The organism is Halorubrum sp. SD690R (genome assembly GCF_005435035.1).
Classification (GTDB): Archaea; Halobacteriota; Halobacteria; order Halobacteriales; family Haloferacaceae; genus Halorubrum; species Halorubrum ezzemoulense.
On sequence record NZ_SGTV01000010.1, the window covers coordinates 54105 to 107680 of the forward strand.

Consider the following 53576-nt stretch of genomic DNA (forward strand, 5'->3'; position numbering starts at 1 on the left):
CAGACCGCCGTCTTCCTCACGGGCGGCGAGCTCGTCGAGTACGGCGACACCGATCAGGTGTTCGAGGACCCACACAGCGAGCGCGTCGAGGACTACATCACCGGCAAGTTCGGGTGATCCCATGCCCCGAGAACAGTACCAGGACTCGCTCGACGAGCTCCGGGCGGACGTGCTCGCCATGGGGGATCAGGTGATAGGGCAGGTCGAACGGAGCCTCGACGCCGCGGAGCGCCGCGACGAGTCGCTGGCGCAGAAAGTGGTCGACGCCGACGCCGCGGTCAACGAGACGTACCTGCGCTTGGAGGACCGGTGCGTGGACCTGTTCGCGCTCCAGCAGCCGGTCGCGGGCGACCTCCGACTCGTCACCGCCTCGTTCAAGATCATCACCGACCTCGAACGCATCGGCGACCTCGCGGTCAACCTGGCGGACTACCTCCGGACCGCGACGCGGACGCTCTCGCCGGAGGTTCAGCTCGACGCCATCGGCGAGGCGGCGCGCGACCTCCTCGAACGGAGCCTCGCCGCGTACGAGGCCGAGGACGCGGCCGCGTGCCGCGCGGTCGCGGCCGACGACGACGAGGTCGACGCGCTCTGCCAGCGGGCGAGCGAGAGCGTCACCCGCGACCTGATCGCGGGGTCGGACGGGGACGGCTGGGAGGCCGAACGGCTGTTGGACGACGTATCGCGGGTGCTGTTGACGATCCGAGACCTCGAACGGATCGCGGATCACGCCGTGAACATCGCGGCGCGGACGCTGTACATGATCGAAAACGACCCGGAGCTGCTCTACTGAGATGGAGTCGAGAAAGGTCCAAACCGTGGGGAACGGGACGTACACGGTCTCGCTCCCGAAGGACTGGGCGGAGTCGCAGGGCGTCGCGTCCGGCGACACCGTGACGCTCCACGACCACATCGACGGCGTGTTGGCGGTCCAGACCGGGAACGGCGGCGACGGCGACCCGCCCGTCGCCCGGATCGAGTCGGCCGACCCGGAGGTAATCGAGCGGGCGCTGCGGGCGGCCTACGCCGCTGGCGCGCGCGAGGTCACGCTCGAACGGGACGAGCCGCTCACCCCGGACCAGCGGCGCGTCGTCGAGCGGGTCGCCCGCAACCGGATCGGGATGTCGGTGGCCGCGGAGTCGGAGACCGCGACGACGGTTCAGATCATGCTGGACTCGACGGAGGTCTCCGTGAGTCAGTCGCTCCGACAGCTGGCGTTCACGGTCCGCTCGATACACGGCGACGCGGTCGAGGCGCTGGCGACGCCGCCCGACTCGTCGCCGATCGGCTCCCGCGACAAACAGGTCGACCGCCTCGCGTCGATGATCGACCGGTCCGTCTCCCGCGGCATGGCCGACCTCGGGGAGGTCGACGCCCTCGGCACGACCCGCCCGGAGCTGTTCGAGTCGTGGACGGCGATGCGGGAGCTGTGCCGCTTCCGCGACGCGGCGGCGGACATCGGGAACGCCGCGGCGGCCCTCGACGACCCGCCGTCGGCCGCGCGACTGGCGGCGTGTCGCGACTTCGGTCGCACGGTCCGAGAGGTCGTCTCCGACGGGGTGAGCGTCGCCCTCGGCGACGAGGGCGCCGACGTCGCTCGGAGCGCGGTCGGTGAGCTGCGCCGGGCTCGCGACGACATCGACGCGCTCGATCGAGAACTGGACGAGGCGGGCGCGGGGGCGGCGGAGATCCGCCGCGTCGCGCGCGCGCTGCGGCGAACCGCGGAGTGCGGGGGCGACGTGGCGGAGATCGGGCTGCGTCGCGCGGTCCGCTGCCGCGAAACGATACGCGACCGCGACCCGGGACGGATGAACGAGTAGATGTCGGGTCCCGCCCAGACCCGCCAAGCGCAACGCCTGTAAGCGCGGGGGGAGAGGAGACTCGTATGACCGTTTGCGAAGCGCCGGGGAAGGTGTACCTCTTCGGCGAACACGCCGTCGTCTACGGCGAGCCGGCCGTGCCCGCGGCGATCGAGCGGCGCGCCACGGTGACCGCCGAGCCGCGCGAGGACGACCACGTGCGCGTCGAGGCCGAGGACCTCTCTCTGAACGGGTTCACCGTGGAGTACGCGGGTGGGACGAGCGACCGGCCCGATGTCGACGTGCCGACGCCGCTCGTCGAGGCCGCGATGGGGTACGTCGACGCGGCCGTCGAGCAGGCGCGCGAGGCGGCCGACGCGCCCGACGCCGGCTTCGACATCACCGTCGAGAGCGACATCCCCCTCGGCGCGGGGCTCGGGTCGTCGGCGGCCGTGGTCGTGGCCGGTATCGACGCCGCGACGCGCGCGCTCGGGGAGCCGCTCGACCGCCGAGAGCTGGCCGAGCGGGCGTATCGGGCCGAGTTCGAGGTCCAGGACGGGCAGGCCTCCAGAGCGGACACCTTCTGCTCGACGATGGGCGGCGCGGTGCGGGTCGAGGGCGACGACTGCGAGCCGATCGACGCGCCGAACCTTCCGTTCGTCGTCGGGTTCGACGGCGGCGCGGGCGATACCGGCGAGCTGGTCGCCGGTGTCCGCGAACTGCGGGCGGAACACGAGTTCGCCGCCGACACGGTCGAATCGATCGGCGACCTCGTCCGGACGGGCGAGGAACTGCTCGCGGATGCCGACCCCGAGAGCGACCCCGACCCGGCGCTGCTCGCGGAACTCGGCGAGCTGATGGACTTCAACCACGGACTGTTAGCGGCGCTCGGCGTCTCCGCCCGGTCGATCGACGCCATGGTGTGGGCCGCGCGGGACGCGGGCGCGCACGGTGCGAAGCTCACCGGTGCGGGCGGCGGCGGCTGTATCGTCGCGCTCGACGAAAGCGACGCGACGGAGACCGCGCTCTCGTTCACGCAGGGCTGCGAGGAATCGTTCCGCGCCGAGCTGGCGACCGAGGGCGTCCGGGTGGTGGAGCCGTGACGGGGGGCGAAGCCGTCAGTAACGACGACGCCGGCGGAGAGTCCGCTCCCCCCGTCGTCCTCAAGCTCGGCGGGAGTCTGATCACGGAGAAGAACGAGCCCGAAACCCTCGACGAGGCGGCGCTCCACGCGGCCTGCGACGCCGTCGCGGACGCCCTCGCGGCGGGTACGGTCGACCGGCTCGTCGTCGTCCACGGCGGCGGGAGCTTCGGCCACTACCACGCCAGCGAGCACGGCGTCTCGACGACCGACGGGACGCGGGACGCCGAGGCGGCGGCCGCGATTCACGGGGCGATGAAGCGGCTGAACGCGCACGTGTTAGAACGACTCCGCGAGCACGGGGTCCCGGCGGTGCCGGTTCACCCGCTGTCGCTCGCGGCGCGGGCCGGCGGCGCGGACGGCGGGCTCGACCTCCCGCTCGGGTCGACGGCGACGCTGCTCGGCGAGGGGTTCGTTCCGGTCCTCCATGGCGACGGCGTGGCGACGGCGGGCGACGGGGTGACGGTCGTCTCGGGTGACGAGCTGGTCGTCGAGCTCGCGTCCGGACTTGGCGCACGCCGCGCTGGGGTCTGCTCGACGGTGCCCGGCGTCCTCGACGGCGACGGCGACGTGATCCCAGCGATCGACGACTTCGGGTCGGTCGCGGACGCCCTCGGCGCGAGCGACGCCACCGACGTCTCCGGCGGCATGGCCGCGAAGGTGCGGGAGCTGCTCGCGCTGGACGCGCCGGCGTACGTGTTCGGCGCAGAGGGGCTGGTCCCGTTCCTGCGCGGCGAGGGCGCGGGGACCCGGATCGATTGAGCGGGTGACCGCGGGCGCGTCGCAAACGGTGGCGCGCCCCCGTACAGAACCCTTATTCGACCCACGGCCCTCCTCCCCGGCATGAACGAATCGGACGTACGGGAGCGGCTCGCGGAGGTGCGGGACCCCGACCTCGGCGGCGACATCGTCTCGCTCGGGCTGGTGAACGGCGTCGACGTCGACGAGGCGGACGGAACGGTCCACGTGTCGCTCGCGCTCGGCGCCCCCTTCTCGCCGACCGAGTCGGCCATCGCCGACGACGTGCGCGAGGCGCTCGCCGACACCGGGCTCGACGTCGAGCTGTCGGCGTCGATCCCGGACGACCTCTCGACCGAGGAGCAGGTTCTCCCCGGCGTACAGAACGTGATCGCGGTCGCCTCCGGGAAGGGCGGGGTCGGCAAGTCGACGATGGCGGTCAACATCGCGGCCGGGCTCTCCAAACTCGGCGCCCGCGTCGGCCTGTTCGACGCCGACGTGTACGGGCCCAACGTCCCGCGGATGGTGTCCGCGGAACAGCGCCCGGAAACCGACGGCGAGACGATCGTGCCACCGGAGCGGTTCGGCGTGAAGCTGATGAGCATGGACTTCCTCACCGGCGAGGACGACCCCGTCATCTGGCGCGGCCCGATGGTCCACAAGATCATCACCCAACTCGTCGAGGACGTGGAGTGGGGCGAGCTCGACTACCTCGTGATGGACCTCCCGCCGGGCACCGGCGATACACAGCTCACGATCCTCCAGACGCTGCCGCTGACGGGGGCCGTGATCGTCACCACGCCGCAGGACGTGGCGCTCGACGACGCGGTGAAGGGGCTCCGGATGTTCGGTAAACACGACACGAACGTCCTCGGTATCGCGGAGAACATGGCCGGATTCCGCTGCCCGGACTGCGGCGGCTTCCACGAGATATTCGGCTCCGGCGGCGGGAAGGCGCTCGCCGCGGACCACGACCTGCCCTTCCTCGGCGGCGTCCCGCTCGACCCCGCGGTCCGGACGGGCGGCGACGACGGCGAGCCCCTCGTCTTGGAGGACGGCGAGACCGCAGACGCGTTCAAGGTGCTCGTCGAGAACGTCGCGAACAACGCCGGGGTCGTCCGCCGCCGCGGGGTGAGCGGCGAGCGATGACCGACGCGGACGACGGCGCGGGGGCCGGCGACGAAACCGGGGCGACCGGCGACGACCCGGAGGACCCCCTCGCGGCCGCGGGCGTCGACCCGGTGGTACCGGACGAGGCGTCGGGCGCGGAGATCCCGGCCGACGCGGAGGTGCGGGAGTTCCTCCGCGAGGTGGCGGCGGACGTACGCGCGGAGAGCTCGGAGAGCAAGCAGCTCTCGGCGATCCTCTACCGGGTGTCGGACTTATACGACGAGGAGGAGGAGACGTCGCCGGAGGAGATCTACCTCAACGTCCGGCACATCATGCGTATCAAGGCGGAGGGCGGGCTGCGTCGCTGAGGCCGCCGGAGCGGACGGCAGTCAAGTCGCCGGGCGGGGTCAGTCGTCCGCGTCGGCCGCCGGGGCGGAGTCGATCGGGCTATCGTCCAGCGGCGTCGCGTCGTCGACGACGCGCGCGAGCCCGAGCCGCTCGGCGGTCTCCGGCGTCGGGAGCCCCCGTTCGCCCCACCCGCGTGCCGCGTAGTACCGATCGAGCAGGCGGTCGAACGCGTCGACGTCGACGCCCGGCGTCCCGTCGGCCGCGTCGGTGCGGAGCGGCTCAGGGAGCGCGTCGTCCGCGCGGTCGAATCCCTCTCGGGCGTTGAACAGTCGGGTGAGCGTCCAGATGCGCTCGCCGGTCGTCGCGAGCGCGGCGGGGGAGGGATCCGGTCGGCCAGCGTCCCCCGCGTCCCCGCGTTCCGACTCGTCGCGGTGCGGGCCGCCGCGGTCGGCGACCGCCGGGTGCTGGATCGCCGCGAGCCACTCCGCGCCGAGGTCGGCACAGACCGCCTCGCCGACGAAGTCGTCGACGACGAGGCTCCACAGGACCGAGCGCGCGTTCTGCTCCCCGACCACGTCGCGCACCCGGTCGGCGAGGGAGCGGTCGGGACGTGCCAGCGGCTCGCGCTCCTGCGGTCGCGCGCGCCGGTGACACGCGCCGCGGTCGCTCGTCGCGTACGCGAGCGCGACGCCGACCGCCGCGCGCGGGTCGAAGCCGGGCAGCGCCATCGACTTCACCGTCGGCACGAGCGCGTCGCCGCCGAATCGGGCCACCGCGGCGTCGACCCCGTGGGCGAGGGCGTCCGGGAGGTCCGGGTCCACGTCGAGATCGGCCGGGGGGTCGCGGGCCGCGATCGCCTTCAGCAGGCGCTCTGCGCCGGCGGCGTCGCCGAAGTCGACCGGGCAGTCGACGACCCCAGCCCGCCCGGCGCGGATCGCCCAGGCGACCGCGCTGCCCGCGCCGATCACGTCGAGGCCGAGACGGTCGCAGACCCCGCAGAGCTCCGCGACGCGGTCGAAGTCGTCGATCCCGAGGCCGGCGCCGAGCGTGATCGGGGCCGCGCCGCGCGGCACGACCTCGCCGTCGGACGTGTCGATCCGGAACCCGCCGGGGACGGCCGCCGGTCCGCTCTCGGCGCCCTCTCGGCCGTCACCGTCACGGCCGGCACTGACGGCTTCGCGTCCGGCCGCGCGCTCCGCCGCGGCCTCGACGCCGATGTCGTCGACCCCGTCGAAGCCGGTCTCCGTCCATCCCTCGGCCGCGAGGATCCCGACCTCGTCCGCGTAGTCGACCGTCTCGATCGTCTCGCCGGCCGCCTGCCACTCGCCGGTCGGCCGCCGCCCGTACGTCTCGGCGTCGCGGTCGCGGCGGGCGGCGAGGTCCTCCGGGACCGCCGGCGGGGGGTCGCGGGCGACGACGGCCTTCAGCCGCTTCGCGCCCATCACCGCGCCGGCGCCGCCGCGCCCGGCGTGGTGGTCGCCGCCGTCGCTCGCGATCGTCGCGTACGCCGCCTCGCGCTCGCCGGCCGGGCCGACGCAGGCGACGCCGGCGTCCGGGAACCGCTCGGCGGTCTCGGCGGCGTCGTCGCCCCACGCGTCGGTCGGCTTGACCCGGGCGTGACCCCCCTCGACCTCGATCCGGACCGGTCTGTCGGCGGTCCCGGTCACGAGCAGGCCGATGCAGTCGTCGAGCGACCCCGCGAGCCGGACGGCGAAGTCGCCGCCGGCGTACGAGTCGAGGAACCCGCCGGTGAGCGGCGACTTCGTCACTGCGGCGTACCGGGTCTCTCCCGGTAGGAAGCCCGCGAGCGGCCCGACGAGGAACGCGAGGAGATTCTCCGGCCCCGTCGGGTCCGTTCCCGGCGAGAGTTCCTCGTAGAGGTAGCGCGCTCCGATCCCCTTCCCGCCAACGAAGTCGCGTCGCCAGTCCCGCGGGACCCGTTCGCTGGTAGTCTCGCGCGTCGAGAGGTCCACGCGAATGACTCGGGTGCGGTTTCGGCGCATCCGGTTGACCTGCGTGGCGGAGTCGTATCAATTTGTCCGCCGCCGCGACGCCGCCGGTCGGCCGCCCGTCCGACCGCCAGAGTGAGGTCCGATGCGACTGAACGCCCCGGCATGGACCTGACGACCGCGCTCGACGCCCGCGACGCGACCGTCTGCGTCGTCGGCGCGGGCGGCAAGAAGTCGACGCTGTTCGCGCTCGCCGACCGGCTCGACCGGCCGGTCGTGACCGCGAGCGTCCGAATACCGATCTTCGACGACCGGGTCGCCGCGGTGCGCGTGACCGCGGACCCGGTGGCCGCGCTCGGCGAGGCGGGACCCGACGAGTGGCCGCTCGGGCTGGTCCCCGAGCGCGACCGGTCGGACCGGTACCTCGGGTACGACACGGAGACCGTCGCCGAGATCGCCGACGCCGCGCCCGGCGCGACGCTCGTGAAGGCGGACGGGGCGCGCCTCCGCGAGTTCAAGGCGCCGGGCGACCGCGAGCCGCAGATCCCGTCGAACGCGGACATCGTCGCCCCGATCGCGAGCGCGCACGTCGTCGGCGAACCGCTCACGGAGGAGCACGTCCACCGCCCCGAGGAGGTCGCCGCGATCACGGGCCGCGAGATCGGCGACGAGATCCGCCCGGCCGACGTCGCGACGGTCCTCGCGAGTCCCGCGGGCGGGCTGAAGGGGGTCCCCGGCGACGCGACCGCGATCCCGGTCGTGAACAAGGTCGACGACGAGGCGGACGCCGCCGCGGCCCGGGCGCTCGCCGGGGAGATCCTCATGCGCGCGAACGTGCCGCGCGTCGTTCTCACGCGCCTGACCGCGGACGATCCGGTCGTCGAAGTCGTGGAGTAGCGGCGGCGGTCTGGCCGTGCTCGGCCCGGTTCCGTCAGACCGGTTCCTCCAGTATCGTCTCATCCCCGTGCTGGACGACGGCGCGCTCCGGGACGGGAGTCTCCGTGAACGCGACGGCGACTGAGTGCGCGTGGGGCTCAGCGATGTCCGAGCAGCGGCCGACGTCCGAGTCGGGGTCGTCCTCGGAGACGATCCGGAGGCGGAGCGTCCCGTCGTCGAGCGCCGCCTCGAACAGCGTGACGCGTTCACAGCGGCGGGGGCCGTCGAGGAGCGATCCCGCCACGACCAGCCGCGGCGTATCTTCGTCGAGGCGCCGGCGAACCTCGGCGACGTCGATTTCCGCCGGGTCATCGCTCCACGGCGGGGTGGGACACCCTGCGAGCGCGGCGGTCGAGACGGCGGCCGCGGACGCGAGGAGGGCTCTGCGTCGCATGCCCGGAGCGACGCGGAGGGCCGTGAAGTGTTTCCGTGGTCGGGGGTGGGGTCGAGCGGCTCGGGAGGAGTGGCCGCCGCCACCGCCGCATCCGAAACCACTATGCCCGATCCGGCGAACTTCCGGGTATGGACTGGCCACACGACCCCGACGGCGAGCAGGGGAGCGAGGGCATGCGGCAGTACGGCCACGCCGTGCTCGCGAAGAAGGTCAACGAGGATGAGGACTTTCCGCTGACCGCCGCGGAGTACGTCGAGCAGTACGGCGACCACCCGATCCGGATCGACTACGAGACGGTCGTCTCCGTCGAGGAGATATTCGAGAACGTCGAGCAGGAGGAGTTCGCGGACTTCGTCGAGTTCCACCAGGAGCTCGGCCGCGCGATGCGGGAGAACGGATACTGGTTCTACGAGGGCGCCGACCAGTTCGTGGACGGCAGCGCCTGACTGCTCGAACACTCGTTCCGGCGTCGTTCTCTTTCCCGAAGCCTCGGCTGTTCTGCGATACGTCGTCGCCACCGCGAGGAGCACTTCCGAAGCCCCAGCCGCGAGGCGGGCGCACGCTCGCTGTGCGCTTCGGTCGCTCGCGCTGCTCTCCCTCCAGTGCTTGCGCCACCTGCGCCCGCCTCGCGACTGCCCCTTCGAGTCCCGTCCCGCACCGCGACCGCACCTCACACCTCCCCGGCCTCGTCGACCGGCCGGAGCAACGCGGAGGGCGGTCGACTCCAGCGAGGGACCGAAGGTCCCTCTGGCAGCCGGCGCTACGCGCCGGCGACCTCGCGCGTGCGACTCGCGCCCTTCGGGCGCTCGTCGGCACGCGCCACCGCGGTTCGTTCGTATCGCTTGGCCGGCCCTCGACTCTTTTAAGAACGCGGGGGGCGAGCGAGCCACCATGGACCACGAGCGGATCGCCGTCCTCGCCCACGAGAAGTTCCCCGACCGCGCGAAGACCGCGCTCGGCGTGCTGCGCTACGGCGACCAAGACGTCCGGGCCGTCCTCGACCGCGACCGCGCCGGCGACCGCGTGAGCGATCACGTCGCGGACGTGGGGGACGCGCCGATCGTCGCGTCGTTCGAGGAGGCGCACGCGGCGGCCGACGGCGACCTCGACGCCTTGTACATCGGAATCGCGCCGATCGGCGGCGGCTTCGACGAGTCGTGGCGGTCGGACGTCGAGGCCGCGATCGAGGCGGGCTGTGACGTGGTGAGCGGTCTCCACTACTTCCTGAACGAGGACGAGGAGCTGGCCGCGCTCGCGGACGACCACGGTGTCGACCTCGTCGACGTGCGCGAGCCGGACGACGACCTCACGGTCGCGACGGGCGCGTCCGGCGACGTGGACGCCGACGTGCTGCTCACTGTCGGGACCGACTGCTCGGTCGGGAAGATGACCGCCTCGCTGGAGATCGTCGCGGCCGCCCGCGAGCGCGGCATCGACGCCGCGTTCGTCCCGACCGGCCAGACCGGGATCATGATCGCCGGCTGGGGGAACCCGATCGACCGCGTCGTCTCCGACTTCGCCGCCGGCGCGGTCGAGGACATGCTCGCCGAGGTCGGCGACGACCACGACCTCCTCGTCGTCGAGGGGCAGGGGAGCATCGTCCACCCCGCCTACTCGGCGGTCACCTGCGGCATCCTCCACGGGTCGATGGCCGACGGGCTCGTCCTCTGTCACGCCGCGGGCCGCGAGGTCGTCCACGGTTACGAGGAGTTCGCCCTCCCGCCGCTCGCCGACTACGTCGACCTCTACCAGGACTTGGCGGCGCCCGTCCACGAGGCGAGCGTCGTCGCGGGGGCGGTGAACACGAAGACCATCGACGAGGACGAGGCGGCCGCCGAGGCGGTCGCCGCGTTCGCCGACGAGACCGGGGTTCCCGCGATCGACCCGGTACGCCACGGCGCGGACGCCGTCGTCGACGCCGCCCTCGACGCCGGACTGGGCGCGGTCGACGCCGCGGACGCCGACTCGGAGGTCGACGGGGAGGAAGCGGCCGAATGAGCCTCGACACCGAGTTCGAGCGGGTGTCGCTGCCGCTCGAGAACGCGTTCACCATCTCGCGGGGGACGCAGACGGCGGCCGAGAACGTGGTCGTCCGCGTGACGGACGACGCGGGGATGACCGGGGTCGGCGGCGCGGCGCCGTCGACCCACTACGGCGAGACGGCCGACACGGTCGCGGCGGTCATGCCGGACCTCCTCGACGCCGTCGAGCGCGTCGGCGACCCCCACGCAGTCCGCGAGATCGAGACCGAGCTGCGGGCGGTCGTGAACGGGAACCCCGCCGCCCGCTGTGCCGTCTCGATCGCCGTCCACGACCTCGCCGCGAAGCGGCTCGGCGTCCCCCTCCACCGCCTGTGGGGGCTCGACCCGAGCGACGCGCCGAAGACGTCGTTCACCGTCGGACTCGACGAGACCGACCGCGTCCGCGAGAAGGCCGCCGACGCCGTCGCGGCGGGCCACGACGTGTTGAAGCTCAAGCTCGGGACCGACCGCGACCGCGAGCTGGTCGACGCCGTCCGCGAGGCGGCGCCCGACGCGCGGCTCCGGGTCGACGCGAACGAGGCGTGGACGCCGAAGGAGGCGGTCGCGAAGAGCGCGTGGCTCGCCGACCGCGACGTGGAGTTCGTCGAGCAGCCCGTCTCGGCCGACGACCCCGAGGGGCTCCGGTACGTCTACGAGCGGTCGGAACTCCCGATCGCCGCCGACGAGTCCTGCGTGACCGCGGCGGACGTGCCCGCGATCGCCGACCGCTGCGACATCGCGAACCTGAAGCTGATGAAGGCCGGGAGCCTGTCCGAGGCCCGGCGGGTGATCGCCGCCGCGCGAGCGCACGGGCTGGAGGTGATGTGCGGCTGTATGATCGAGTCGAACGCCTCCATCGCGGCCGCCGCGCAGCTCGCGCCCCTCCTCGATTACGCCGATATCGACGGGTCGCTGCTGCTCGACGACGACCCGTACGAGGGTATCGACCTCCCGGACGGTGAGATCCGGCTCGCCGATCAGGACCGCGCGGGGACCGGCGCGCGCCCGGCGTCGGAGTGAACCGAGTCTGAGGCGGGGACGAGAGGGACGGGGACCGCGGGGACCGAGCGCAGATCTGCTGGGGACCTCAGTTCCGCTTCTCGTCGGCTTGAGACTCCGACTCCTCTAGCTCAACGTCGAGCTCCTCGTCGAGGTCGGCGTTCGCATCACCGTCAAGATCGCTCTCTAAGTCGTCGGCGTCGATCTCCGACTCGATGTCCTCCAGTTCGGCGTCGACATCCTCGTCGCTGACGGCGGCCTCGCCGTTCGACGACTCGCCCTTGCCGAGCTCGCCCTTCAGCGTCTCCAGCTCGGCGTCGACCTCGCTGTTCGTCGAGAGGCTCTCCAGCTCGCGGTCGATGCTGTCCTTGTCGGAGAGCGCGTCTTCGAACGCGCCGGAGTCCTCCAGCTCGTCCATCGCCTCCGAGCGCGCCTCCATCTCCTCGGTGCGCTCCTCGGCGCGCTCGATGGAGCGGCTCACGTCCTCCATCTCGTCGCCGACGCCCGTCATCGCCTCGGAGACGCGGGTGGACGCCTCGGCCGCCTCGTAGCGGGCCTTCATCGTCTCCTTCTTGGTGCGGAACTCCTCGATGCGGTTCTGGAGCTTGTTCTTCTTCTCGACGAGCTGCTCTTGGGTGTTGTTCAGGTCGGCGATCTGCCCTTCGAGCTCCTCGATCTGGGTCATCTTCGACTTCTTCTTCTCGAGGGCCTTGCGCGCGAGGTCGTCGCGGTCCTGCTGGACCGCCTCGCGAGCCTGTCGGTTGTGCTTCTCGACGTTCTCCTCGAGCTTGCGCTTCTGGATCTCCAGGCGCTTCTTCTGGGTCGTCAGGTCGGCGATCCCCTGTTTGACATCTTGGAGTTCGTCGCGCATCTGTTCGTACGAGTAGTCGAGCGATTCTGTCGGGTCCTCCGCCCGGTTGAGGAGGGCGTTCACCTTCGAGCGGACGACGTAGGAGGCGCGCGAGAGGATTCCCATACCACATCGTACGCGTTCCACCCGTTAAAACCTCATGCGGTTCGCGGCGCCAGCGCGGGCAACGCGCCGGAGACACCGCCGTCGTCGTCGCCGACGCGCGTCGGCCGCGGCGGCCGAGCGCCCCCGCAGCGGCGCTTCCTGAACACTTATTCGTGACGTTCGTGTAGCCTCGGCCATGGACATCGGCGTGTTGACGGTTCCACTGGGCGGCGAACCGCTCGACGACGCGGCCGCGTACCTCGACGGCATCGCCGTCGACGCCGTCGAACTCGGTGTCGGCGGCTGGCCCGGCGAGGACCACGTCGACCGCGAAGCGCTCCTCGACGACCCGGCCGGGAGAGAGGAGCTGCTCTCGCTGCTCGACGACCGCGGGCTGCGGATCTCGGCGCTGGCGACGCACAACAACCCGCTTCACCCCAGCGAGGAGCGGGCCGCGGCGGCCGACCGCGAGCTGCGCGAGGCGATCGAGTTAGCCGACCTGCTCGGCGTCGACACGGTCACCTGCTTCTCCGGGCTCCCGGCGGGCGCGCCCGGCGACTCGACGCCAAACTGGGTCACGGCGCCGTGGCCGACCGAACACGCCGACGCGCTCGACTACCAGTGGGACGAGGTCGCGATCCCGTACTGGCGCGACCTGGCGGCCCACGCCGACCACCACGGGGTCGACGTGGCTATCGAGATGCACCCGAACATGCTGGTCTACGAGCCGACCGGACTGGTCGCGCTGCGGGAGGCGACGAACGACCGGATCGGTGCCAACTTCGATCCCTCGCACCTCTACTGGCAGGGGATCGACGTGACGGAGGCGATCCGGTTCCTCGGCGAGCGCGACGCGATCCACCACGTCCACGCGAAGGACACGAAGGTGTACGAGGCCGAGAGCCGCGTGAAGGGCGTGCTCGACACGACGAGCTACGCCGACACCGCAGACCGCTCGTGGCTGTTCCGTTCGATCGGCTACGGCCACGGCGAGGAACACTGGAAGGACGTGGTCTCGACGCTCCGGCTGGTCGACTACGAGGGCGCGCTCTCCATCGAACACGAGGACGCGCTCACCTCCTCGCGCGAGGGATTAGAGAAGGCGGTCGACGTGTTGGACCGGGCGGTGTTCGAGACGGAACCGGGCGACGCGTACTGGGCGGAGTGAGGCGGGGGAGGATCCGATGACACGAGAACCACTGAAGATCGGCGTACTGGGGTATCGCTTCATGGGCAGGGCGCACGCGAACGCCATGGCGCGGCTCCCGATGTTCTTTCCGGACGCGCCCGAAATCGAGCGGCACACGCTCGTCGGGCGCGACGAGGCGGCGCTCGCGGACGCGGCCGACCGGTTCGGCTTCCCGCACACCGCGACCGACTGGGAGGCTGCGATAGACGAGGTGGACGTCTTCTACAACCTCGGACCGAACCACGTCCACGCCGAGCCGTCGATCGCGGCTCTTGAGGCCGGGGTGCCCGTGCTCTGTGAGAAGCCGCTCGCGCCGACGCTGGAGGAGGCGGCAGCGATGCGCGACGCGGCGGCCGCGACCGACGTGACCAGCGGCACCGCGTTCAACTATCGGTTCGTCCCCGCGATCCGCCACGCGAAGCGGCTGATCGAGGACGGCGCGCTGGGCGAGATCCGGCAGGTCCGCGGGCGCTACCTCCAGGACTGGCTCGTCGACCCCGAGGCGCCGTGGGCGTGGCGGATGGACGCCGACATGGCGGGATCGGGCGCACTCGGCGACCTCGGCGCGCACACGCTCGACCTCGCGCGGTTTCTCGTCGGCGACCGCGTCGGCGAGTTCGAGCGCGTCGCTGGACAGTTGACGACGTTCGTCGACGAGCGCCCCGTCCACGACGAGGACGGCGGGGTCGCCGAGTACCGCGACGTGACCGTCGACGACGCGTACAGCGCGCAGGTCGAGTACGAGTCGGGCGCGACCGGAACCTTCGAGGCGAGCCGGGTCGCCGAGGGGCACAAGAACGACCACACAATCGCGGTCCACGGGACAAAGGGGAGCCTGAAGTTCTCCTTAGAGCGGCTCAACGAGTTGGAGGTGCTGCGCGAGGGGAACCGCGGCTACGAGACGGTGTTGGTCACCGAGGAGTCGGACCCGTACGTCGACCGTTGGTGGCCCCCCGGCCACGTGATCGGGTGGGAGCACACGTTCGTCCATGAGAACTACGAGTTCCTCTCGGCGGTCGCCGAGGGCGAGTCGTTCGAGCCGTCGTTCGCGGACGGCTACGAGGTCCAGCGCGTGCTCGCGGCGATCGAGCGGGCCGACGAGCGCGGCGAGCGTGTTCCGGTCGAGTGAGAGCTCCGCCTCCGCGTTGAGCGCGACCTCGACACCGAACCGACCTCAGACTCCGACGCCGCCGCCCGGCGTGCTGCCGCCGTTCTCCTCGCTCCACTCCTCTATCGCGGAGTCCTCGCCGTTGTACCTTCCGAGCGTCTCCCGGGTGTCGAACGCGACCGGCTCCCAGACGACCTCGAAGTTCTCGTTACCGGTCGCGTTCGGGACTGGGACCCGATCGCCCGGCCGGACGACGCCGTCGCCGGGCCACGCGCCGAACTGGACGTTCCCGTCCGGGTCCTCGCCGCGGACGTACAGCTCCTCGGCCGGGACCGGCTCGGGCCCGAGCGAGACGACGACGAGCTCGCCGCCCTCCTGTCGCCCCTCAAACTCGGCGTCGGGCGGGGCGACGCCGTCGATGAGGCCGAACACCGCCGCGCCGACGATGGCGAGCAGCAGCACGACGACCCCGACGAGCAGTCCGGTCCCCGCCAGCGGGGTGAACCCTCGCTCGTCGTCTCGGAACGCCACCATTCGGCTGTCACTCCGACACCGCCGATATAAGGGTTTGCGCACCGCGTATCAGCCCTGATAAGAATGAGGCGGTGTGGGGCCCGGCTCGGGACGGACGCGTGGCTGAACCAGCCACCGACGCGGGGTCGAACTGCCCACTGACTCGGGATCGAACCGGAAACGGGTTATTCCGCGCGGCCGAACTCCGACCGTGACGACTCGGATGAGCGACTCGGCGGGCGGACGCCCCCGCGGTCCGCGAGGGATCGCGCGCACCTGGGTCGAGGTCCTCGTTCGCCCGCGGCGGGCGTTCGCGAACGGGATTACGCCCGGGGACCAGGCTCCGGCGCTGACGTTCGCAGTCGCGGTCGCCGCCGCGTTCACGCTCGGCCTGATCGCGACCGACTCCGGAGCGGTGCCCGTCGTCGTCCCCTCCTCGCGGCTCCTCTCGGACCTCGTCGTCTTCCTCGTCGCGGTCGCGCTGGCGGCGCCGGTCGGCCTCCACCTGACCGCCGCGGTCGCGACCGTCTCCGTCGTGGTCGCGAGCGTCGAGGTCGCCGACGGGAGCTTCTCGCTGCGCGACCGCGGCGGCGTGAGCGAGACGGTCCAGGTCGTCGCGTACGCGAGTTCGCCGATGGCGCTGGCCGGCCCGGCGATACCCGAACTCAGAGTCCTCTGCGGCGCGTACGCGGCGGTGCTGCTGTTCGTCGGGTTCCGCGCGGTTCACGGGCTGGGCGCGGTCCGGACGGTTGCGGCCGCGATCCCGCCCGCCGCGCTCGGGTACGGCGTCGGCTACCGCGTCGTGGCGGCGGGACGGACGCTGCTCGGCGCCTGACGCGTCGGGCCGTCGCGGCGTGACGACCGCGAACCCGCCGCGCTCCGATCGAGTCGCCGAGCCGGCTTTCGACAACCGTTTTAGGCCCGAGACTCTCGGTGTACTCAAATGGGATCCTGTATCATCTGTGGCACCGACGTCGGGGGCGGTCGCGTCTGCGACTCGCACCAAGAAGACGTCGCGTTCGACTTCCGTGGCGACTCTCCCGACGATCTGGTTCCGAGCCGCTTCTACCGGGGCGTCGTCGACGGATATGCCGAGTTCGGCGTGTTCGTCGACCTCGCGCCGGGCGTCACCGGACTGCTCCACCGCTCCGAGCTCGACCGTCGCCTCGACAGCCTCGACTGGGAGCCGGGTGACGACGTGTTCGTCCAAGTGAAAGGCGTCCGCGACAACGGGAACGTCGACCTCGGCTGGTCGATTCGACAGGCCGACCGCGAGTTCCGCGGCGTCCTCGTACAAGAGCCCTCCGGCGAGCACCTCCCCGACGAGGCGTCGGGCGACGACGTCGAAGAGTCCGAAGCTGACGACGACGCTGGCGCCGCGGAGTCCGCAGACGAGGACGAGACGGAAGCCGGCACGGAACCCGAGGCGCCGAGCGAGGAGGCCGAAGAGGCCGATGCGGAGCCGAGCGAGTCCCAATCGACGGACGCTCCTGAAGCGGATGCGGCCGCGGACGAGGGCGTCGGATCGGACGACGCGGACGCGTCGGAGGAGCCCGCGTCCGAGACGACCGCAGAAGACGAGGCGTCCGCGGAGACAGACATGGACGAGTCTGACGTGGACGAACCGGAGCCCGAGCGCGTGTCGATCACGTCGCTCGGCGACGCGATCGGAGACTCGGTCCGGATCGAGGGCGAGGTCGTCGGCGTCCGCCAGACCGGCGGCCCGACGGTGTTCGAGGTCAGCGACGCGACGGGCGCCGTCGACGTGGCCGCGTTCGTCGAGCCCGGCGTCCGGGCGCACCCGGACGTGGAGGTCGGCGACGCGGTGCGGGTCGACGGGGAGGTCGAGAGCCACCGCGGCGACGTTCAGGTCGAGTCCGAGGCGCTCGTCCTCCTCGACGGCGAGGACGCCGAAACGGTCCGCCGCCGCCTCGCCGAGGCCCTCACCGACGAGGCGCGCCCCGAGGGGCTCCAGCCGCTGGCCGGCGACGAGACCGTCGCCGAGCTCGCTGACGACCTGCTCGACGCCGCTGAGGCGGTCCGCCGCGCGGTCCTCGAATCGCGCCCGATCGTCGTGCGCCACCCGGCGACCGCCGACGGCTACGTCGCGGGCGCCGCGGTCGAGCGCGCCGTCCTCCCGCTAATCCGCGACGAGCACGCGAAGAGCGACGCGGAGTACCACTACTTCACCCGCCGCCCGCTCGACGAGCCGGTGTACGGGATGGACGCGGCCACCAACGACGCGACGCGGATGCTCCAAGACCGCGACCGCCACGACGAGAAGCTCCCGCTCTTCCTCCTCGTCGGCGCCGGATCGACGACCGAGTCCGCCGACGGCATCGACCTGCTGTCGGTGTACGGGGTCGACGCGGTCGTCGTCGACGCCGCGGTCGCCGACCCCGAGACGCGGGACGCGGTCGACACGCTCGTCTCGCCGGAGCTGGCCGACGCCGACGGCGACGAGACGCTCTCGACGGGCGCGCTCGTCGCCTCGCTCGCGTCGGCGATCAACGACGGGGTCCGCGCCGACCTGCGACACCTGCCGGCCGTGAGCTACTGGGCGGACGGCCCCGACCGGTACGTCGACCTCGCGCGCGACGCGGGCTACGACGCCGAGCGCGTCGCCGAGCTCCGCGAGGCGGTCGCGCTGGAGGCGTACTACCAGTCGTACCAGGACAAGCGCGAGCTGATCGCCGACCTCCTGTTCTCGGACGGCGGCGACCTCGCGGCGCACGTCTCCGAGCAGTTCCGGGAGAAGCTGGAGGCCGAGGTCGAGACCGCGGGCGCGAACGTCGTGACCGAGGCGGTCGACGGCGTCGAGTTCGCCCTGCTCGACACCGACGGCTACACCCACCGGTACGACTTCCCGCCGACGCCCCTCCTCCTCGACGACCTCCACCGGCGCCGCGCCGACGGCGAGCCGTTCGCGACGGTCGGCGTCGGCACCGACGAGCTGTACGTGCGCACGACCGCGGACGTCTCCGTCCGCGACGTTGCCGACCGCGCGGCCGAGCTCGCGCCGGGCGCGGACATCGCCACCGCCGGCGTCCGCGAGGGGAAGATAGAGTTCCTCTCCGGCGAGCGCGACGCGGTCGAGGACGCCGTCGTCGCCGCCGTCTCCGAGTCGTTCTGAGGCGTCACGCGGTCAGCTTTTTCGGACGCGGCGGAGTCAGCGACGCGTGAACGGCCCGGGCGGGAGGATGAGGTCGTCGAGCTCGGGACGCTGTTTCACGTTGAACACGACCGACAGCTCGTCGGTCAGCGGGTAGCCGTTACAGGAGAGCCGGAACCCCCGCTCGGCGAGGTCGTCGGGCATGATGTGGTCGGTCGGCTGCGAGAGCTCGCCCTCGGCGAGGTACACCGCGCAGTTCGCGCAGGCGCCGCCGCGACAGGAGAACGGCCACGCGAAGCCGCTGCGCTCGGCCGCCTCAAGCAGACTCTCGTCCGCGTGGACGAGCAGGCGACCGTGGGCGTCGGGGCCGAGGTCGGCGTGGGCGGCCTTCCGGAACAGCTCGTCGTCCTCGAGCGACCAGCCGTAGTCGACGACCGCCTCGTAGTCGAGGAACTCGACGCGGGTCGACCGCGGCTCGCGCGCGTCGTCGCCCTCGGTGAGGTCGACGTCAGCCGGGTCGGTCCCGTCGCCCGCGTCGCCGTTCCCGTCGCGTTCGGACAGCTCGCGGTAGGCTCGGCGGACGAGCTGGAACTCCTCGATCGAGCCGCCCTGGTCCGGGTGCGCACGCTTCACGCGCTCGCGGTAGGCCCGTTCGACCGCCTCGTCGTCGGCGTCCTCGTCGACCTCCAACACCTCGAACGGGGAAACCATTCAGACGCCTCGCTGTACGCGCGTGACGCACATAAACTGCCCAGAAGTCGGCAGGCGGATCCCGGCGGGAGCCGAAGCGACTGCGGGCCGCGAACCGCCGCCGGTCCCCCCGACCCGTCAGCGTTTAACAGCGACGCGCCCCACTGACGGGTAATGGGAAACGCCGACTTGCGCGACCTCGCGTCGATCCGCGACGCGCCCTTCGCGGAGATCGAGGGGGGCGTCGTCGCCGTCGACGCGCACAACTGGCTGTACCGGTACCTCACGACGACGGTGAAGTGGACGAGCGACGAGAAGTACACCACCGCCGACGGCGTCGAGGTCGCGAACCTGATCGGGGTCGTTCAGGGGCTTCCGAAGTTCTTCGAGCACGACCTGATCCCGGTGATGGTGTTCGACGGCGCGGTCACCGACCTGAAGGCCGACGAGGTAGCGGAGCGCCGCGAGAAGCGCGAGGCGGCCGAGGAACGCCGGGCAGCCGCCGAGGAGCGCGGGGACGCCGTCGAGGCCGCGCGCTTGGAGGCGCGCACGCAGCGGCTCACGGACACGATACAGGAGACGACCCGCGAGCTGCTGGGACTGCTCGACGTGCCCGTCGTCGAGGCGCCCGCGGAGGGGGAAGCGCAGTGCGCGCACATGGCCGCGACGGGGACGGTGGACCACGCCGGCAGCGAGGACTACGACACGCTGCTGTTCGGCGCGCCGACGACGCTCCGTCAGCTGACGAGCAAGGGCGACCCGGAGCTGATGGACCTGTCGGCGACCCTGGAGGACCTCAGCCTCGACCGGCAGGGGCTCGTCGACGTCGCGATGCTCTGTGGCACCGACTTCAACGAGGGGGTCCGCGGGATCGGGCCGAAGACGGCGGTGAAGGCGATCGCGGAACACGGCGATCTGTGGGGGGTCCTCGACGCCCAGGACGCCGAGATCCCGAACGCCGAGGCGATCCGGGAGCTGTTCATGGACCCGCCGGCCGAGGACGTCGCGGTCGACGCCGACGTGAACCCGGACGTCGAGGCCGCCCGCGAGTACGTCGTCGACGAGTGGGGCGTCGCCGCGGGCGAGGTCGAGCGGGGGTTCGAGCGCATCGCCGAGTCGCAGGTCCAGACCGGGCTCGATCGGTGGACCTGACGGGGCGCCGAGGCGGGTGACGGAGGAGCTCGGACGCCGGGGTCGAGGTGGTTCAGACGCCGGGACCGATCCGGCGCTCCGGGCCGCCGTTCCCCGGCTCGACCGCCGCGAACACACCTTTTATTTCCTCGTCGTCAGAAGGATGATTCACACGTGTCGCGGACCGGAACCCGATCGGACCGCGGCGACCCCGACAAATGAGCTTCGACGTTCCCGACGACAGACGGTACTTGGAATCGCACGAGTGGGCGACGACCGGCGGCGACACCGTTCGGATCGGCGTCTCCGACTTCGCGCAGGACGAGCTCGGCGACGTAGTGTTCGTCGAGCTCCCCGAGGTCGGCGACGAGGTCTCCGCCGGCGAGTCGTTCGGCGTCGTCGAGTCGATCAAGGCGGTGTCGGACCTGTACGCGCCCGTCTCGGGCGAGGTCGTCGCGGTCAACGAAGCCCTGTTCGACCGCCCCGAACTCGTCAACGAGGACCCGTACGGCGAGGGGTGGATGCTCGAGGTCGACCCGGCCGAGGGCGGCGACGCCGATGGGACTCTCGACGCCGACGAGTACGACCAGCAGATCGCTTGACTGCGCCGACCCGGATCCGACGACGGACATTCGACACCGCACCCGATCATGACAACGCAACGTTTCGACCGACGAGCCGCGAACCGAGGAGCGAACGACGGCCGGGCGACGGCCCGGGGACGCGGGGGAGCGACCAGATGAGCCGGGCCAACGGCACCCCGTACGCACCGCACACGGACGAGGAGACCGCGGCGATGCTGGCGGCGATCGGCGTCGAGGACGAGGAGGCCCTGTTCGACATCCCCGACCCGGTCGCCTTCGACGGTGACTTCGGCATCGAGCCGCGGACGGAACGCGAGATCCGCGACGAGTGCGCGCGGATCTTCGCGCGCAACGACGACCTCACGGAGTTCCTCGGCCGGGGGCACTACGGTCACTACGTGCCGAGCGTCGTCGACCACCTCGCCGACCGCGCGGAGTTCCTCACGAGCTACACCCAGTACCAGCCGGAGGTGTCGCAGGGGTTCCTCCAGGCGCTCTTCGAGTACCAGTCGATGCTCGTCGAGCTGACCGGGCTCGACGTCGCGAACTGCTCGATGTACGACGCCGCGACCGCGCTCGGCGAGGCCGCGACGCTGGCGGACCGCGTCCGCTCGACATCGGGCGACGTGGTCCTCGTGCCCGAGCAGCTCCGCGAGGGGAAGCGGGCGGTACTGGAGAACTACTGCGACGGCGCCGACATGACCGTCGAGACGTACCCGATGGCGGACGGCACGGCCGACGTCGACGCGCTCGCGGACCGCACGGGCGACGACGTCGTAATGCTGTACGCCGAGAGCCCGACGGTGCGGGGCTGCCTCGAAGAGCGGCTCGCGGCGATCGGCGACCTCGCCGACGAGACCGACGCGCTGTTCGCGCTCGGCTCCGACGTCGTCGCGCTGTCGGTGCTCGAATCGCCCGCGTCGGTCGGCGCCGACGTGGTCGTCGGCGAGGCCGGTTCGCTCGGCCTGCCGACCAGCTACGGGATGGGGCTCGGCATCTTCGCCTGCCGCGACGACTTCCTTCGGCAGGTCCCCGGTCGGCTCGTCGGGGCGAGCGAGGACGCGAACGGCGACCGCGCGTACACGCTGACGCTCCAGACGCGCGAGCAGCACATCCGCAAGGAGCGCGCCACGTCGAACATCTGTACGAACCAGGCGTGGGTCGCGCTCCGGGCGGCGATCCACGCGGCGACGCTGGGGCCCGACGGCCTCGTCGACCTCGCGAACGACTGCGTCCGCGACGCCGAGGCGCTGGCGGCCCGGATCGAAGGCCTGTCGGGCGCGACCGCCCCCGTCCACGACCGTCACCACTTCCGCGAGTTCGTGGTCCACGTCGACCAGCCGGCCCCGGCGGTCGCCGAGGACCTGGAGGCCGAGGGGTTCGCGGTCCACGCGATCGACGACCACCTGCTTCAGGTGTGCGTCACTGACCTGAACGCGGAACGGACGGACGGGCTCGTCGCGGCCTTCGAGGAGGTGCTCTGATGATCCACGACCAAGCGAACTACGAGCGAGACGGCGAGGACGTCCGGGAGCCGCTGCTCTCGGAGAAGGGGCAAGCGACCGCCGACGTGCGCGAGGGCTCTCCGCTGCCGGACGACCTGACCCGCGAGGAGCTGACGCTGCCGAACCCCTCGGAGCCGGAGACGGCGCGCCACTACACCCGGCTCTCGCAGATGAACTGGGCCATCGACGCGGGGCCGTACCCGCTGGGGAGCTGTACGATGAAGTACAACCCCAAGTTCACCGAGGACGTGGCGGCCGACCCGAACGCCGCCGTCCACCCCGACCGCTCCGCGCGCTCCGCGCAGGGGAACCTCGAACTCCAGTACCGGCTCCAGGAGGCGCTCGCCGACATCGGGGGGATGGACGCCGTCACGCTCCAGCCGCCCGCGGGCGCGGCGGGCGAACTGACTGGGATCCTCGTCACGAAGGCGTATCACGAGCACCACGGCAACGACCGCTCGGAGGTCGTGATCCCGGCGTCGGCCCACGGGACGAACTTCGCGACAGCGGCGACCGCCGGCTACGACGTGGTCGAACTGCCCTCCGGCGAGGACGGGCGCGTCGACCTTGAGGCCTTGGAGGCGGCCGTCGGCGACGACACCGCCGCGCTGATGCTCACGAACCCGAACACGGTGGGCCTCTTCGAGCGCGACATCACCGAGATCGCGGAGATCGTCCACGACGCCGGCGGCTTGCTCTACTACGACGGCGCGAACCTCAACGCGCTGCTCGGCCGCGGCCGGCCCGGCGACATGGGGTTCGACGTGATGCACTACAACGTCCACAAGACGTTCGCGACGCCGCACGGCGGCGGCGGTCCCGGCGCCGGCCCGGTCGGCGTCGTCGACGAACTGGCGCCGTTCCTCCCGACGCCGCGGGTCCGCGAGGCCGAGACGGGGTCGGGGTACGAGCGCTTCGAGCCGGACCGCACGATCGGCCGGGTCCACGGCTTCGCCGGCAACTGGCTCGTGCTGATCAAGGCGTACGCGTACGTCGCCCGCCTGGGCGACGAGGGGCTCGCCGACGCGGCGGCGAAGGCCGTCCTCAACGCGAACTACCTCGCCGAGCGGATCGACCTCGACGTTCCCTTCGGCCCGTTCCACCACGAGTTCGCGGCGACCGCGGGCGACCGCGACGCGGCCGACGTGGCGAAGCGAATGCTCGATTTCGGCGTCCACCCGCCGACGACGAAGTGGCCGGAGATGGTCCCCGAGGCGATGCTAACCGAGCCGACGGAGATCGAGGGGCAGTCCTCGCTCGACGACCTCGCCGAGGCGTTCAACCTCGCGTACGCGGACACCGACGAGGCGCTCGACGCGGCGCCGAACCGGACCGCCGCCGCGCGGATCGACCAGGTCGGCGCCGCGCGGGACCCGCGGCTCTCGTGGCAGGCGCTCGACGGGGAATAGCACGCTCGCACACACGCGAACCGACCGGCCGACCCGCGGCCCGGTCGCGCCGAGCCCGTCGACGCAGAACTAGTCGGCGTCGAGCTTGTCGGCGTCGGGCTCGTCGGCCTCAAGCGAGGCCGCCCCGGGGGGCGCGCGCTTCGCCGTTGGCCAGCCCTCGGCGTCCGACGGCGAGTCGAACGGCCCCTCGCCGTCGACGAACCGGCGCATCACCCGTCCCTCGGCGCGGTGGAGCGTCTCGCTGCACGTCGACTTCGCGATCCCGTTCGCCTCGGCCAGCTCCGTGAGCGTACACCGCCGCGGGGTGTCGTAGTAGCCCCTCTCGACCGCCGCGAAGACGAGGTCGCGCTGCGCTTCGGTGAGCGTCCGATCCGGCTCGTCGCCCCCGGTCGCGGCGACGCCGACCGTCACCCCGTCGTCCGCGAGCCGACGCCCGAACGCTTCGATCCGGTCCCGATCGCCGACGACCGTCACCGTGGCGCGGCCGTCGGCGACCTCGACCGTCGACTCGATGGGGAGGCCGACCGCCCGCGCCGCGGGGAGGTAGACGGGGGCGCGGCCGACCACGCGGAGCGTGCGAACGTCGCCGCGGCGCTCGACCGCCGTCACGCGCGCGACGCGCTCGTGGCCCCGGACCATGTCCTCCACGCGGTCCCTGTCGGTGCCGGCGACGCGAACGGTCGCCGCGGTCTCCGGAGCGTCGCCGTCGACGGCGATCGTCTCCGCGATCCGGAGCGTCGCCGCGGGGACGCCCCGCGACGCGTCGGCGAGCCACGACCCGGCCGGGAGGTCCAACCGGAGCACCGTCCGACTCATCGCTTCCACCTCGCTCCACCCCACGGACCCGCCGTCCGGGCGGTCGCTGGTACACGCATCTCCCGTGGGAGTACCGTCCCGACTCCCCTCCGCCTACCGCTTCATACGTTTCGGACCTAAGTACCCCGGGCAGGGACGGGCGGACCGCGGGCCGCCTCGCTCGCCGAAACGTGACCGTCTCGGTCGCCGAAGCGAGGCCGCTTCGGTGGTCGGGCCGACACCGCCGCGACCGCAGCACCGAAGGCCCCGGCGCCCGAGCGCGCTGGCATGGAGACCACGGACGCGTTCGTCGGCCTGACATGCGTCGACTGCGGGGAGACGTTCGACGCGGAGGCGGCGACCCACCGGTGTCCCGACTGCGACGGCATCCTCGACCCGACGTACGACTACGACCGCGTCGGGCTCACGCCGGAGACGCTCGACGCCCGCCCCGACGGGTCGATGTGGCGGTACGACGAGCTCCTCCCGTTCCCCGCCGAGACCGCGGTGTCGCTCGGCGAGGGGGCCACCCCGCTCGTGGAGTGTCCCGGGCTGGCGGACGCGATGGGCGTGGGGCGGGTCTTGTTGAAAGACGAGGGCGCGAACCCGACGGGGACGTTCAAAGACCGGGGGCAGGCGGCCGCGATGACGGCGGCGCGCGAGCACGGCGCAAGCGAGGTCGCCCTGAACAGCGCGGGCAACGCGGGGCAGGCGGCAGCGGCGTACGCGGCCCGCGCAGACCTCGACGCGCACGTGTTCCTCCCCTCGCGGGCGGGGTTCACCCAGAAGGCGATGACCGAGGTCCACGGCGCGGACCTGACCGTTACCGACCCGGTGGACGGCAGCTCTCAGATCGGCGACGCCGGAGCAGCGTACGCCGAGGCGATGGCTGACAACCCGGAGTGGTACTCGACGAAGACGTTCGTCACGCCGTACCGCCACGAGGGAAAGAAGACGATGGCACTGGAGCTGCTGGCACAGCTCGACTGGGAAACCCCCGAAGCGGTCGTCTACCCGACCGGCGGCGGCGTCGGGCTGGTCGGGATGCACAAGGCCGCCCGGGAGGCGAGAGAGCTGGGGTGGACCGACGAACTGGTCCCGATGTACGCCGCGCAGGCCGCGGGCTGCGCCCCGGTCGTCCGCGCCTACGAGTCCGGGGCGGACCGCCACGAGCCGCTCGCGGACGACGAGGTCGACACTGCGTGCAACGGGATCGCGATCCCGGATCCGGGCGCGAGTCACCTGATCTTGGAGGCGGTCCGCAAGTCCGACGGCGGTGCGGTGGCAACGACCGACCGGGAGATCCTCGACGCCGCGGTCGACGTGGCTCGCACGGAGGGGCTCGAGGTGGGCGCGACCTGCGCGGCCGCCGTCTCGGGGGCGTTCGCGCTCGCGGAATCTGGCGAGTTCGGTCCCGACGACACCGTCGTCCTGCTGAACACCGGCGCTGGCAACAAGGACGTGGACGCGCTGCGCGCGCACCTCGGAGAGCGAGAGGCGGCGGCCGCCGAGCGCGACGGAGTCTGAACTCTCGGGCACCTGAGTTCCCAGTCGCCGGAGCGGCTACATCTCCCAGTAGTCGACCGCGTCGTCGATCTCGTGGTAGCCGGACAAGGAGCGCTCGTCGCGGCCGCCGGGCGGCGACCCGACGAAGACGCCGAACGTCTCCGAATCGGGGTACACCGTCACGTCCGGCTCGGTCATCGTCGACAGCGCGAGGTAGCGCACGGGGTCGTCGCCCTCGTTGACGACGCGGTGCGCGCCCGACTCGTCGGCGGCGAAGGCGACGTAGTCGCCGGCCGCGATCTTTTCCGTCTCTCCCCCGTGGCGGAGCGTGGCCTCGCCCGCGAGGACGTAGAGCGCCTCCTCGTTGGCGGTGTGGTAGTGGTACGGCCACGACGTCGCCCCGGCGGGGAGCTCGTAGAGGCTACAGCCGATCGCCTCGCAGTCGGCCGCTTCGGCCAGTTGCTTCCGGCGGAATCGGGTCCCGCCGCGGTCCGTCTCGCTCCAGTCGAGGTCGCCTTCGTTGACGCGTCCCATGACCCCGGCACTCCGCGGGAGCTGAAAACGGTTCGGGAGACCGCATTCCCGCTCGTCGACGACGGCAGCCCGAGGCCGAGATCGGCTACTGACCCGGGCCCGGGGTCGCCCGGCGAACCGGAACCACTACGGCCGGGCCCCGCCACCCCTCGCGCATGGAACTCGGGGTCATCGGACTCGGGCGGATGGGGCAGATCGTCGCGAACCGGTCGCTGTCGGCGGGCCACGACGTGGTCGCGTTCGACCTCTCGGCGGAGGCGACCGCGGAGGCGGCCGAGAACGGCGCGGAGCCCGCAGATTCGCTCGCGGACCTCTGCGACCGGCTGGACCGGTCCGGCGGCGACGAGGACGCCGGCAAGCGGATCTGGCTGATGGTGCCCGCGGGCGACGCGGTCGACGCCACGCTCGCGGACCTGGAACCGTACCTCGACGGCGACGACGTGGTCGTCGACGGCGGCAACTCCCACTTCGAGGCGTCCACGCGGCGCGCCGCGGATACCGACGCCGCATACCTCGACTGCGGCACCTCCGGCGGCCCCGCGAGCGCGGAGGCGGGCTTCTCGCTGATGGTCGGCGGTCCGGCGTGGGCCTACGAGGCGATGGTACCCGTGTTCAACGCGGTGGCGACCGGACCGGACGGCCACGACCGCATGGGCGAGTCCGGGTCGGGCCACTACGTGAAGATGGTCCACAACGGCGTCGAGTACGCCCTGATGCAGGCGTACGGCGAGGGGTTCGAGCTCCTCGCCGACGGGCGCTACGACCTCGACATGGAGTCGGTGGCGCGCACGTGGAACAACGGCGCGGTGATCCGGTCGTGGCTCTTGGAGCTCTGCGAGGAGGCGTTCCGCGAGGAGGGGTCGGAGCTCGGCGACGTGGCGGACCACGTCGCGGGCGGCTCGACGGGGACGTGGACCGTCGAGGAGGCGCTCGAACAGGAGGTCCCGGTGCCGATCATCTACCAGGCGCTCGCGGAGCGGTTCGACTCGCGCAACGAGGGCCGCTTCTCGCGACGGCTCGCGAACCGACTCCGGTACGGGTTCGGTCGCCACGAGGTCGCGCGGCGGTCGGACGAGGAGTGAGGGCGAGCACCCCGCGGACCGCTCGGTCACGGCGCGCTTGAGGACGCTGACTGAGAACCGGGCGCGTTCCGTCCCCGATTATCAGGGCCGGTCACGGCCGAGAAACACTTATGTATGGTCGTGGTAGGTATTGACACGCATAGAATGTTCGAGCGATTCTCGAGCGGCTACTACCTGGGGGAACTGTACGTGGAACCCCATGACGGCGAGCGCGCCGTCATCCGGCGGGCGGACCACGAACACGTCAACGAGCAGCTGTACGCGGACGGGGACGGCGTCGAGCGACTCGACGCCCCGCTCGTCATGAAAGTCGACGGCGGCCACATCCCGGTCGGCGGCGACGACGACGTACCGAGCGGCACGCTCGCCATTCCGCAGGGACTCGCCGACGAGACGCTCCCGGACCGGCGGAACGTGCTGTTGGCGGACGCGGACCGCGCCGAGACGCTCCTCCGCTGGGGGGGGTGGGAGCCGTTCGTGAACGCGTAGGACGCCGCCGCGTGTCTGAGGGAGTCGCGAACGGCGAAGGCCGCGGCGGTAGCGCCCGGAGACCGATAGGGGCGGGCCCGCGCGTCGAGTCGAACTGCGCGTGGGACCGACCGGCATAGCGACCGCGTAGGCGGGAAATGGTTCGATGTCGGGCCGCGGACGCCGCCGGAGCCGCCCGATCGGGCACTCGTGTTATTATGCCGGTCCGGCTCGTGTCGAACGTATGGCGCTCGCGCTCTCGGCCGAGCTGGTTGCGACCGTCGCGGTCGTCGTCGCGGTCGCGGGCGCCGTCAACGGGGTCGCGGGGTTCGGCTTCGCGGTCGTGGGGACGACGGTGCTCGCGTCGACGCTCGACCCGGCGGCCGCCGTCGCGTTCATGATCGTCCCGATGTTCGCGGTGAACGTCGCCCTCGTCGGAGAGCTCACGCGCGAGGAACTGCGGACCTGCGGGGCCCGGTTCGCACCGCTGCTCGTGGCCGCGCTCGTCGGCACCCTCGCGGGGATGGCGCTGCTCGATCGCCTCCCGGCGGCTCCCCTGCGCGTCCTGCTCGGCGTCGTCTCGCTCGGGTTCGTGGCGACCGCGCAGCGCGCGGTCGCGCTCCCGTCGCTGCCGACTTCGGCCGACCGCGAGCGCGCCGAAGGCCCGCTCGTCATGGGGGTCGTGGGCGTCGTCTCCGGCGTCCTGTTCGGCGCGACGAACGTCGGCGTCCAGCTGGTCGCGTTCGTCCGGAGCTTCGACCTCTCGCACGGGGTGTTCGTCGGCGTCGTGGCGCTGGTGTTCGTCGGGATCAACGGCCTTCGCGTCGGGGCCGCGGGCGCGCTCGGACTCTACCCGGACGCCGCGTTCGCGCTCGCGTCGGCCGCCGCCGCGGTCCCTGCGGTCGCCGGCGTCGCCGTCGGGACTCGCCTCCGAGACCGCGTGAGCGAGCGGCTCCGGCGCGGCCTCGTCCTCGGCCTCCTCACGGTCATCGGGCTCCGGCTGATACTCGGCGGCGCGGGCGTCGCCTGACCGGTGTCGCCGTCGCTCCGCCGGAGTCGCCGCCGGTCAGTCGACTGCGGCCTCGATGTCGCGGACGACGGACAGCACCGCCCGCCACTGCTCGACCGTCCCGGGCGGCTCGCGGTCGACGGTCCCGGTCCGGTCGGTGATCGACCGTCGGACCGCCTGCGGGTCGTCGATCCGGCGGAGCTCGAGGTCCGGCCCGCCGGCGACTTCGATCGTGACCGTGCCGTACCCGAACGCGGAACCGGTCACCGATTGACTGTACGCCGTGTTCTGTACCTGTGCCAGCCCGACGCGGCGGACCTTTCGGCCGAGCACGCCGCGTTTCGACCAGATCGCTCGAGTCGTGACCACGTAGTCGGTCCGTGTGACGCGGAGCAGTTCCCAGCCGGCGATGCCGACGCCCAGCGGGCTCGCCGCGGCGATGCGCGGGTCGACCGCGGCCGCCGCGAGGAGCGCGACGGCGACGGTCGCGACGCCGACGACGCCCCCGCCGAGCGCCGCCGGCAGCCGCGGGCGACCCGTCCACACGACGGTCTCGTCGTCGTGCCGAAACCACCAGTCGCCGGTCATCGGTCCTCGCGCGCCGTCTCCGACGCGGTCCGCTCGGCGCCGACGTCCTCGCCGGTCGCGGTCGGCGTCTCGGCGTCGCCGCCGGCACCGTCGTCGGTGACCGCGGAGCGGATCGCGCGAAGTTCGACGAGGATCTCGGCGAGCACGTCGTCGGCGTCGCCGTCGCCGTCGGCGCTGTCCCGCTTTCCGGCGTCGATCTCTCTGGCGATCAGCTCCTGGACCGACGCCGGGTCCGGAATGCTCCGGAACCGTAGCTCGACGCCGGAGCCGCCGGCGGTGCTGACCTCGACCGACCCGTACCCGAGCGACGAACCGATGGCCGACTGCGAGTAGGAGCTGTTCTGTACCTTCTCGAACCCGATCTGTTTCACGTCCCGGGAGAGGATGCCCCGCTTGCTGTAGAGCCCCTTGTTCGTGACGACGTAGTTCGTGTTCTTGTACTGGAGGTAGCTCGCGGCGACGATCGGGATCCCGACGAGGACGAGCGACAGGGGAACGCCGACGAGAAGCGCCGGGACGACGCTGTACCTGTGCGGCGTGCTCGCCCAGCGGATCTCCTCGTCGTCGTCGAGCGACAGCCAGTCGAGGTCGAGGTCGGCGGTGACGCCGTTGCCGGTCTTCGGTTCCCCCTGGAGGGACGGAGACAACATATCCCCCGAAGCGTCGGGAGACGCTAACACGGTGGCGGAGGCGCACCGATCGGGTCACGCGCGAAGCGGACGACGTGAACGCGGCGACGAACGGTCGCGCGGGAGACGGCGGCGGACGGTGGCGCGACGCGCGGACGGCCCGGAGAGCGGCGTCCGTCTCCGCCGCAGACGCACCTTTTACGTCGCGGCGGGTCGCGAATTCGGTATGATCGACAGGCTGCTCGGGCGCGCCGAGCTGAAGGAGCGCATCGAGGAGTTGGAGGAGGAGAAGCGTCACCTCGAACGCCGCGCCGAGGCCGAGGAGGAGCGGCGGTCCGACGCGGTCGCCGACCGGCAGCGCGCCGAGGAGCGCGTGAACGAGCTCGAACACCGGATCGAGTCGTTAGAGGAGCGGCTGGAGCGCGCCGAGGGGACGGAGGAGACGGTCGAGTTCCGCCGCGTGAGCGACCGCAGCGGCTCGCGGCTGACGGACGCGCTCGAGCGGTTCCGGGCCGTCGAGAGCGACGACCCGGAGGGGTTGCTCACGGCGTATGTGCCGGACGCAGACTCGGTCCCCGCGACCGTGTCGGACTGGCTCGGCGACCGGACGGCGCTCGTCCGGCGGGCCGCGCCCGCGGTCGTCCTCGCCGACGACACGGGCGCGGTGAGCGCCGCGCTGACGCCGCCGGTCGAACCCGAACCGTTCGACCGGTGGAGCGACCGGTTCCGGCTCGACGACGCGTGGTTCCGCCCGACCGGCCGGTTCGCGTTCGCCGTGGTCCGCTCGGACACCTTCGCGGTCGGCACCTACGAGGGCGACGACCGGGTCGCCTTCGAGGGGTTCACCACCGACGTGAAGGAGGCACACTCGAAGGGCGGCTTCTCGCAGGGGCGATTCGAGCGCCGCCGGGAGGGGCAGATCGACGACCACCTCGACCGGGCCGACGAGGCGCTCGCCGCGGTCGCCGCGGGAGAGGACCTCGACCGCGTGATCGTCGTCGGCGAGCGCAGCGTGCTGGGCCGGGTTCGGGACCGCGCCGACGTCACCGACGTGTCGGACGCAACCGGCAAGCCGAAGGGAGCGCTCGACGACGCGTTCCGCGACTTCTGGCGGGTGCGGATTCGTGCGATCTGAACCGGGGACGCCCGTCCGGCGTCAGAACGGGCTCTCAGGCCCCTCGTCGGGATCGCTGGCGGCCGGCTCGTCCGACGCGGGCAGGTCGCCGATTTCCCGCTCCCACGCCTCGATGCCGCCGCGGAGGCTGTCGACGCGCGCGTCCTGCGTCCCCTCGTAGCTGCCGATGAGCTGGGCCGCCTGCTGGCTGGCGACGCCGTGGGGGCAGACGGTGACGATGCGGTCGCTGCCCTCGAGCTCCGCGATCCGGTTCGTCAGCTCCGGGAACGGGATGCACTCGCTGTCGGGGAGGTGCCCTCGGTCGAACGCGCGCCGGTCGCGGATGTCGACGATGCGGAGCGACTCGTCGGGAGAGCTGTCGCCGCGCTCGTCGAGCAGGGCTGACAGCTCTTCGGGGTCGATTTCGCCGTCCATCAGTGGAGCGGGGCGAGGGTGGCCGTGAGCACGGCTCGGTCGTCGGTGTCGTTGCGGGCGCCGTGGACCGCGCCCCGGGCGTTCTCCACCACTGCCGGGGCCGCGAGCGCCTCTTCCTCGCCGTCGCGGATCACCGTCGGTTCCCCCTCCAGCACGTGGAACACGTTCGTGGCGTCCGCGTGCTCGTGGGGGTCGACGGTCGCGTCCGGGCCGAGGACGAACGCCTTCACGAGCGCGTCGTCGGTGACGACGACCTCTGCCGTCTCGACCTCGCCGGGAGCCGGGTCGAGATCGGCGACCGCCGCCGCGTAGCTGTCGAGCGTCATACCCGCACCTCGCGCGGGACGGGGAAAAATCGCGCGCTCGGGGCGGCTCAGTACGTCGGCGACTCCTCGGGCTCGCCGTCACGCGCGTTCGCGACGCGGCCGAGGGTGAAGAGGAGGTCGGAGAGGCGGTTGAGGTAGGTGACGACCGCCTCGTTGATCGGCTCCGAGCGCGCCAGGTCGACGACGCGCCGCTCCGCGCGCCGGACGACGGCGCGCGCGTGGTGGAGCGCCGCCCCCGCCTCGCCGCCGCCCGGGAGAATGAACGACCGCAGGGGCTCCAGCTCCTCGTCGAACGCGTCGATGCGCTCCTCCAGCAGGTCGGCATGGTCGGGCTCCACCTGCGGGTCGTCCGGGTCGGGGTCGGGGTTCGCGAGGTCGGCCTGAACGACGTGAAGATGGTTCTGTATCGTCTCCAGCAGCTCGTCAATGTCCTCGTGGCCCGTCGGGCGGACCGTTCCGAGCAGCGCGTTCGCCTCGTCGACCGAGCCGTACGCCTCGATGCGGTGGCTGGACTTCGACACCCGGCTCATGTCCCGGAGGTCGGTCTCCCCCTCGTCGCCGCGACCGGTGTAGATGCTCATGCGAGGGTCCTCTCGACGTAGTCGACGATGTTCGCGCTCTCGGCCATCGTCACGCCGCGACCCTCGTCGACGAGGACGGGGACGCCGCGCTGGCCGCTCACTCGCTTCACCTCGTTCCGGTCGGAGTGGAGCGCTTCCACCCACTCCGTCTCGTACTCGACGCCCGCGTCGTCCAGGGCGTCGGCCGCCTTCTCGCACCACGGACACCCGTCGAGGGCGTACAGTCGAACGCTCATACCGATCGATCGGTCCGCGCGGTCAAGAAGGTGTGCGTCCGACCGCGACGGTGGGGGAGGCCTCGTATCGCAGCCCCGGGCCGCGGGCCGCCCCCTCAGCGATCTCGGTACGACGCCATCGCCTTCCGGTGTGCCTCCGGGATCGGCGTCGGCTCGCCCGTCTCCGGGTCCACGGCGACGAGCGTCGCCTCGGCTTCCGCCGCGACGGCGTCGCCGATCCGGATCTCGTGCGTCATCGTCGCGCTCGACCGGCCGAGATCCGCTATCTCGACGCTCACCGCGACCGCGTCGTCGTCGAGTTCGACCGGTTGCCGGAAGTCGATCGACAGCGACGCCAGCACGGTCGACGCCCCCGAGATGTCGAGGTCGAGGACATCGCGGAAGAAGCGCGTCCGCGCCTGTTCGATGTACGTCGCGTAGACGGCGTTGTTGACGTGGCCCATCGCGTCGATGTCGCGGAACCGAACGTCGATGTCCGCGGTGTAGGTCGCCATATCCGACCCACTGGCGGGGATCGTATGTAGGCGTCGGGATCGGCGTCGACCGCGGCGGCGCCGGGCGCCCCACCAACGTATAAAACCGACACGCGCGTACCGGCGAGACATGGACAACGGCGCGATAGACGACGTCGACAGGGTGATCCTGTACGCGCTCCAGGCGGACGCGCGGAACACGTCGTCCGGGGACATCGCGGAGCGGGCCGGCACCTCGGACAGCACCGTCCGCAAGCGCATCCAGCGGTTGGAGTCCGAGGGCGTGATCAAGGGGTACAGCGCCAGCGTCGACTACCAGCGGTCGGGGTATCCGCTCCGGATGCTGCTCTACTGTACCGCGTCGATACCGGAGCGCGGCGAACTCATCCCCGACATCCTCGCGATCGACGGAGTCGTGTCGGTCCAGGAGCTCGTCACCGGCGAGCAGAACCTCCTCGTCACCGTCGTCGGCGAGTCGGACAGCGACATCACGCCCGTGGCGCAGGCGCTCCTCGACATGGGCGTCACCGTCGCCGACGAGGTCCTCGTGCGGACCCACGAGACGACCCCGTTCGGGCGGTTCGACGCCGGGCGGGACGGGGCGGAGGACTAACCGACGACGCGCTCGACGTCGAGCCCGGTCGCCCGCCGGACGACCGCACGGACCGGGTCCTCCGAGCCGGACAGGTTGTCGGAGTCGCCGTCGAGGACGAGGAGGGCCGCCCGCCGCCCGGGCTCGATCGCCCCGCAGTCGAGGTCGGCGATTTCGGCGCCCGCGGCGGTCGCCATTCGCAACACCTCCCGGTCGGTCACGTCGAACCGCTTCGCCGCCGTCGCCATCTCGCGGAACATTGACGGCTGGTTCAGCATGGCGTTGTCGGTGCCGAGCGCGACGGTGGTGTGGTCGAGCAGCTCCCGTATCGGCGGCGTCCCGACATCGAGGACCGCGTTCGCGCGCGGACAGACGGCGATCGGGACCGACTGGTCCGCGACGCGCTCCAAGTGGTCCGGCTCGGCGTGGACCATGTGAACGAGCAGGTCCGGGTCGTAGTCGAGCGCCGGGTGGATGTCGGTCGCGTCCGGCTCGCCCGCGTGGATCGCGAAGGGGGCGCCGCGCTCCTCGCAGGCGGCGCGCTCCGCGGCGAACTCGTCGTCGTTCGCGCCGGAGGCCCCGTAGCCGTCGGCGACGTCGAGGACCGACGGGTCGCCGCTCCCGAAGATGAACGGGTCGACGCCCGTCTCCGCCGCCGCCTCGCGGAGCGCCCGCGCGCCGGCGGGCCCCGACTCGCGGAAGTCGAGCGCGGAGACCGTGCCGGTCCGACGCATGAACCGGAGCGTCCGCCGCATCGCCGACACCAGTTCGTCGCGGTCGGCGGCCGCCAGCCGCCGGTGCTTCAGGCTGTCCGGCGGCGCGACCGCCTCGTCGAGCGACAGGCCGACCGCGGCCTCCTTCGCGACGGAGTCTCCGAGGTGGGTGTGCGCGTTGACGAACGCCGGCAGCACGATGTCCGTCGAGTCGGTGTCCGTCTCCTCGACGGCGTCGATCCGCCCGTCTTCGACGACGACGCGTCCGCGGACGGGCTCGAACGACTCCCCGACCAGGACGGTCCCTGCGAGTTCTCGCATACCGGTCCTCCGGACTCCGAGCCGATATGGTTTCCTGAGTCGCGACGCCGAACGGGCTCACTTGCGACCGCGGACTCGCTAGGCCCTCCCCCACGAGAGGATAATCATAATGTTCTATAATGCCGTTCTTGCGAACGAATTGTGAATACAAACAGTTTTAATAGACGTTATGTTCTCAAAGTGGGTAGACAACGACCGGGTTGCGACTCGACCCGACGGCGGGTCGAGACCGGTCGCGTGGTCGCTCGAACGATGTCAGGACCCACCTCGAAGACGACGGTCGGAGCGCTCCGGAAGACGACGGACTCGTCGTTCGTCTCCGCTGTACTGACGTGGCTCGCGTGGTCGCTGTTCGCCGCGAGCGTCGCCGTCCTCGTTGCCCGACTCCGACTCGGCGCCTCGTGGGAGGTGCCCGGCGCGGTTGCCGTCGACGGACTGACCGTCCTGCTGTGGACCGTCGTCACGTTCTTCAGCGGGATCGTCCACAGCTACTCCCGGCGCTACATGGCCGGGAGCGCCCACGAGACCGACTTCTTCCTCGGGATCTTCTCGTTCACGCTCGCCGTGATGGCGCTCGTCGCGGCCGACCACCTCACGCTGTTCTGGCTGTGCTGGCTGGCGATGGGGCTCTTGATGGCCCGGCTCATCGGGACCGTCGACGGCTGGCCGCAGGCCCGCGCGGCCGCGAGCGTCGCCCGGCGGCACTTCCTCGCGAGCAGCGCGCTCCTCGGCGTCGCCCTAGCGACGCTGTGGCGGGCGACCGAGGCGACGACGATCTCGGGTATCGCCGCGAGCGCGGACGGGCTCGGCGGCCCCGCGCTGCTCGTCGCCGGGGGCGCGCTCGTCCTCGCGGCGATGATCCAGTCCGCCCTCGTCCCGTTCCACGGGTGGCTGCTCTCCTCGATGACCGCTCCCACGCCCGCGTCGGCGCTGATGCACGCCGGCTTCGTCAACGCCGGCGGCATCCTCCTGACCCGCTTCGCGCCCGTCGTGACGGCCGAGACCGGGCTCATGCTCGCCCTCGTGGTCGCGGGCGCCGCGAGCGCCCTCGGCGGGAAGCTGCTCAAGACCGTCCGGTCGGACGTCAAGGGCGAACTAGGCTGCTCGACCGTCGGGCAGATGGGCTTTATGATCGTCCAGGCCGGGCTCGGCTTCTTCGCCGCCGCCGTGACGCACCTCGTGTTACACGGGTTCTACAAGGCGTACCACTTCCTGAGCGCGGGCGACGAGGTCGAGCGCACGGCCCCGACGGAGACCGAGTCGGAACTCGGGGGAACGGGCGTCGCGGGTGCGGCCGTCGTGTTGCTGACCGGGCTCGCCGGCGGCGCGACGTTCGCGGTTCTGACGGGGAAGGGAACGAGCCTCGACAGCGGGCTGCTGCTCGCCGGGTTCGTCACGCTCACGACGCTCCACGCGGCCCGGAGCGCCGTCCGGCAGACCGGTCTGTCGACGGCGGCCCGCTACGGCGCCGTCCCGCTGGTGGCGCTCCCGGCCATCGCCGTGTACGCGCTCGCGTACGAGGCCGTCTCGGGGCTGCTCGCCGGGCTCCCCGTCGTCTCGGCGCCGACCGAACTGACAGCGCTCCACGCGCTCGTCGGCGTCGCCTTCCTCGCGGCGTACGTCGCGATCGAGACCGGCGTCTACGAACGGAGCGAGCGACTCTACGTCGCCCTGCTGAACGCGGGGCAGCCCGCCCCGGAAACCGTCCTGACCGCCACGGAGGAATACGATGAACGCTGAATCCACCACCGAAGACGACGCAGACGCCATCGGAGACGCTATCGAGACGGCCGCGACCGCCGTCGGGTCGGTCTGGCCGGTCCACTCGTTCGTGACCGCGAACCCCCTCGCCGGCTTCGAGGACCGGCCGTTCGACGAGGCCGTGAGCCGGGCGGCGGACCTTCTCGGCGGCCGCGGCTACCCGCGTGCGGCGACGTTCCGGACGGCCCTCGACGAGGGGCGGATCGACGCCGACCTGCTCGACGAGACCCTGACCGACCGCGGCTACGAGGCCGGTCCCGAAGCCCTGCTGGACCGGCTGGAATCCGCCGAGGGGACGGACGAACCGAGCGACGCCGGCGCCGCGACGCGCCCGGATTCCGACGCCGAGCGCGTCGACCGCGTGCTGACGAAGTGGCTGTCGGCCTTCCTCGACGAGGGGCGTGCCGAGTGGTCGATGCCGAACCGCAAGGCGGGGTTCTACGACGCGTTCCGGTCGGTCGCCCAGCACGACGACGAGATCCCCGATCGGGGGCTCGCAGCCGACCTCCCGGCGTCGCCGACGGCGGCCGTCGAGTCCGCGCTGGAGCCGTATCCCGACGACCGGTGGCAATCGATCTTCGAGGCGCAGTTCGCCGCGCTCCCCGGGTGGACCGGGCTGCTCAAGCGCCGCGCCGACGACGGCGGCGCGTGGCAGTCCGCGTACCCGATCACGCTGACCGGGTACCTCGCGGCCCGGCTCGCGCTGGCGGACGCCTTCGGTGTCGACCTCGCCCCGCCGGCCGAGTCCGACGGCCCGGTCGTCGACGCGGAGGACGAGATCGCGGCAGCGTTCCTGAGCGCGTGGGAGGCGACGTACCGCGACGCGCTCGTCGAGCGGGTCGCGGCCCAGAGCGAGGCCCGCCACGGCGAGCGCGGGGCCCGCGTTGACGGCGGCGCGTCCGGACGCCCGGACGCCCAGCTGGTCTTCTGTATCGACACGCGCTCGGAGGTGATCCGTCGGCACGTCGAGGCGACAGGGGACTACGAGACGCACGGCTACGCCGGCTTCTTCGGCGTCCCGATGGAGTACCAGGGGTACGACGACGACGTGTCGATCGACGCCTGTCCCCCGATCCTCGACCCGCAGCACCGCGTCGCCGAGGTCCCGACGGACGACGGCGCGCGGGCGAGCCGCGACCGCTGGGCGCGCGCTCGCGAGGCCGCGGGCGAGGCGATCGAGACGCTCCGCTCGAACCCCGCGACCGCCTTCAGCTTCGTTGAGGGCGCCGGCAGCGGCTACGGGCTCGCGCTCGCGGCGCGCACGCTCCTTCCTGCCCGGGTGTACGACCTGCTCTCGACGACCGACGACGCGGTTCCGGGCGATCACGAGTTCTGCGAACCGGGCGTCCACCGGCGGGACGGCGCTCCCGGAGCGCTTCCGACTGGTCTGACTCGCGACGAGAAGGTCGAGTACGCCGCGACCGCGTTCGAGCTGATGGGGTGGGAGGAGTTCGGTCGCCTCGTCGTCTTCACGGGCCACGCGGCCGAGACGGCGAACAACCCCCACGACTCCAGCCTGGACTGCGGTGCCTGCGCCGGCAACCCCGGCGGCCCGAGCGCCCGCGTCCTCGCGGCGATCTGTAACGACCCCGAAGTGAAGACGGGACTGCGCGAGCGCGGCCACGACGTGCCCGACGACACCGTCTTCCTCGCCGCCGAACACAACACGACGACCGACGAGATCGAGCTGTACGACGGGGACGTACCGGACTCGCACGCGGCGGACCTCGAACGGCTGCGCGCGGACCTCGACGCCGCCCGCGAGGCGGCAGCCGCCGAGCGGGTCGGACCGGCGGGCGAGGCCGACTCGGCCGGACCCGGGGGCGCGGCGGGCGTGCGCGAGGCGGAACGGCGGGCCGCAGACTGGGCCGAGACGCGCCCCGAGTGGGGGTTGGCCGGAAACGCCGGCTTCGTCGTCGGGCCCCGGCCGCTGACGAGCGACCTCGACCTCGACGGGCGCGCCTTCCTCCACTCGTACGACTGGGCGACCGACCCCGACGGAACGGCGTTGGAGGCGATACTGACGGGCCCGATGGTCGTCACCCAGTGGATCAACGCGCAGTACTACTTCTCGACGGTCGACAACGCCGCGTACGGCAGCGGGTCGAAGGTGACCCACAACCCGGTCGGCAACGTCGGCGTCTATCAGGGCAACGGCGGGGACCTGATGACCGGCCTTCCGCTCCAGTCGCTCATGGCCGACGCCGACACGGCGTACCACCAGCCGCTGCGGCTCTCGACGGTCCTCCACGCGCCCGTCGACCGCGTCACCGATATCCTCGCCGACAACGAGGCGGTGGCCGGACTGCTGGACAACGACTGGCTCTCGCTGACGGTCGTCGACCCGACGCGGGACCACCGCGCGTTCCGCTACGAAGAGGACTTAGAATGGACACCGGCGCCCGCGGCAGCCGAAGCGCGCCCCGGAACGGCGACGACGCCGGCCGTCGCCGACGACTGAGATCGGTTCGCCACGGAACCCGGCGAGCGGAGCAAGCGCGGCCGCCCACGCGACGGCGCCGAGAGCCACGCCTGTTTCGTCTCGATCCGGAAGGACACAGCACAGGGAGAGCGTCCCGCTCGGCGACGCGTTCTCAGCGGGCGGGCGACGGTACGTGGTGGGCGTCCCCAGACCGAGTGATCTCGGTCAGTACAGCAGTTCGTCGTCGTTCTCGATCATGTACAACGACCGGGCGGCGATGTTGACCGCGTGGTCGCCGACCCGTTCGAGGTCGCGGATCGTGAGGAGCAGCCGCGAGACGTTCTGCATGGTACCCTCCACGTCCTCGTCTTCGCGGAGCTCGTCGCGCTCGATGAGGTCGCGGACGACGAGGTCGCTCGCGGCCTCGCAGGCGGCGTCGACTTCGTCGTCCGACTCGGCGACGGCGTAGCAGCGCTCTGCGTCCGACTCCGCGTACGCGTCCATCGCCTCGTCCAGCATCGCCAGCGTGTCGTCGCCGATGCGCTGGACGTCGACGTCGGGGAACACCTCGCGGTCGGCCCGTTTGGCGTACTCGCCGAGGTTCGTCGCCAGGTCTGCGATCCGTTCGAGGTCGGTGATGATCTTGAACGAGGCCGCGATGAACCGCAGGTCCCCGGCCACCGGCTGCTGGAGCGCGATGAGGTCCGTACACTGTCCCTCCAGTTCGAGGTAGAGGTCGTTGATCTCGGCGTCGCCGGCGATCACCTCTTCGCCCAACTCCTCGTCCTGCTGTTCGAGCGCGTCGAGCCCCATCCGCAGGCGCTCGGCGACGACCTCGCTCATGTAGAGGACGTCGTCGCGGAGGTCTTCGAGCTTCGTCTGGTACTGTTCGCGTGGCATCTTGGCAGATCCGCCACGCCCGACGCACAAAAACACGTCGGCGGCCGGTTCCCGAACGCGGCAGCCGGGCGGTCGACGAATGACCGAGCGGAGCGACGAGGGAGCGGCCGCGACGACACCGACGCGTCGGCAGCGGTCACGACCCCGCGTGACTCGGCCGGTACCGGACGGGTTCGGCCGGTGACGGACTGGTTCGACCGGTAGCGGAGCCTCGGTCGAAGCGTTCAAACCCCGCGGCGACGACGGCTCGGATATGCAGAGCTTGGAAGACTTCGTCGTCGACGAGAACGAGGAGGCGCTCGCGCCCGCGGTGGTGCTCGCGACGATCGCGCTCCTCGCGGTGTTCGTCGTCGGAATCCTGGTCTCCGCGGTCGGGCTCGTCGCCTGACCCGTCCCGGCTGTTCGGGCAGGAAGACTCCGTCAGAAGCCCCCCCGCGCCACGGCGTTTTTTGTGCCCGCGGCCGGGCGGGACGGTATGGACCGCCGGATACTCGCCGACCTCTTCGGCCGCAACGACGACCACGTCGCCGCTCTCCCTCCCGACGTTTTCGACAGCCACCGCGACGGCCAGCGCCCCGGCGTGGTCTCCGTCTGCTGTTCCGACTCGCGCGTGTCACAGGAGGGGATGTTCGCCGTCGACGAGCCGGGGTTCCTCTTCACCTCCGGCGCCATCGGCAACAGCGTGAGCGCGCTCGTTGACGGCGAGCGCGTCCTCGACGGGAGCGTGGCGTACCCGCTCCGGCACACCCACACCGAGGTCCTCGCCGTGGTCGGCCACACCGGGTGCGGCGCGGTCGGCGCCGCGCTCGCGGCGGCGCGCACCGGCGAGTTCCCGGCCGAACCGGGCGTCCGCGCCGCCGTCGAGGCGCTGCTGCCGATCGTCGAGGCCGGGCTCGACGACCCGGCCGTCGTCGGCGAGGGTGACGGCGAGGCGGTCGACGGCACGACCGACGAGGACGCCGAGAGCGATGCCGGTGTCTCGGTCCGCGACCGGCTCGTCGAGTACAACGTTCACGAGCAGGTCGCGTTCGCCCGCGGCAGCGACGAGGCGGCCGACGCGACCGTGTACGGCTTCGTGTACGATCTCCACGGCGTCTACGGCGACCGTGACGGCGTCGCCTACCTCGTCAACGCCGACGGCGAGCGCGACCCGGCGGCGCTGCGCGACCTCGTCGGCGCGTCGCACGACGACCACGTGGCGACGCTCCTGTAGCGCGAGGGGCTCCAAGCCGCCGAGATCGGGAGGCACCGGGACGCCAAGGGCGAGGGGATCGCATCCGACAACCGTTTCACGGCGACGCCCGAAGGGGGTTCAAATGGACCGACGCGTCCTGTTCGCGACGCTGATCCTGCTGGCCGGCGGCGCGACCGGGGTGGGCGTGGCGCTGTTCGCGTTCGTCGGCGTCGACGACGCCACCACCGAGACGACAATCGTCTGGGAGTCCGGGCCGGCGCCCGGCGACGACGGCAGCGGCGCGGCGGTCGCGACCGTCGACGGCGAGCCGCTCCTCTTCCGCCCCGCGGCCGAGGACGGGTCGCGGGTCGTCCGCGCGACAGCCGTCGGGACCAACGAGACGCCTTGGTCGGTCCCGGTCTCCGGCCCGGACGCGGAGCGCGGCGGCGGGGACGCCGGCGACACGAACGGCTCCGACGGCAACGGCCCGGTCGGCGTCAGCGGGCTCACCGCGGGCACCCTCGCCGGCGACCCGGTCGTCGCGCTCACGACGGCGCCGGGGGAGCTCGTCGTCCTCGACGCCGCCGACGGGACGGAGCGGTTCGCGGTCGACCTCGGCGGTCCGAGCGGGGTCCGCCCCGCGATCGGCGACCTCACCGGCGACGGAAGTCGGGAGGTGGCCGCGGTCACGACCGACGGGGGCGTTCGCGTCGTCGACGCCGCGGGCGACTCGGTCGCCGAGGCCTCGCTGGTGGGCGAGATCAGCCGCCGACCGCTCATCGTCGAACCGGACGCTGAGGCCGACGAGCGGGGCGGACTCGCGGTGCTGACGACCGCGGGCGCCCCCGCGACGGTCCACATGCTCGACGCGAGCGGCGGGACGCGATGGACGACCGAGCCGACCGTGAATCCGCTGAGCTGGAACGCAGCGGACAGCCGGGACGGGCCAGTGCTCGCGCTCGGCGGCGCCAACGGGAACATCGAGACGCTGGAGACGAGCGACGGCTCGGACCGGTACGAGGTCGGCCTTCAGGATCTCCCGGTCGCGATCGGCGATGCGGACCCCGGACGGGTGTACGTCGGCGGCTCCGGGAGCGTCTGGGCCGTCGACCTCCTCGACGGCGAGGTCGTCTGGAAACAGCAGTACGGTGCCTCGACCCGGATCAACGAGCCGCGCATGGGCGACGTCGACGGCAACGGCGAACTCGCGCCCGTGGTGGTCAACCGCGACGGCGAGGCCCTCGCGATGACCCAACAGGGCGAGGTGACCGCCCGGGGCGGTCCCGCCGAGGTCGTCGCGTACGGCGGTCCCCTGTTCGCCGACGTCACCGGCGACGGCGGTGACGAGGTGATCGTCGTCGCGGACGACGGGACCGCGATCGCGGTCGACACGTGATTCCGGGAGCGGCGCTCGGCGACAGTTTATGCCGGCAAGGCAGAGCAAAACCAACCGACTGCGCCGCGCTCAGCGCGAATATTCACCGGAAACGCGGTGTGTCGCGTGAGCGGTAGCTCTGTGCGGGATCGGACAGCGGAGAAACGGTAGACGCTCCGCGAGCAGCCGCGTCAGTGAGATTCGTCCTCGTACACCCACGCGGCGGTGTCGAGGTCGTAGTCGACGAGCTCCTCGTCGTCGAAGAACAGGTCGATCTCGCGCTCGTTCGCGCCCTCGCCCTCGTGGTCCGACGCGTGGATCACGTTGTGGCCGAGGTCTAAGCCGAAGTCGCCGCGGATCGTGCCCGGGGCGGACTCGGCGGGGTCGGTCTCGCCGACCATCGCGCGGACCTGCCGGGTCGCGTCCGCGCCCTCCCACACCATCGCGAAGACGGGGCCGGAGGTAATGAACTCGACGAGGCCGTCGAAGAACGGCTTGTCCTCGTGTTCACCGTAATGGTTCTTCGCGAGATCCTCGTCGAGCTGGACGAACTTCCCGGCGACGAGCTTGAGCCCGCGCTCCTCGAAGCGGGAGACGATCTCGCCGATGAGACCGCGCTGGACGCCGTCGGGCTTCACCATCACGAAGGTGCGCTCGTCGTGGTGGCTCACTGCTCGTCGCCTCCGGCCCGGTGACCCTCCTCGGTCCACTCGACGTCGCGCGCCTCGCGGCCGAGGAAGTAGTTCTTCTCCGCCTTCGAGTCGACGAAGTGGAGGATCTGTCCGTCCTTCTTCACGTACATCGTGCCCGTGCCGGGCTCGATCTCCTCACCGCTGTAATCGCAGGTGCGTGTCTCGACCATTGGTTATCGGCCTCCGATGGAGTCGGCGTCGCGCTGGGTCTCCCGCAGCTGGAGCACGTCGCCCAGACGGACGGGACCCAGGACGTTCCGGGTGATGATCCGGCCCTGGTTCGATCCCTCTTGGATGCGGCACTTGACCTGCATGGCCTCGCCGTGCATCCCGGTCTTGCCGACGACCTCGATGACCTCCGCGGTCGTCGAGTCGCCGGTGCCCTCTTCTGCGCTCATGGGAGGTTATCGGAGCTCCGCGACCTTCTCGCCGATGTCCTCGACGTCGTCGTCGGCGTCGCCGGCGTCGACGACGGCGGCGGCGGCCGAGCCGACCTCGAGGCCGGCGGCCTGCCCGACCTCGTCCTGCGTGTCGACGAAGGCGACGGGGATCCCCTTCTCCTCGGCGAGCTCGGGGAGGTGCATCACAATCTCCTCGGGGGAGACGTCCTCGGCGACGATGACGAGGTCGGCGTTGCCGCGCTCGACGGCCTTGGTGGTCTCGTTGGTTCCTTTCTTCACGGTACCGGTGTCTCGGGCGACCTCGAGCGCTTCGAGGGATCGCTCCGCGAGGTCCGCCGGGGTGTCGTAGTCTACGTAAACGGGCATATGTTGTTCACCTATCCTCCGTGCGGGCTCGCGTGCCCGTCCCGTGGTCGGTCCCTAACGGAACGGCACATCATCAACCCCACAGAGGCTGTGCCCCGTGGTAGTCAGGACATCCATAAAAGCGCTTTCAATGTCTCGCGCGTGTGCGAGCGGGAGTCACGGGGCGAGATCGCGGGCAGGACCGGCCGTACCGCGGTCGCCGTCGCACCGCCTGCGGCGGACCCGGCGACACTCCGCGCTTTTTATGCGTCGCTCGCCCCTCAGTCGACTCGACGAATGGTCCGCCTCGTTCACTACTCCGACATCGAGAACGTCTTCGACGCCCCCGAGCGAGCGGCGCGCCTCGCCGGCCGGATCCGAGCGCTCTCGGGCCCCGACGCCGCGGTCGTCGGCACCGGCGACACGACCGCGCCGGGCGTCCTCTCGCTGGTCGCGACGGGCAGGCAGGTCCTCGACTTCTACGAGGTGACTGACACCGCCCTCGACACGTTCGGCAACCACGAGTTCGACTACGGTCCCGACCCGCTCCGCGGCCTCGTCGCCGACTCGCCCGCGACGTTCGTCTCCGCGAACGTCCGCGGCGAGGCCGGCGAGCCGTTCGGCCGCGACGAGGGCGTCGTCCCGTGGGCAACCCGCGAGGTCGACGGCGAGACGGTCGGGTTCGTCGGCGTCACCGACCCCGCGACGGACTCGCTTAACCCCATGGCCGCCGACCTCTCGTTCGACGACCCCGTCTCGGCCGCGCGCGACGCGCTGGCCGAGATGCGCGCCGCGGTCGCCGAGCGCGAGAGAGGCGGGGGCGGCGACGAGGGCCTCAATCACGTTGTCGTCCTCTCGCACCTCGGCGCGGGCGACGACGACCTCGCCCGCGAGCTCGACGTCGACGCGATCGCCGGCGGCCACGTCCACAGCCGTCGGAACGAGGTCGTCGACGATACCCTGCTCGTCCGACCCGGTGTCAACGGCGAGGCGGTGGCCGAGATCGACCTCGATTCCGAGCCGCCGACCGCGACGCTCCACGAGCCCGACGGGGCCGACCCCGCGCCGGGGCTCGCCGACGCGCTCGCCGAGCGGATGGCCGCGGCCGACCTCGACGAGACCGTCGACACCGTCGACCGACCGATAGAGCGGTCCGGCGACGTGGTCCACGGCGGGGAGTGCCGCGTCGGCAACTTCGTCGCGGACGCGTTCCGGTGGGTCCACGACGCCGACGTGGGGCTGTCGAACGCGGGCGGGCTCCGCCAGGGCGACCCGTGGACGGGCGACGTGACGAAGGCCGACCTGATCAGCCTGATCCCGTTCGAGGAGCCGGTGGCGCTCGCGTCGGTCACCGGCGCGGAGCTCAGCGACGTGTTCCGCGAGATGGCCGCCCCCGACGTGGACTTCGGCGAGGACGACTGGTGGCACGGCCACATCTCGAACGCCCGCGTCGTCTGGGACGACGACGCCGAACTGGTCTTAGAAGCCACCGTCGGGGGCGAGCCCATCGACCCGGACGCGCGCTACACGGTCGCCGTCTCGGAGTACCTGCTCCACTCCGAACACGAGTACCCGACGCTCGGCCAGCGTCATCGGGTCGACGAGGCGGACATCCAGTACGAGGTGTTGGCCGCTTACGCCCGCGAACACGGGATCGCCCCCGAGATTGAGGGACGGATCGAGATCCGGAACCGGGCCCCCGCGGCAGACGACGACTGAACGAGCGGCGACGGGCGGGCGGTCGGGATGCGAGTGTCGGATCGCGTCTCGAAGCGGCGAGTCCGGCGTCACGGCCCCGGTAGGTTCGATCGGGTCACCGAGAGAGAGTTTAACACTGTTTGTTTCGTGTGTACATATAGCACATGGACGCGCTTGACGAGGTGCTCGGGAAGTACGCGACGAGCCAGAAGCTGATGGATCACATCAGGTACACCGCCGAGTCGCTGAGCATGGAATTCGACGGCTGGGGCGAACAGTACGTGAGCGGTCCCAGTCTCTACGTCCTCATCGTCGCCGAGGTGAACTTCGCCGACTACACCGACCCCCTCGGCGACAACGAGTGGCCGGTCGACCGGTGCCGCGTTGTCACGGAGTCGCGTGATACGTTCACGAAGGTCGCCCGGGACGTGGCGTTCAGTCGAGACGGGGCCGTCATCGTGACCGGCGACGGTACCGTTCAGCGACAGATGGTGCGGGTCCGGAACCCCTCTCGCGGCGAGATCGAAGACGTCGACGGCCTCGAGTTCCCCGGCTGGATGGGGACCAAACACATGAGCGCCTTGGAGACGTCGCTCCGCGACGACGTCCTATGGGGAATCACGCTCAGCGAGGAGGACGGACGCGTTACGACGTTCCTGAACGGTACGTACCAGGACTACCCTCGCGACGAGATCGGGGGGCGGTGGCGACCCGAGACGTAGGCGGACGCCCCACCGAGCGACGACCGCGAGGTTTCGGCGGGACCGTGCGCGTCCGTCGCCGCCCCGGCTACTCGAGGTCGACCTCGACGTCGCGCTGGAGTCCGGCCGCCTTCACCGTGTTGTACAGCAACATCGCGCGCGTCATCGGCCCGACGCCGCCGGGGACCGGCGTGATAGCGCCCGCGACTTCCTCCGCCGACTCGTAGTCCACGTCGCCCACCAGCTCGTACCCCTTCTCGGTGTCGGCGTCGACGCGGTTGATCCCCACGTCGATCACGGTCGCGCCCTCTTTGAGGGTTGAGCCGTCGACGAACTCGGGGATACCGGCGGCCGCGACGACGATGTCCGCGTCGGCCAGTTCCCCCTCTAGGTCTTCGGTTCGGGAGTGGCAGACGGTCGTCGTCGCGTTGCCGGTCGGGGACTTCTGTATCAGCAGGTTCGCCATCGGCTTGCCGACGATGTCGGAGCGGCCGACGACGACCGCGTCCGCGCCCTCCGTCTCCACGTCGTAGGCGGCGAGCAGCTTCTGGACGCCGTGGGGGGTACAGGGCTTGAACCGGGCGTCGCCCGCGACGAGGCGGCCGACGTTCTCCGGGTGGAAGCCGTCAACGTCCTTCTCGGGGGCGATCCGCCGGAGGACGGTCCGCTTGTCCACGTGGTCCGGGAGCGGGAGCTGGACCAATATCCCGTGAACGTCGTCGCGGTCGTTGAGGTCGTCGATCGTCTCGTACAGCCGCTCGGCGGGCGCGTCCGCGTCGATCTCGACATGGAAGCTCTCGATGCCCACTTCCTCGCAGTCGCGCTGCTTCATCGAGACGTACGTCTCGCTGGCGGGGTCGTCGCTCATCAGCACCGTGGCGAGGCCCGGCTCGACCCCGGAGTCGGACAGCCGCGACACCTCGTCGGCGACCGCGTCTCGCACGTCCGCCGCGACCGCCTCCCCGTCGATGATCTCCGTCATGAGCGATTCTCGTCGTCCCCGCGGTAAAAGTGAACCGGGATCATGCGTATCGAGTCTCTCATAACTCCCAGGTTATACGTATATGTGGATCAGCTACTCCGGGAACAGCTCTTCCTCGCGCTCGACGGCGCCGATCGCGGCGACCTCCGCGTCGGTCAGTTCGAGGTCGGCCGCCGCGAGGTTGGCGCGGAGGTGGGCCTCGCTCGACGCCTTCGGGATCGTCACCACCGGCTCCTTCGCGGCCGCCCACGCGATCGCGACCGCCTCGGGCGTCGCGTCGTGCGCCTCGGCGACCGCGGCGACGGCGTCGATCTCGCGCACCCGACCGCCAGCGAGCGGCGAGTAGGCGACGACCGGATACCCGTGTTCGCGGGCGTGACCGAGTAGCTCGGGTCGGAGGAACAGCGGGTGGAGTTCGGTCTGGTGGGCCGCGGGCGGCCGTCCGAGAACCTCGATCGCGCGGTCGAGGTCCGCGACCTCGAAGTTCGAGACGCCGACGTTCCGCACGAGTCCGTCGTCGCCCACGCGGTCGATGGCGGGCAGCGTCGTCTCGGGGTCGTAGTCGCCGCGAGGGCGGTGAACGTACAGCAGGTCTATCGCGTCGACGCCGAGCCGGTCCGCGCTCTCGCGGGCCGCGGGCGCGACCGCGCCGGCCGCGAGGTCGTCTGTCCAGAGCTTCGTCGCGACGGTCACGTCGCCGCGGTCGAGGTCGCCGTCGGCCAGCCCGGCGGCGAGCCCGTCGCCCACGACCGCCTCGTTGTCGTAGATCCGAGCGGTGTCGAGGTGGCGGTAGCCGACGGAGACCGCCGTCGCGACCGCACCCGGATCGTCGATCCCCATCGTTCCGAGACCGACCGGCGGGAGGTCCATGTCGCGACGTGCGCGGGACGGGAACTAAAGGCTCTCGCCGTGTGAGCTGGACGGCGGGGCCGCGCTCGCGGCCGTGAGTTGACGCCAGCAGTTACGAGCGCGGCCCCCGTACGGACGCTCATGTTTCCCTCCCCCTTACACAGTCGTCGACCCGCCCTCCAGCGCTCGCGCGTCGCGTCGGTGGTCGGCGCCGACGCCGCATGAGCCGGACCGGCGCGTGGTCGCTCCCGACGGCCGCGGGACGCGTCGCGGTCGCCCCGGGCGAGATGCGCGTCCGGAACCGACCCGACCGCACGTGCGTCGAGGGGCTCCGGGCCCTCGCGAACGGCCGAGCGCCTTCCGTCGGTCGCGACGTTTCGGGGTCGGCGGTCGCCGCCGCTATCGCCGCGCTCGGGACGCTACTGGAGCGGGTCGGCAGCGGCGGGACCGGTGGCGGGATCGCCGCGTTCGGGCTCGTGACCGGGTTCGCCGGGGTTTGCGTCTCGGCCGTCCGGAACGCGCGGACGGAGATACCGCTGCGAGACGTCCGGCGCGCCGAGTTCAGGGACGGCGACGTGGTCGTCGTTCACGAGGACGAAGACGGCGACGCGGTCGAGACGGCCTTCCGACCGCGGTCGCCCGCGGCCCGGAACGGCGCGCCGCTCGCGCTCCGCCTTCGCGGCGTCGACCTGCGCGGTGCCGACGACGCCGACGGCGTCTCCCGGACCGTCGTCGACGCGCCCGAGACGGAACTCGTCGCGTGAACCGTGACGGCTCGTCCCGTTGTCCTACCGGGGTTCACCGCGTCATCGACACCGACCGCTCGACGACCTCGTACCCCTGCGCGGCGAGCGCCTCGGCGTAGTACCGCTCGGCGACCCGCCCCTGCGGGAGCCGCCGGAGGCCGAACCGGCGCGTCGGTCGCAGTTCGAGGTCGACGACGGTCCCGCCGTCGGTCGTCTCGCGGACCGTCGCCGCGTACGAGGCCCACGGCCGACCGTCCGCCGTCCCCTCTATCTCGACCGTCGCGACCGGCGGGTGGTCGGAATCGCTCTCGCCGACCGCGGCGTCGTCGACCGCGTCCCTCCCGCTCACGTCGACGGAGAGGTCGAGCTCGACCGACTTGAGGCCGAGGAGATACGAGAACTCGTAGGTCGCGTCCGTCCCGGGCGCGCTTCTGTCGGTAGCGGCGTCGGTCGACGCTGCCGTGTCGGCGGCGCTCCGGACCTCGTCGGCGACGCCCCACTGGAACGCGAGGTTCGGCGGTCTCGCCGACCCGAACCGCCGGACGACCGCTCCGGGCGACGCGTCCGTCCGGAGGCGAGTCGAGCCGCGCCGTCGAAACACGGGCACGCGGAGCGCGACGACGATGACGGCGCCGACCGCCACGCCGGGCCAGAACGAGATGGCGACGACCGCCGCGAGAAACGCGACGACGACGAGCAGCGCGAGGGTCCAGCCGACGGCGCGCTCCGCCCGGCGGTAGCGAGCGACGACGGACCGCACGTCCGATGCGTCTGTGTCGAGGGGCTGACTCGCGGAGGGCGAGGGCATCGCCCGCGCTTCGTGGACCGATCACATGTCCGTTTTGATCGCGCGGCCGTCGCGAGTCACACGCCGAATCAGATCCCGCCGTCGGCGTCGGGCGGCGCTCGCCCGCAGATGCTCACGAGGTCGTGGAGGTCGTCGATCTCGTAGGTCGGGTGGCAGTCCAGTTCGGTCGACCGGCGGTGAGGGCGGCGGAGGAACGCGGAGTCGATTCCCGCGTTGTCGGCCGCGCGCACGTCCGACTCGTTGTCGCCGACGAACAGCGCCGTCTCGGCGCCGAGGTCTTCGAGGGCGCGCTCGATGTAGTACGGCGAGGGCTTCTTCCGCGAGAGGCTGGCCACCGAGGGGTCGCGGCCGTACGCGACCTCGAAGTGGTCCGCGAGCCCGAAGTGGTCCAAGAGCGCGTCGACGGTCGCCTGCTGGTTCGAGGAGACGACGCCGAGGGAGGCGTCCAGCGCGCGGACGACGTCCACGTCGTCGTACGGCGTCTTCTGTCCCTCCCGGGCGGCGTCGATCTGCGCCGCCGACGCGACCTCGTCTCTGACCCGCCAGAACTCCGCCGGGTCGACGCCGTAGCGCTCGCAGATGTCGGCCAGGGTGGCGGGGTCGACCCCGACGGCGACGTCGTCGACGTGGGCGAGGTCCGGGTCCTCGACGCCGAGGCTCACGAAGGCGTCCCAGGCGGCCTCGCGGAGCGTGTCGAACGGCGTCCGCCCGACCAACACCCCGTCGTTGTCGAAGACGACGGCGTCGTACACGCATCGCCGTGGGTGGGTAACGGGCAAAAAGGTTTCACACGTCGGCCGGTCGGTGCCTCAGACGCCGAAGAGCCGGAGGAAGAGCCCGGCGAGCAGCGCCAGCGCACCGACGATCACGCCGACGAAGGGGATCGGTACCGGGAGCGGGATCACGATCAGCGCGACGCCGACGGCGATCAGCGCGGTCGAGAGCCTCACGGGATCGCTTCGCCGTCGACGCTCAAATACCTTCAGGCGGATTGCGCGCGGCTGACGACCGCCCCCGGCGAGCGCGATAACTCCCGCACTTTCAATACCCGTCCCGTCGAACTCTCAGAACGGACCATGAACATCTCTGATATCGCAGTGCCGGAATACGTCGAGGTCGACGTCGACGAGCGTCTCGCCAAGGTCCGTTCTATCTTCGAGCGAGAGAACCCGAAGGGGATCGTCGTCGTCGAGGACGGCGAGTACGCCGGGGTCGTCGGGGAGAAACAGCTCATGCGCTCGCGCATGGAGGACGACACGAAGGTGTCGGCGGTGATGAAGCCGGCGCCCTCCGTCGACCGTCACGAGGACGTCCGCGAGACCGCCCGGCTCCTCGTCGAGGGCGACGTGAAGATCGCGCCCGTCTACGAGGGCGAGAAGCTCTTCGGTATCGTCACGGTCGACCAGATCCTCGAGGCCGTCCTCGACAGCCTCGACGCGATCACCGTCGGCCAGATCGCCACCGAGGACGTGATCGGCATCGGTGAGACCGAGAGCGTCGGGCGCGCCATCAACCGCCTCCGCGAGAACGGCGTCTCCCGACTGCCGGTCCTCGGCGACGACGGCGACCTCGTCGGCGTCGTCACCACGAACGACATCGTGGAGTTCGTCGTCCGCGACCAGGAGCGACAGGGCAGCGGCGACCGCGCGGGCGACATCGACCGGATGCTCGACATCCCCGTCTACGACATCATGTCGAGCCCCGTCGTCACCGCGCGGAACGCCGAGACCGCCCAGGCGGTCGTCGAGCGCATGTTCGACAACGATGTCTCCGGGCTCGTCGTCACGCCCGAGGGCGTCGACACCGTCGCCGGGATGGTGACGAAGACCGACGTGCTGCGCGCGCTCACGTTCACCGAACAGGATTCGATGGACGTCCAGATCACCAACGTCGACCTGTTGGAGGGGACCTCCCGCGAACACATCGTTGAGTCCATCGAGCAGGTCGCCGACAAGTACGCGGACATGCACGTCATCCACGCGCACGTCCGACTCCACGCGCACAAGGAGAAGCTCCGCGGCACGCCCCTGATCCAGTGTCAGATCCGCCTCCGCACCAACGAGGGTCAGGTCGGCGGCTCCGGCGAGGGGTACGGCGCCGAACACGCCTTCCACGTCGCGCTCGACAAGCTGGAGCGGAACGTCTTGGAGATCAAGGGCGTCAACGCTGACGAAGAATACCGCGGCCAGCTCCTCCGGAAGCTCGGCGACCTCTAAGTCGGTAGCGACCCGCGACGGCGGACGCGCGCTTCGCGTCGCCGTCGACAAACCCCGACCGCACCGCCGGGACGGGACCGTCTCCGGCGTGCGTTTTCCGTCGCTGCGTCTCATTCTTCCCCGCCGATCACGCGTCCGAGCCCTCGGCGAGTCCGTCGCCGACGATCCGGAAGGTCGCGGTGTCGCCGGCCGGCTTCGACCGGTGCTTCTCGAGGGTGGCACGGCGGTTCCCACCGCGGTACCGGTCGACGCGCAGGATGGCCCCGGTCCAGTGGTTGAGGGTGTTCCCGCCGAGCGCGCGGTCGCGGTCGCCGTCCGGGTCGGTGAACACCTGGTTCGTGATGATCACAGCGATGTCGTGACGGCGGGCTAACGAGAGGAGGTGCGTCACCTGCTTCGCGACCTTCCGGAGCGACTCGCCGCCCTCGGTGTCACCGGCGCGCTCCAGCCGGTAGAAGCCCGTCGCGGAGTCCAACACGATCAGCTCGACCTCCTCGGCGAGCTCCTCGGCGTCGCGCACCGCCTCGCGCTGGTCGTCGAAGTCGTACGCCTCGGAGATCACGAGCCGCGAGGCGATCGAATCGACCGTCTCGTCGGTGTCCGGGTCGTCGGCGCGGCCCGCGGCCAGCTGCTCGAACCGATCGATCGAGAGCCCCTCGGTGTCGACGTAGAGGGCGCGGTCGCCGCCGGCCGCGACCTCCACCGCGGCCGCGAGCGCGAGGTTCGTCTTCCCGGCGGCCGGCGGCCCGTACACCTGCGTGACGACGCCGCGCTCGAAGCCGCCGCCCAACAGCTCGTCGACCGGGCGACAGCCGGTCGGGATCGGATCGCTCACTGTGAAGTGATCCGCCCGCGCTCGTATTTAAACGGTCGATCGCGTCGCCGTCGGGAGAGCGCCGTCCCACGTCGAAATGAGTCGCTCCCCGTCGGAGAGAGCCGGCGCTCGTCGAGGTGTGATAAGTGTGAGAGAAACGGAGATAGGCGCCATTCGCGTCGAACGACGGCCGAAATCCGGTAGTGCGTGCGGACGCGCCGTCCGCTACGTGGGGGTTAGTTGCGGACGAGGTTCGTCGCGCGGGGTCCCTTGGGGGACGATTCGATGTCGAATTCCACTTCCTGACCCTCCTCGAGGTCCGGGCCGCCGACGTCTTCCATGTGGAAGAACACGTCTTCGTCGTCGTCGAGGTCGCCGTCGTCAGTCGAGATGAAACCGTAGCCGCCAGTGTCGTTGAAGAAATCAACCTTACCGTTTGCCATTGCGAATAAACGTACAGCCCGTTCGGGGATAACCCTTGCGAGGGCCACGGTACCACGGAGGTTCCGGACGTTCGTCTATCGGAGATGTTCCGTGTACGGCCGTCTCTCAGGGGCGTCTCGCCGGTCTGCGGCGGTTGCGGTCGTGTTCACCGCGCGCAACCAGCCGCGGGGTTCATTTACGAGCGACTACGTAGTTCGGGCAACGACATGGAGCGC

The 53576-nt window shown here is 71.5% G+C and carries 62 protein-coding genes (2 of these 62 cut by a window edge); 35 read left to right on the forward strand and 27 right to left on the reverse strand.

Annotated features, from left to right (window positions below; translation table 11 throughout):
- From pstB to EXE41_RS08130, 7 genes are all read left to right on the forward strand, one after another.
- Positions 1-117 carry the 3' portion of a phosphate ABC transporter ATP-binding protein PstB gene (gene pstB / locus EXE41_RS08100; RefSeq protein ID WP_086215723.1) on the forward strand. The gene continues 816 nt to the left of window position 1, outside the view, so only the last 117 of its 933 coding nucleotides appear in the window; its start codon lies beyond the left edge, outside the window; its stop codon occupies positions 115-117.
- Between the two features lie 4 nt (positions 118-121).
- The gene (phoU, locus tag EXE41_RS08105; protein ID WP_137690718.1) at positions 122-793 is read left to right on the forward strand and encodes a phosphate signaling complex protein PhoU; all 672 of its coding nucleotides are present in this window, start codon (positions 122-124) and stop codon (positions 791-793) included.
- A 1-nt stretch (position 794) separates the two neighbouring features.
- Positions 795-1820, forward strand: a complete 1026-nt coding sequence (locus EXE41_RS08110; RefSeq protein WP_049930754.1) for an AbrB/MazE/SpoVT family DNA-binding domain-containing protein — start codon at positions 795-797, stop codon at positions 1818-1820.
- Positions 1821-1885: 65 nt separating this feature from the next.
- The gene (gene mvk / locus EXE41_RS08115; protein ID WP_086215720.1) at positions 1886-2902 is read left to right on the forward strand and encodes a mevalonate kinase; all 1017 of its coding nucleotides are present in this window, start codon (positions 1886-1888) and stop codon (positions 2900-2902) included.
- Entirely contained in the window at positions 2899-3702 is an 804-nt protein-coding gene (locus EXE41_RS08120; protein ID WP_137690719.1) for an isopentenyl phosphate kinase, read from the forward strand. The genes mvk and EXE41_RS08120 overlap by 4 nt, the downstream gene beginning before the upstream one ends.
- Positions 3703-3783: 81 nt before the next feature.
- Entirely contained in the window at positions 3784-4827 is a 1044-nt protein-coding gene (locus EXE41_RS08125) for an Mrp/NBP35 family ATP-binding protein (protein ID WP_086215718.1), read from the forward strand.
- Positions 4824-5156 carry a hypothetical protein gene (locus EXE41_RS08130; RefSeq protein ID WP_049930761.1) on the forward strand — a complete coding sequence of 111 codons (333 nt, stop codon included), beginning with the start codon at positions 4824-4826 and terminating at the stop codon, positions 5154-5156. Before EXE41_RS08125 ends, EXE41_RS08130 begins: the two co-directional genes overlap by 4 nt.
- Positions 5157-5195: 39 nt before the next feature.
- On the opposite strand, the gene EXE41_RS08135 is transcribed toward EXE41_RS08130, so the two are convergent.
- A complete protein-coding gene (locus EXE41_RS08135) occupies positions 5196-7139 on the reverse strand; it encodes an aldehyde ferredoxin oxidoreductase family protein (protein WP_137690720.1) in 1944 nt (647 codons plus the stop codon).
- A 111-nt stretch (positions 7140-7250) separates the two neighbouring features.
- Between EXE41_RS08135 and yqeC the strand changes: the two genes are divergently transcribed.
- Positions 7251-7982 (forward strand): selenium cofactor biosynthesis protein YqeC, encoded by a 732-nt coding sequence (yqeC, locus tag EXE41_RS08140; RefSeq protein WP_049930764.1) that lies wholly within the window; start codon positions 7251-7253, stop codon positions 7980-7982.
- 34 nt (positions 7983-8016) lie between these two features.
- On the opposite strand, the gene EXE41_RS08145 is transcribed toward yqeC, so the two are convergent.
- The gene (locus EXE41_RS08145; RefSeq protein ID WP_049930766.1) at positions 8017-8415 is read right to left on the reverse strand and encodes a hypothetical protein; all 399 of its coding nucleotides are present in this window, start codon (positions 8413-8415) and stop codon (positions 8017-8019) included.
- Between the two features lie 128 nt (positions 8416-8543).
- Here EXE41_RS08145 and EXE41_RS08150 point away from each other — a divergent pair, with 128 nt between their 5' ends.
- The 3 genes from EXE41_RS08150 (at position 8544) to EXE41_RS08160 (ending at position 11456) form a co-directional block, all read left to right on the forward strand.
- Entirely contained in the window at positions 8544-8861 is a 318-nt protein-coding gene (locus EXE41_RS08150; protein WP_049930768.1) for a DUF5785 family protein, read from the forward strand.
- Between the two features lie 445 nt (positions 8862-9306).
- Positions 9307-10413, forward strand: a complete 1107-nt coding sequence (locus EXE41_RS08155) for a DUF1611 domain-containing protein (RefSeq protein ID WP_049930769.1) — start codon at positions 9307-9309, stop codon at positions 10411-10413.
- Positions 10410-11456 (forward strand): dipeptide epimerase, encoded by a 1047-nt coding sequence (locus EXE41_RS08160; protein WP_137690721.1) that lies wholly within the window; start codon positions 10410-10412, stop codon positions 11454-11456. Before EXE41_RS08155 ends, EXE41_RS08160 begins: the two co-directional genes overlap by 4 nt.
- Before the next feature lie 67 nt (positions 11457-11523).
- Here the strand turns inward: EXE41_RS08160 and EXE41_RS08165 are convergent, their stop codons facing one another.
- Positions 11524-12411: a PspA/IM30 family protein gene (locus tag EXE41_RS08165; RefSeq protein ID WP_086216435.1), complete on the reverse strand. Its 888-nt coding sequence runs from the start codon at positions 12409-12411 to the stop codon at positions 11524-11526.
- A gap of 175 nt (positions 12412-12586) precedes the next feature.
- Between EXE41_RS08165 and EXE41_RS08170 the strand changes: the two genes are divergently transcribed.
- The gene (locus EXE41_RS08170) at positions 12587-13558 is read left to right on the forward strand and encodes a sugar phosphate isomerase/epimerase (RefSeq protein WP_137690722.1); all 972 of its coding nucleotides are present in this window, start codon (positions 12587-12589) and stop codon (positions 13556-13558) included.
- A gap of 16 nt (positions 13559-13574) precedes the next feature.
- Positions 13575-14708: a Gfo/Idh/MocA family protein gene (locus tag EXE41_RS08175; RefSeq protein WP_089308615.1), complete on the forward strand. Its 1134-nt coding sequence runs from the start codon at positions 13575-13577 to the stop codon at positions 14706-14708.
- Positions 14709-14753: 45 nt separating this feature from the next.
- Here EXE41_RS08175 and EXE41_RS08180 read toward each other — a convergent pair whose 3' ends face one another.
- Positions 14754-15221: a type IV pilin gene (locus EXE41_RS08180; protein WP_137690723.1), complete on the reverse strand. Its 468-nt coding sequence runs from the start codon at positions 15219-15221 to the stop codon at positions 14754-14756.
- Between the two features lie 202 nt (positions 15222-15423).
- On the opposite strand from EXE41_RS08180, the gene EXE41_RS08185 reads away from it, so the two are divergent.
- On the forward strand, positions 15424-16035 hold the full coding sequence (locus EXE41_RS08185; RefSeq protein ID WP_049930781.1) for a YIP1 family protein: 612 nt from the start codon (positions 15424-15426) through the stop codon (positions 16033-16035).
- A 108-nt stretch (positions 16036-16143) separates the two neighbouring features.
- Positions 16144-18333 (forward strand): DHH family phosphoesterase, encoded by a 2190-nt coding sequence (locus tag EXE41_RS08190; protein WP_137690724.1) that lies wholly within the window; start codon positions 16144-16146, stop codon positions 18331-18333.
- A 36-nt stretch (positions 18334-18369) separates the two neighbouring features.
- On the opposite strand, the gene fer is transcribed toward EXE41_RS08190, so the two are convergent.
- A complete protein-coding gene (gene fer, locus EXE41_RS08195; protein ID WP_049930784.1) occupies positions 18370-19023 on the reverse strand; it encodes a ferredoxin Fer in 654 nt (217 codons plus the stop codon).
- A 153-nt stretch (positions 19024-19176) separates the two neighbouring features.
- Between fer and fen the strand changes: the two genes are divergently transcribed.
- The 4 genes from fen to gcvPB all read left to right on the forward strand — a co-directional run bounded on the left by fen (position 19177) and on the right by gcvPB (position 23631).
- A complete protein-coding gene (gene fen / locus EXE41_RS08200; protein ID WP_137690725.1) occupies positions 19177-20154 on the forward strand; it encodes a flap endonuclease-1 in 978 nt (325 codons plus the stop codon).
- Between the two features lie 197 nt (positions 20155-20351).
- Complete coding sequence (gene gcvH / locus EXE41_RS08205; protein ID WP_089308611.1) at positions 20352-20735, forward strand: glycine cleavage system protein GcvH; 384 nt, start codon at positions 20352-20354, stop codon at positions 20733-20735.
- Positions 20736-20872: 137 nt separating this feature from the next.
- Complete coding sequence (gcvPA, locus tag EXE41_RS08210) at positions 20873-22201, forward strand: aminomethyl-transferring glycine dehydrogenase subunit GcvPA (RefSeq protein ID WP_137690726.1); 1329 nt, start codon at positions 20873-20875, stop codon at positions 22199-22201.
- Positions 22201-23631, forward strand: coding sequence for an aminomethyl-transferring glycine dehydrogenase subunit GcvPB (gcvPB, locus tag EXE41_RS08215; protein WP_137690727.1), 1431 nt, complete (start codon positions 22201-22203; stop codon positions 23629-23631). The genes gcvPA and gcvPB overlap by 1 nt, the downstream gene beginning before the upstream one ends.
- Before the next feature lie 69 nt (positions 23632-23700).
- Here the strand turns inward: gcvPB and EXE41_RS08220 are convergent, their stop codons facing one another.
- A complete protein-coding gene (locus tag EXE41_RS08220; RefSeq protein WP_094592499.1) occupies positions 23701-24447 on the reverse strand; it encodes a helix-turn-helix domain-containing protein in 747 nt (248 codons plus the stop codon).
- 267 nt (positions 24448-24714) lie between these two features.
- Here EXE41_RS08220 and EXE41_RS08225 point away from each other — a divergent pair, with 267 nt between their 5' ends.
- On the forward strand, positions 24715-25953 hold the full coding sequence (locus EXE41_RS08225) for a threonine synthase (protein WP_137690728.1): 1239 nt from the start codon (positions 24715-24717) through the stop codon (positions 25951-25953).
- A 36-nt stretch (positions 25954-25989) separates the two neighbouring features.
- Here EXE41_RS08225 and EXE41_RS08230 read toward each other — a convergent pair whose 3' ends face one another.
- A complete protein-coding gene (locus tag EXE41_RS08230; RefSeq protein WP_137690729.1) occupies positions 25990-26466 on the reverse strand; it encodes a cupin domain-containing protein in 477 nt (158 codons plus the stop codon).
- Positions 26467-26621: 155 nt separating this feature from the next.
- On the opposite strand from EXE41_RS08230, the gene EXE41_RS08235 reads away from it, so the two are divergent.
- The 3 genes from EXE41_RS08235 (at position 26622) to EXE41_RS08245 (ending at position 29046) form a co-directional block, all read left to right on the forward strand.
- Positions 26622-27548, forward strand: a complete 927-nt coding sequence (locus EXE41_RS08235) for an NADP-dependent phosphogluconate dehydrogenase (RefSeq protein ID WP_086216446.1) — start codon at positions 26622-26624, stop codon at positions 27546-27548.
- A 144-nt stretch (positions 27549-27692) separates the two neighbouring features.
- On the forward strand, positions 27693-28037 hold the full coding sequence (locus tag EXE41_RS08240; protein WP_086216447.1) for a DUF5802 family protein: 345 nt from the start codon (positions 27693-27695) through the stop codon (positions 28035-28037).
- Between the two features lie 223 nt (positions 28038-28260).
- On the forward strand, positions 28261-29046 hold the full coding sequence (locus EXE41_RS08245; protein WP_049930798.1) for a TSUP family transporter: 786 nt from the start codon (positions 28261-28263) through the stop codon (positions 29044-29046).
- 36 nt (positions 29047-29082) lie between these two features.
- Here the strand turns inward: EXE41_RS08245 and EXE41_RS08250 are convergent, their stop codons facing one another.
- Together EXE41_RS08250 and EXE41_RS08255 are read right to left on the reverse strand one after the other, a co-directional pair.
- A complete protein-coding gene (locus EXE41_RS08250; RefSeq protein WP_137690730.1) occupies positions 29083-29613 on the reverse strand; it encodes a PH domain-containing protein in 531 nt (176 codons plus the stop codon).
- Entirely contained in the window at positions 29610-30263 is a 654-nt protein-coding gene (locus tag EXE41_RS08255) for a PH domain-containing protein (protein ID WP_137690731.1), read from the reverse strand. The genes EXE41_RS08250 and EXE41_RS08255 overlap by 4 nt, the downstream gene beginning before the upstream one ends.
- A gap of 205 nt (positions 30264-30468) precedes the next feature.
- Between EXE41_RS08255 and EXE41_RS08260 the strand changes: the two genes are divergently transcribed.
- Positions 30469-31377 carry a Vms1/Ankzf1 family peptidyl-tRNA hydrolase gene (locus tag EXE41_RS08260; protein WP_137690732.1) on the forward strand — a complete coding sequence of 303 codons (909 nt, stop codon included), beginning with the start codon at positions 30469-30471 and terminating at the stop codon, positions 31375-31377.
- Between the two features lie 21 nt (positions 31378-31398).
- Here EXE41_RS08260 and EXE41_RS08265 read toward each other — a convergent pair whose 3' ends face one another.
- The 5 genes from EXE41_RS08265 to EXE41_RS08285 form a co-directional block, all read right to left on the reverse strand.
- Positions 31399-31791: a rhodanese-like domain-containing protein gene (locus EXE41_RS08265; protein WP_049930805.1), complete on the reverse strand. Its 393-nt coding sequence runs from the start codon at positions 31789-31791 to the stop codon at positions 31399-31401.
- Positions 31791-32117, reverse strand: coding sequence for a cupin domain-containing protein (locus EXE41_RS08270; RefSeq protein WP_049930806.1), 327 nt, complete (start codon positions 32115-32117; stop codon positions 31791-31793). The genes EXE41_RS08265 and EXE41_RS08270 overlap by 1 nt, the downstream gene beginning before the upstream one ends.
- A gap of 47 nt (positions 32118-32164) precedes the next feature.
- Positions 32165-32698: a cob(I)yrinic acid a,c-diamide adenosyltransferase gene (locus EXE41_RS08275; RefSeq protein ID WP_137690733.1), complete on the reverse strand. Its 534-nt coding sequence runs from the start codon at positions 32696-32698 to the stop codon at positions 32165-32167.
- The gene (locus tag EXE41_RS08280; protein ID WP_049930810.1) at positions 32695-32934 is read right to left on the reverse strand and encodes a glutaredoxin family protein; all 240 of its coding nucleotides are present in this window, start codon (positions 32932-32934) and stop codon (positions 32695-32697) included. The genes EXE41_RS08275 and EXE41_RS08280 overlap by 4 nt, the downstream gene beginning before the upstream one ends.
- 95 nt (positions 32935-33029) lie before the next feature.
- A complete protein-coding gene (locus EXE41_RS08285; RefSeq protein ID WP_137690734.1) occupies positions 33030-33428 on the reverse strand; it encodes a thioesterase family protein in 399 nt (132 codons plus the stop codon).
- A 109-nt stretch (positions 33429-33537) separates the two neighbouring features.
- Between EXE41_RS08285 and EXE41_RS08290 the strand changes: the two genes are divergently transcribed.
- Positions 33538-34020 carry an Lrp/AsnC family transcriptional regulator gene (locus tag EXE41_RS08290; protein WP_137690735.1) on the forward strand — a complete coding sequence of 161 codons (483 nt, stop codon included), beginning with the start codon at positions 33538-33540 and terminating at the stop codon, positions 34018-34020.
- Here EXE41_RS08290 and EXE41_RS08295 read toward each other — a convergent pair.
- Positions 34017-35033 carry an amidohydrolase family protein gene (locus EXE41_RS08295; RefSeq protein ID WP_137690736.1) on the reverse strand — a complete coding sequence of 339 codons (1017 nt, stop codon included), beginning with the start codon at positions 35031-35033 and terminating at the stop codon, positions 34017-34019. The two genes, EXE41_RS08290 and EXE41_RS08295, sit on opposite strands and share 4 nt — an antisense overlap.
- Positions 35034-35285: 252 nt before the next feature.
- Between EXE41_RS08295 and EXE41_RS08300 the strand changes: the two genes are divergently transcribed.
- Entirely contained in the window at positions 35286-36773 is a 1488-nt protein-coding gene (locus EXE41_RS08300) for a proton-conducting transporter membrane subunit (RefSeq protein ID WP_137690737.1), read from the forward strand.
- Positions 36763-39255, forward strand: coding sequence for a DUF2309 domain-containing protein (locus tag EXE41_RS08305; protein ID WP_137690738.1), 2493 nt, complete (start codon positions 36763-36765; stop codon positions 39253-39255). The genes EXE41_RS08300 and EXE41_RS08305 overlap by 11 nt, the downstream gene beginning before the upstream one ends.
- Positions 39256-39441: 186 nt before the next feature.
- On the opposite strand, the gene phoU (EXE41_RS08310) is transcribed toward EXE41_RS08305, so the two are convergent.
- Entirely contained in the window at positions 39442-40116 is a 675-nt protein-coding gene (phoU, locus tag EXE41_RS08310; protein WP_049930819.1) for a phosphate signaling complex protein PhoU, read from the reverse strand.
- Between the two features lie 253 nt (positions 40117-40369).
- On the opposite strand from phoU (EXE41_RS08310), the gene EXE41_RS19900 reads away from it, so the two are divergent.
- From EXE41_RS19900 to EXE41_RS08320, 3 genes are all read left to right on the forward strand, one after another.
- The gene (locus EXE41_RS19900) at positions 40370-40504 is read left to right on the forward strand and encodes a hypothetical protein (protein ID WP_254921774.1); all 135 of its coding nucleotides are present in this window, start codon (positions 40370-40372) and stop codon (positions 40502-40504) included.
- A gap of 87 nt (positions 40505-40591) precedes the next feature.
- A complete protein-coding gene (locus tag EXE41_RS08315) occupies positions 40592-41329 on the forward strand; it encodes a carbonic anhydrase (protein ID WP_137690739.1) in 738 nt (245 codons plus the stop codon).
- 103 nt (positions 41330-41432) lie between these two features.
- Entirely contained in the window at positions 41433-42686 is a 1254-nt protein-coding gene (locus tag EXE41_RS08320) for a PQQ-binding-like beta-propeller repeat protein (protein ID WP_137690740.1), read from the forward strand.
- A 170-nt stretch (positions 42687-42856) separates the two neighbouring features.
- On the opposite strand, the gene ndk is transcribed toward EXE41_RS08320, so the two are convergent.
- The 4 genes from ndk to rpl7ae are packed head-to-tail and all read right to left on the reverse strand — an operon-like array spanning position 42857 to position 44124.
- Positions 42857-43336: a nucleoside-diphosphate kinase gene (ndk, locus tag EXE41_RS08325; protein ID WP_137690741.1), complete on the reverse strand. Its 480-nt coding sequence runs from the start codon at positions 43334-43336 to the stop codon at positions 42857-42859.
- Positions 43333-43527, reverse strand: coding sequence for a 50S ribosomal protein L24e (locus tag EXE41_RS08330; protein ID WP_049930824.1), 195 nt, complete (start codon positions 43525-43527; stop codon positions 43333-43335). The genes ndk and EXE41_RS08330 overlap by 4 nt, the downstream gene beginning before the upstream one ends.
- Before the next feature lie 3 nt (positions 43528-43530).
- Positions 43531-43755 carry a 30S ribosomal protein S28e gene (locus tag EXE41_RS08335; protein ID WP_004595321.1) on the reverse strand — a complete coding sequence of 75 codons (225 nt, stop codon included), beginning with the start codon at positions 43753-43755 and terminating at the stop codon, positions 43531-43533.
- Positions 43756-43761: 6 nt separating this feature from the next.
- Entirely contained in the window at positions 43762-44124 is a 363-nt protein-coding gene (gene rpl7ae, locus EXE41_RS08340) for a 50S ribosomal protein L7Ae (protein ID WP_006112392.1), read from the reverse strand.
- Between the two features lie 276 nt (positions 44125-44400).
- On the opposite strand from rpl7ae, the gene EXE41_RS08345 reads away from it, so the two are divergent.
- Both EXE41_RS08345 and EXE41_RS08350 read left to right on the forward strand, forming a co-directional pair.
- A complete protein-coding gene (locus tag EXE41_RS08345; RefSeq protein ID WP_137690742.1) occupies positions 44401-45822 on the forward strand; it encodes a bifunctional UDP-sugar hydrolase/5'-nucleotidase in 1422 nt (473 codons plus the stop codon).
- Between the two features lie 143 nt (positions 45823-45965).
- The gene (locus tag EXE41_RS08350; RefSeq protein WP_049930827.1) at positions 45966-46523 is read left to right on the forward strand and encodes a diadenylate cyclase; all 558 of its coding nucleotides are present in this window, start codon (positions 45966-45968) and stop codon (positions 46521-46523) included.
- A 67-nt stretch (positions 46524-46590) separates the two neighbouring features.
- Here EXE41_RS08350 and EXE41_RS08355 read toward each other — a convergent pair whose 3' ends face one another.
- Positions 46591-47484, reverse strand: coding sequence for a tetrahydrofolate dehydrogenase/cyclohydrolase catalytic domain-containing protein (locus EXE41_RS08355; RefSeq protein ID WP_137690743.1), 894 nt, complete (start codon positions 47482-47484; stop codon positions 46591-46593).
- A 93-nt stretch (positions 47485-47577) separates the two neighbouring features.
- Positions 47578-48354: an aldo/keto reductase gene (locus tag EXE41_RS08360; RefSeq protein ID WP_137690744.1), complete on the reverse strand. Its 777-nt coding sequence runs from the start codon at positions 48352-48354 to the stop codon at positions 47578-47580.
- Positions 48355-48554: 200 nt separating this feature from the next.
- On the opposite strand from EXE41_RS08360, the gene EXE41_RS08365 reads away from it, so the two are divergent.
- A complete protein-coding gene (locus tag EXE41_RS08365; protein ID WP_137690745.1) occupies positions 48555-49097 on the forward strand; it encodes a hypothetical protein in 543 nt (180 codons plus the stop codon).
- A gap of 34 nt (positions 49098-49131) precedes the next feature.
- Here EXE41_RS08365 and EXE41_RS08370 read toward each other — a convergent pair whose 3' ends face one another.
- The 3 genes from EXE41_RS08370 to EXE41_RS19270 all read right to left on the reverse strand — a co-directional run bounded on the left by EXE41_RS08370 (position 49132) and on the right by EXE41_RS19270 (position 50837).
- Positions 49132-49887: a hypothetical protein gene (locus EXE41_RS08370; protein WP_049930833.1), complete on the reverse strand. Its 756-nt coding sequence runs from the start codon at positions 49885-49887 to the stop codon at positions 49132-49134.
- A gap of 68 nt (positions 49888-49955) precedes the next feature.
- On the reverse strand, positions 49956-50639 hold the full coding sequence (locus EXE41_RS08375) for an HAD family hydrolase (protein WP_049930835.1): 684 nt from the start codon (positions 50637-50639) through the stop codon (positions 49956-49958).
- A 57-nt stretch (positions 50640-50696) separates the two neighbouring features.
- The gene (locus EXE41_RS19270; RefSeq protein ID WP_169514831.1) at positions 50697-50837 is read right to left on the reverse strand and encodes a hypothetical protein; all 141 of its coding nucleotides are present in this window, start codon (positions 50835-50837) and stop codon (positions 50697-50699) included.
- 126 nt (positions 50838-50963) lie between these two features.
- Here EXE41_RS19270 and EXE41_RS08380 point away from each other — a divergent pair, with 126 nt between their 5' ends.
- Complete coding sequence (locus EXE41_RS08380; protein WP_049930836.1) at positions 50964-52103, forward strand: CBS domain-containing protein; 1140 nt, start codon at positions 50964-50966, stop codon at positions 52101-52103.
- Positions 52104-52230: 127 nt separating this feature from the next.
- Here EXE41_RS08380 and radB read toward each other — a convergent pair whose 3' ends face one another.
- Positions 52231-52938, reverse strand: a complete 708-nt coding sequence (radB, locus tag EXE41_RS08385) for a DNA repair and recombination protein RadB (RefSeq protein WP_086219108.1) — start codon at positions 52936-52938, stop codon at positions 52231-52233.
- A gap of 215 nt (positions 52939-53153) precedes the next feature.
- Complete coding sequence (locus EXE41_RS08390; protein WP_004595330.1) at positions 53154-53360, reverse strand: cold-shock protein; 207 nt, start codon at positions 53358-53360, stop codon at positions 53154-53156.
- A gap of 207 nt (positions 53361-53567) precedes the next feature.
- Between EXE41_RS08390 and EXE41_RS08395 the strand changes: the two genes are divergently transcribed.
- Positions 53568-53576 carry the start of an SCO family protein gene (locus tag EXE41_RS08395; RefSeq protein ID WP_049930840.1) on the forward strand. It continues 687 nt past the right edge of the window, so only the first 9 of its 696 coding nucleotides appear in the window; the start codon lies at positions 53568-53570; its stop codon lies beyond the right edge, outside the window.

Bases quoted from the DNA above. Each gene is read 5' to 3' on its own strand.
- phoU (WP_137690718.1), top strand. From the start codon at position 122: ATGCCCCGAGAACAGTACCAGGACTCGCTCGACGAGCTCCGGGCGGAC.
- EXE41_RS08110 (WP_049930754.1), top strand. From the start codon at position 795: ATGGAGTCGAGAAAGGTCCAAACCGTGGGGAACGGGACGTACACGGTC.
- mvk (WP_086215720.1), top strand. From the start codon at position 1,886: ATGACCGTTTGCGAAGCGCCGGGGAAGGTGTACCTCTTCGGCGAACAC.
- EXE41_RS08125 (WP_086215718.1), top strand. From the start codon at position 3,784: ATGAACGAATCGGACGTACGGGAGCGGCTCGCGGAGGTGCGGGACCCC.
- EXE41_RS08130 (WP_049930761.1), top strand. From the start codon at position 4,824: ATGACCGACGCGGACGACGGCGCGGGGGCCGGCGACGAAACCGGGGCG.
- EXE41_RS08135 (WP_137690720.1), bottom strand. From the start codon at position 7,139: ATGCGCCGAAACCGCACCCGAGTCATTCGCGTGGACCTCTCGACGCGC.
- yqeC (WP_049930764.1), top strand. From the start codon at position 7,251: ATGGACCTGACGACCGCGCTCGACGCCCGCGACGCGACCGTCTGCGTC.
- EXE41_RS08145 (WP_049930766.1), bottom strand. From the start codon at position 8,415: ATGCGACGCAGAGCCCTCCTCGCGTCCGCGGCCGCCGTCTCGACCGCC.
- EXE41_RS08150 (WP_049930768.1), top strand. From the start codon at position 8,544: ATGGACTGGCCACACGACCCCGACGGCGAGCAGGGGAGCGAGGGCATG.
- EXE41_RS08155 (WP_049930769.1), top strand. From the start codon at position 9,307: ATGGACCACGAGCGGATCGCCGTCCTCGCCCACGAGAAGTTCCCCGAC.
- EXE41_RS08160 (WP_137690721.1), top strand. From the start codon at position 10,410: ATGAGCCTCGACACCGAGTTCGAGCGGGTGTCGCTGCCGCTCGAGAAC.
- EXE41_RS08165 (WP_086216435.1), bottom strand. From the start codon at position 12,411: ATGGGAATCCTCTCGCGCGCCTCCTACGTCGTCCGCTCGAAGGTGAAC.
- EXE41_RS08170 (WP_137690722.1), top strand. From the start codon at position 12,587: ATGGACATCGGCGTGTTGACGGTTCCACTGGGCGGCGAACCGCTCGAC.
- EXE41_RS08175 (WP_089308615.1), top strand. From the start codon at position 13,575: ATGACACGAGAACCACTGAAGATCGGCGTACTGGGGTATCGCTTCATG.
- EXE41_RS08180 (WP_137690723.1), bottom strand. From the start codon at position 15,221: ATGGTGGCGTTCCGAGACGACGAGCGAGGGTTCACCCCGCTGGCGGGG.
- EXE41_RS08185 (WP_049930781.1), top strand. From the start codon at position 15,424: ATGAGCGACTCGGCGGGCGGACGCCCCCGCGGTCCGCGAGGGATCGCG.
- EXE41_RS08190 (WP_137690724.1), top strand. From the start codon at position 16,144: ATGGGATCCTGTATCATCTGTGGCACCGACGTCGGGGGCGGTCGCGTC.
- fer (WP_049930784.1), bottom strand. From the start codon at position 19,023: ATGGTTTCCCCGTTCGAGGTGTTGGAGGTCGACGAGGACGCCGACGAC.
- fen (WP_137690725.1), top strand. From the start codon at position 19,177: ATGGGAAACGCCGACTTGCGCGACCTCGCGTCGATCCGCGACGCGCCC.
- gcvH (WP_089308611.1), top strand. From the start codon at position 20,352: ATGAGCTTCGACGTTCCCGACGACAGACGGTACTTGGAATCGCACGAG.
- gcvPA (WP_137690726.1), top strand. From the start codon at position 20,873: ATGAGCCGGGCCAACGGCACCCCGTACGCACCGCACACGGACGAGGAG.
- gcvPB (WP_137690727.1), top strand. From the start codon at position 22,201: ATGATCCACGACCAAGCGAACTACGAGCGAGACGGCGAGGACGTCCGG.
- EXE41_RS08220 (WP_094592499.1), bottom strand. From the start codon at position 24,447: ATGAGTCGGACGGTGCTCCGGTTGGACCTCCCGGCCGGGTCGTGGCTC.
- EXE41_RS08225 (WP_137690728.1), top strand. From the start codon at position 24,715: ATGGAGACCACGGACGCGTTCGTCGGCCTGACATGCGTCGACTGCGGG.
- EXE41_RS08230 (WP_137690729.1), bottom strand. From the start codon at position 26,466: ATGGGACGCGTCAACGAAGGCGACCTCGACTGGAGCGAGACGGACCGC.
- EXE41_RS08235 (WP_086216446.1), top strand. From the start codon at position 26,622: ATGGAACTCGGGGTCATCGGACTCGGGCGGATGGGGCAGATCGTCGCG.
- EXE41_RS08240 (WP_086216447.1), top strand. From the start codon at position 27,693: ATGTTCGAGCGATTCTCGAGCGGCTACTACCTGGGGGAACTGTACGTG.
- EXE41_RS08245 (WP_049930798.1), top strand. From the start codon at position 28,261: ATGGCGCTCGCGCTCTCGGCCGAGCTGGTTGCGACCGTCGCGGTCGTC.
- EXE41_RS08250 (WP_137690730.1), bottom strand. From the start codon at position 29,613: ATGACCGGCGACTGGTGGTTTCGGCACGACGACGAGACCGTCGTGTGG.
- EXE41_RS08255 (WP_137690731.1), bottom strand. From the start codon at position 30,263: ATGTTGTCTCCGTCCCTCCAGGGGGAACCGAAGACCGGCAACGGCGTC.
- EXE41_RS08260 (WP_137690732.1), top strand. From the start codon at position 30,469: ATGATCGACAGGCTGCTCGGGCGCGCCGAGCTGAAGGAGCGCATCGAG.
- EXE41_RS08265 (WP_049930805.1), bottom strand. From the start codon at position 31,791: ATGGACGGCGAAATCGACCCCGAAGAGCTGTCAGCCCTGCTCGACGAG.
- EXE41_RS08270 (WP_049930806.1), bottom strand. From the start codon at position 32,117: ATGACGCTCGACAGCTACGCGGCGGCGGTCGCCGATCTCGACCCGGCT.
- EXE41_RS08275 (WP_137690733.1), bottom strand. From the start codon at position 32,698: ATGAGCATCTACACCGGTCGCGGCGACGAGGGGGAGACCGACCTCCGG.
- EXE41_RS08280 (WP_049930810.1), bottom strand. From the start codon at position 32,934: ATGAGCGTTCGACTGTACGCCCTCGACGGGTGTCCGTGGTGCGAGAAG.
- EXE41_RS08285 (WP_137690734.1), bottom strand. From the start codon at position 33,428: ATGGCGACCTACACCGCGGACATCGACGTTCGGTTCCGCGACATCGAC.
- EXE41_RS08290 (WP_137690735.1), top strand. From the start codon at position 33,538: ATGGACAACGGCGCGATAGACGACGTCGACAGGGTGATCCTGTACGCG.
- EXE41_RS08295 (WP_137690736.1), bottom strand. From the start codon at position 35,033: ATGCGAGAACTCGCAGGGACCGTCCTGGTCGGGGAGTCGTTCGAGCCC.
- EXE41_RS08300 (WP_137690737.1), top strand. From the start codon at position 35,286: ATGTCAGGACCCACCTCGAAGACGACGGTCGGAGCGCTCCGGAAGACG.
- EXE41_RS08305 (WP_137690738.1), top strand. From the start codon at position 36,763: ATGAACGCTGAATCCACCACCGAAGACGACGCAGACGCCATCGGAGAC.
- phoU (WP_049930819.1), bottom strand. From the start codon at position 40,116: ATGCCACGCGAACAGTACCAGACGAAGCTCGAAGACCTCCGCGACGAC.
- EXE41_RS19900 (WP_254921774.1), top strand. From the start codon at position 40,370: ATGCAGAGCTTGGAAGACTTCGTCGTCGACGAGAACGAGGAGGCGCTC.
- EXE41_RS08315 (WP_137690739.1), top strand. From the start codon at position 40,592: ATGGACCGCCGGATACTCGCCGACCTCTTCGGCCGCAACGACGACCAC.
- EXE41_RS08320 (WP_137690740.1), top strand. From the start codon at position 41,433: ATGGACCGACGCGTCCTGTTCGCGACGCTGATCCTGCTGGCCGGCGGC.
- EXE41_RS08330 (WP_049930824.1), bottom strand. From the start codon at position 43,527: ATGGTCGAGACACGCACCTGCGATTACAGCGGTGAGGAGATCGAGCCC.
- EXE41_RS08335 (WP_004595321.1), bottom strand. From the start codon at position 43,755: ATGAGCGCAGAAGAGGGCACCGGCGACTCGACGACCGCGGAGGTCATC.
- rpl7ae (WP_006112392.1), bottom strand. From the start codon at position 44,124: ATGCCCGTTTACGTAGACTACGACACCCCGGCGGACCTCGCGGAGCGA.
- EXE41_RS08345 (WP_137690742.1), top strand. From the start codon at position 44,401: ATGGTCCGCCTCGTTCACTACTCCGACATCGAGAACGTCTTCGACGCC.
- EXE41_RS08350 (WP_049930827.1), top strand. From the start codon at position 45,966: ATGGACGCGCTTGACGAGGTGCTCGGGAAGTACGCGACGAGCCAGAAG.
- EXE41_RS08355 (WP_137690743.1), bottom strand. From the start codon at position 47,484: ATGACGGAGATCATCGACGGGGAGGCGGTCGCGGCGGACGTGCGAGAC.
- EXE41_RS08360 (WP_137690744.1), bottom strand. From the start codon at position 48,354: ATGGACCTCCCGCCGGTCGGTCTCGGAACGATGGGGATCGACGATCCG.
- EXE41_RS08365 (WP_137690745.1), top strand. From the start codon at position 48,555: ATGAGCCGGACCGGCGCGTGGTCGCTCCCGACGGCCGCGGGACGCGTC.
- EXE41_RS08370 (WP_049930833.1), bottom strand. From the start codon at position 49,887: ATGCCCTCGCCCTCCGCGAGTCAGCCCCTCGACACAGACGCATCGGAC.
- EXE41_RS08380 (WP_049930836.1), top strand. From the start codon at position 50,964: ATGAACATCTCTGATATCGCAGTGCCGGAATACGTCGAGGTCGACGTC.
- EXE41_RS08390 (WP_004595330.1), bottom strand. From the start codon at position 53,360: ATGGCAAACGGTAAGGTTGATTTCTTCAACGACACTGGCGGCTACGGT.